55 protein-coding genes (1 of these 55 running past the window's edge) are annotated in these 56,810 nt (G+C 66.5%); 45 read left to right on the top strand and 10 right to left on the bottom strand.

The window, feature by feature from the left end; genetic code table 11:
- Positions 1-450, bottom strand: partial view of a heparan-alpha-glucosaminide N-acetyltransferase domain-containing protein gene (locus AC5RWX_RS15370; protein WP_493939750.1) — the 5' portion only. 735 nt of this gene lie to the left of the window's left edge; 450 of the gene's 1,185 nt are visible here — the first part of the coding sequence; the start codon lies at positions 448-450; its stop codon lies beyond the left edge, outside the window.
- A gap of 120 nt (positions 451-570) precedes the next feature.
- Here AC5RWX_RS15370 and AC5RWX_RS15365 point away from each other — a divergent pair, with 120 nt between their 5' ends.
- The 7 genes from AC5RWX_RS15365 (at position 571) to AC5RWX_RS15335 (ending at position 8,777) form a co-directional block, all read left to right on the top strand.
- Positions 571-1,371: an alpha/beta fold hydrolase gene (locus AC5RWX_RS15365; protein ID WP_493939806.1), complete on the top strand. Its 801-nt coding sequence runs from the start codon at positions 571-573 to the stop codon at positions 1,369-1,371.
- A gap of 120 nt (positions 1,372-1,491) precedes the next feature.
- The gene (dapA, locus tag AC5RWX_RS15360; protein ID WP_493939751.1) at positions 1,492-2,415 is read left to right on the top strand and encodes a 4-hydroxy-tetrahydrodipicolinate synthase; all 924 of its coding nucleotides are present in this window, start codon (positions 1,492-1,494) and stop codon (positions 2,413-2,415) included.
- Positions 2,412-4,103: a ribonuclease J gene (locus AC5RWX_RS15355; protein ID WP_493939752.1), complete on the top strand. Its 1,692-nt coding sequence runs from the start codon at positions 2,412-2,414 to the stop codon at positions 4,101-4,103. Before dapA ends, AC5RWX_RS15355 begins: the two co-directional genes overlap by 4 nt.
- Positions 4,104-4,177: 74 nt before the next feature.
- Positions 4,178-7,039 (top strand): FtsK/SpoIIIE family DNA translocase, encoded by a 2,862-nt coding sequence (locus AC5RWX_RS15350; RefSeq protein WP_493939753.1) that lies wholly within the window; start codon positions 4,178-4,180, stop codon positions 7,037-7,039.
- Between the two features lie 72 nt (positions 7,040-7,111).
- Complete coding sequence (pgsA, locus tag AC5RWX_RS15345) at positions 7,112-7,717, top strand: CDP-diacylglycerol--glycerol-3-phosphate 3-phosphatidyltransferase (protein WP_493939754.1); 606 nt, start codon at positions 7,112-7,114, stop codon at positions 7,715-7,717.
- A complete protein-coding gene (locus AC5RWX_RS15340) occupies positions 7,714-8,217 on the top strand; it encodes a CinA family protein (protein WP_493939755.1) in 504 nt (167 codons plus the stop codon). Before pgsA ends, AC5RWX_RS15340 begins: the two co-directional genes overlap by 4 nt.
- Before the next feature lie 122 nt (positions 8,218-8,339).
- Positions 8,340-8,777: a helix-turn-helix domain-containing protein gene (locus tag AC5RWX_RS15335; RefSeq protein WP_493939756.1), complete on the top strand. Its 438-nt coding sequence runs from the start codon at positions 8,340-8,342 to the stop codon at positions 8,775-8,777.
- Positions 8,778-8,882: 105 nt separating this feature from the next.
- Here the strand turns inward: AC5RWX_RS15335 and AC5RWX_RS15330 are convergent, their stop codons facing one another.
- Positions 8,883-9,365 carry a MarR family winged helix-turn-helix transcriptional regulator gene (locus tag AC5RWX_RS15330; RefSeq protein ID WP_493939757.1) on the bottom strand — a complete coding sequence of 161 codons (483 nt, stop codon included), beginning with the start codon at positions 9,363-9,365 and terminating at the stop codon, positions 8,883-8,885.
- A 129-nt stretch (positions 9,366-9,494) separates the two neighbouring features.
- On the opposite strand from AC5RWX_RS15330, the gene AC5RWX_RS15325 reads away from it, so the two are divergent.
- The 7 genes from AC5RWX_RS15325 to dapF all read left to right on the top strand — a co-directional run bounded on the left by AC5RWX_RS15325 (position 9,495) and on the right by dapF (position 15,984).
- Positions 9,495-9,716 carry a DUF3046 domain-containing protein gene (locus tag AC5RWX_RS15325; RefSeq protein ID WP_493939758.1) on the top strand — a complete coding sequence of 74 codons (222 nt, stop codon included), beginning with the start codon at positions 9,495-9,497 and terminating at the stop codon, positions 9,714-9,716.
- A gap of 194 nt (positions 9,717-9,910) precedes the next feature.
- Positions 9,911-10,963: a recombinase RecA gene (gene recA / locus AC5RWX_RS15320; protein WP_493939759.1), complete on the top strand. Its 1,053-nt coding sequence runs from the start codon at positions 9,911-9,913 to the stop codon at positions 10,961-10,963.
- Positions 10,964-11,518: a regulatory protein RecX gene (locus AC5RWX_RS15315; protein ID WP_493939760.1), complete on the top strand. Its 555-nt coding sequence runs from the start codon at positions 10,964-10,966 to the stop codon at positions 11,516-11,518.
- A gap of 267 nt (positions 11,519-11,785) precedes the next feature.
- The gene (locus AC5RWX_RS15310) at positions 11,786-12,541 is read left to right on the top strand and encodes an aggregation-promoting factor C-terminal-like domain-containing protein (protein ID WP_493939761.1); all 756 of its coding nucleotides are present in this window, start codon (positions 11,786-11,788) and stop codon (positions 12,539-12,541) included.
- Between the two features lie 55 nt (positions 12,542-12,596).
- Positions 12,597-14,117 (top strand): tRNA (N6-isopentenyl adenosine(37)-C2)-methylthiotransferase MiaB, encoded by a 1,521-nt coding sequence (gene miaB / locus AC5RWX_RS15305; protein WP_493939762.1) that lies wholly within the window; start codon positions 12,597-12,599, stop codon positions 14,115-14,117.
- Between the two features lie 5 nt (positions 14,118-14,122).
- Positions 14,123-15,055 carry a tRNA (adenosine(37)-N6)-dimethylallyltransferase MiaA gene (miaA, locus tag AC5RWX_RS15300; RefSeq protein ID WP_494097597.1) on the top strand — a complete coding sequence of 311 codons (933 nt, stop codon included), beginning with the start codon at positions 14,123-14,125 and terminating at the stop codon, positions 15,053-15,055.
- Between the two features lie 20 nt (positions 15,056-15,075).
- The gene (dapF, locus tag AC5RWX_RS15295; protein WP_493939807.1) at positions 15,076-15,984 is read left to right on the top strand and encodes a diaminopimelate epimerase; all 909 of its coding nucleotides are present in this window, start codon (positions 15,076-15,078) and stop codon (positions 15,982-15,984) included.
- Positions 15,985-15,993: 9 nt separating this feature from the next.
- Here dapF and AC5RWX_RS15290 read toward each other — a convergent pair whose 3' ends face one another.
- Positions 15,994-16,605, bottom strand: a complete 612-nt coding sequence (locus tag AC5RWX_RS15290; protein ID WP_493939764.1) for a class I SAM-dependent methyltransferase — start codon at positions 16,603-16,605, stop codon at positions 15,994-15,996.
- A 428-nt stretch (positions 16,606-17,033) separates the two neighbouring features.
- On the opposite strand from AC5RWX_RS15290, the gene hflX reads away from it, so the two are divergent.
- A complete protein-coding gene (gene hflX / locus AC5RWX_RS15285; protein WP_493939765.1) occupies positions 17,034-18,575 on the top strand; it encodes a GTPase HflX in 1,542 nt (513 codons plus the stop codon).
- Positions 18,568-20,607, top strand: a complete 2,040-nt coding sequence (locus tag AC5RWX_RS15280) for an ATP-dependent DNA helicase (RefSeq protein ID WP_493939766.1) — start codon at positions 18,568-18,570, stop codon at positions 20,605-20,607. The genes hflX and AC5RWX_RS15280 overlap by 8 nt, the downstream gene beginning before the upstream one ends.
- Before the next feature lie 66 nt (positions 20,608-20,673).
- Here the strand turns inward: AC5RWX_RS15280 and lexA are convergent, their stop codons facing one another.
- The gene (gene lexA / locus AC5RWX_RS15275; RefSeq protein ID WP_493939767.1) at positions 20,674-21,423 is read right to left on the bottom strand and encodes a transcriptional repressor LexA; all 750 of its coding nucleotides are present in this window, start codon (positions 21,421-21,423) and stop codon (positions 20,674-20,676) included.
- Between the two features lie 301 nt (positions 21,424-21,724).
- Between lexA and AC5RWX_RS15270 the strand changes: the two genes are divergently transcribed.
- The 7 genes from AC5RWX_RS15270 (at position 21,725) to AC5RWX_RS15240 (ending at position 26,380) form a co-directional block, all read left to right on the top strand.
- A complete protein-coding gene (locus AC5RWX_RS15270) occupies positions 21,725-22,078 on the top strand; it encodes a LysM peptidoglycan-binding domain-containing protein (protein ID WP_493939768.1) in 354 nt (117 codons plus the stop codon).
- A 71-nt stretch (positions 22,079-22,149) separates the two neighbouring features.
- Positions 22,150-23,259 (top strand): histidinol-phosphate transaminase, encoded by a 1,110-nt coding sequence (locus tag AC5RWX_RS15265; protein ID WP_493939769.1) that lies wholly within the window; start codon positions 22,150-22,152, stop codon positions 23,257-23,259.
- 57 nt (positions 23,260-23,316) lie between these two features.
- Positions 23,317-23,934, top strand: a complete 618-nt coding sequence (hisB, locus tag AC5RWX_RS15260; protein ID WP_493939770.1) for an imidazoleglycerol-phosphate dehydratase HisB — start codon at positions 23,317-23,319, stop codon at positions 23,932-23,934.
- Positions 23,931-24,572, top strand: coding sequence for an imidazole glycerol phosphate synthase subunit HisH (gene hisH, locus AC5RWX_RS15255; protein WP_493939771.1), 642 nt, complete (start codon positions 23,931-23,933; stop codon positions 24,570-24,572). The genes hisB and hisH overlap by 4 nt, the downstream gene beginning before the upstream one ends.
- Positions 24,573-24,574: 2 nt before the next feature.
- Positions 24,575-24,736 (top strand): hypothetical protein, encoded by a 162-nt coding sequence (locus AC5RWX_RS15250; RefSeq protein WP_493939772.1) that lies wholly within the window; start codon positions 24,575-24,577, stop codon positions 24,734-24,736.
- 45 nt (positions 24,737-24,781) lie between these two features.
- Entirely contained in the window at positions 24,782-25,522 is a 741-nt protein-coding gene (priA, locus tag AC5RWX_RS15245) for a bifunctional 1-(5-phosphoribosyl)-5-((5-phosphoribosylamino)methylideneamino)imidazole-4-carboxamide isomerase/phosphoribosylanthranilate isomerase PriA (protein ID WP_493939773.1), read from the top strand.
- Positions 25,523-25,531: 9 nt separating this feature from the next.
- Positions 25,532-26,380, top strand: a complete 849-nt coding sequence (locus AC5RWX_RS15240; RefSeq protein WP_493939774.1) for an SseB family protein — start codon at positions 25,532-25,534, stop codon at positions 26,378-26,380.
- A 92-nt stretch (positions 26,381-26,472) separates the two neighbouring features.
- Here the strand turns inward: AC5RWX_RS15240 and AC5RWX_RS15235 are convergent, their stop codons facing one another.
- Positions 26,473-26,892 carry a DUF1844 domain-containing protein gene (locus AC5RWX_RS15235; protein WP_493939775.1) on the bottom strand — a complete coding sequence of 140 codons (420 nt, stop codon included), beginning with the start codon at positions 26,890-26,892 and terminating at the stop codon, positions 26,473-26,475.
- A gap of 339 nt (positions 26,893-27,231) precedes the next feature.
- On the opposite strand from AC5RWX_RS15235, the gene infC reads away from it, so the two are divergent.
- The 5 genes from infC to AC5RWX_RS15210 all read left to right on the top strand — a co-directional run bounded on the left by infC (position 27,232) and on the right by AC5RWX_RS15210 (position 31,361).
- Positions 27,232-28,242, top strand: a complete 1,011-nt coding sequence (infC, locus tag AC5RWX_RS15230) for a translation initiation factor IF-3 (protein WP_493939776.1) — start codon at positions 27,232-27,234, stop codon at positions 28,240-28,242.
- 145 nt (positions 28,243-28,387) lie between these two features.
- On the top strand, positions 28,388-28,582 hold the full coding sequence (gene rpmI / locus AC5RWX_RS15225; protein WP_127511693.1) for a 50S ribosomal protein L35: 195 nt from the start codon (positions 28,388-28,390) through the stop codon (positions 28,580-28,582).
- 116 nt (positions 28,583-28,698) lie between these two features.
- Positions 28,699-29,367 (top strand): 50S ribosomal protein L20, sunset domain variant, encoded by a 669-nt coding sequence (rplT, locus tag AC5RWX_RS15220; RefSeq protein WP_493939777.1) that lies wholly within the window; start codon positions 28,699-28,701, stop codon positions 29,365-29,367.
- Positions 29,368-29,412: 45 nt separating this feature from the next.
- Entirely contained in the window at positions 29,413-30,330 is a 918-nt protein-coding gene (locus AC5RWX_RS15215; RefSeq protein ID WP_493939778.1) for a TrmH family RNA methyltransferase, read from the top strand.
- An 86-nt stretch (positions 30,331-30,416) separates the two neighbouring features.
- Entirely contained in the window at positions 30,417-31,361 is a 945-nt protein-coding gene (locus AC5RWX_RS15210) for a cation diffusion facilitator family transporter (protein ID WP_493939779.1), read from the top strand.
- Here the strand turns inward: AC5RWX_RS15210 and AC5RWX_RS15205 are convergent.
- Complete coding sequence (locus AC5RWX_RS15205) at positions 31,358-32,623, bottom strand: MFS transporter (protein ID WP_493939780.1); 1,266 nt, start codon at positions 32,621-32,623, stop codon at positions 31,358-31,360. The genes AC5RWX_RS15210 and AC5RWX_RS15205 overlap by 4 nt on opposite strands.
- A 219-nt stretch (positions 32,624-32,842) precedes the next feature.
- Between AC5RWX_RS15205 and AC5RWX_RS15200 the strand changes: the two genes are divergently transcribed.
- Positions 32,843-33,286: a (deoxy)nucleoside triphosphate pyrophosphohydrolase gene (locus tag AC5RWX_RS15200; RefSeq protein ID WP_494097596.1), complete on the top strand. Its 444-nt coding sequence runs from the start codon at positions 32,843-32,845 to the stop codon at positions 33,284-33,286.
- A 25-nt stretch (positions 33,287-33,311) separates the two neighbouring features.
- Here AC5RWX_RS15200 and AC5RWX_RS15195 read toward each other — a convergent pair whose 3' ends face one another.
- On the bottom strand, positions 33,312-35,408 hold the full coding sequence (locus AC5RWX_RS15195) for an intein-containing Rv2578c family radical SAM protein (protein ID WP_494097595.1): 2,097 nt from the start codon (positions 35,406-35,408) through the stop codon (positions 33,312-33,314).
- A 129-nt stretch (positions 35,409-35,537) separates the two neighbouring features.
- On the opposite strand from AC5RWX_RS15195, the gene AC5RWX_RS15190 reads away from it, so the two are divergent.
- Positions 35,538-36,611: a DNA polymerase IV gene (locus AC5RWX_RS15190; RefSeq protein WP_493939783.1), complete on the top strand. Its 1,074-nt coding sequence runs from the start codon at positions 35,538-35,540 to the stop codon at positions 36,609-36,611.
- Here AC5RWX_RS15190 and AC5RWX_RS15185 read toward each other — a convergent pair.
- Positions 36,499-37,098, bottom strand: a complete 600-nt coding sequence (locus AC5RWX_RS15185) for a hypothetical protein (RefSeq protein ID WP_493939784.1) — start codon at positions 37,096-37,098, stop codon at positions 36,499-36,501. The genes AC5RWX_RS15190 and AC5RWX_RS15185 overlap by 113 nt on opposite strands.
- Positions 37,099-37,206: 108 nt before the next feature.
- Here AC5RWX_RS15185 and pheS point away from each other — a divergent pair, with 108 nt between their 5' ends.
- From pheS to AC5RWX_RS15170, 3 genes are all read left to right on the top strand, one after another.
- Positions 37,207-38,277 (top strand): phenylalanine--tRNA ligase subunit alpha, encoded by a 1,071-nt coding sequence (pheS, locus tag AC5RWX_RS15180; RefSeq protein WP_493939785.1) that lies wholly within the window; start codon positions 37,207-37,209, stop codon positions 38,275-38,277.
- A gap of 4 nt (positions 38,278-38,281) precedes the next feature.
- Entirely contained in the window at positions 38,282-40,825 is a 2,544-nt protein-coding gene (gene pheT, locus AC5RWX_RS15175; protein WP_493939786.1) for a phenylalanine--tRNA ligase subunit beta, read from the top strand.
- Between the two features lie 83 nt (positions 40,826-40,908).
- Entirely contained in the window at positions 40,909-41,619 is a 711-nt protein-coding gene (locus AC5RWX_RS15170; protein ID WP_493939787.1) for a 4'-phosphopantetheinyl transferase family protein, read from the top strand.
- Positions 41,620-41,717: 98 nt separating this feature from the next.
- On the opposite strand, the gene AC5RWX_RS15165 is transcribed toward AC5RWX_RS15170, so the two are convergent.
- The gene (locus AC5RWX_RS15165) at positions 41,718-42,683 is read right to left on the bottom strand and encodes a quinone oxidoreductase family protein (RefSeq protein ID WP_493939788.1); all 966 of its coding nucleotides are present in this window, start codon (positions 42,681-42,683) and stop codon (positions 41,718-41,720) included.
- 216 nt (positions 42,684-42,899) lie between these two features.
- On the opposite strand from AC5RWX_RS15165, the gene argC reads away from it, so the two are divergent.
- The 12 genes from argC to tyrS all read left to right on the top strand — a co-directional run bounded on the left by argC (position 42,900) and on the right by tyrS (position 56,311).
- Positions 42,900-43,931 carry an N-acetyl-gamma-glutamyl-phosphate reductase gene (gene argC, locus AC5RWX_RS15160; RefSeq protein ID WP_493939789.1) on the top strand — a complete coding sequence of 344 codons (1,032 nt, stop codon included), beginning with the start codon at positions 42,900-42,902 and terminating at the stop codon, positions 43,929-43,931.
- A complete protein-coding gene (argJ, locus tag AC5RWX_RS15155) occupies positions 43,928-45,079 on the top strand; it encodes a bifunctional glutamate N-acetyltransferase/amino-acid acetyltransferase ArgJ (RefSeq protein ID WP_493939790.1) in 1,152 nt (383 codons plus the stop codon). The genes argC and argJ overlap by 4 nt, the downstream gene beginning before the upstream one ends.
- A gap of 6 nt (positions 45,080-45,085) precedes the next feature.
- Positions 45,086-45,997 carry an acetylglutamate kinase gene (gene argB / locus AC5RWX_RS15150; protein ID WP_493939791.1) on the top strand — a complete coding sequence of 304 codons (912 nt, stop codon included), beginning with the start codon at positions 45,086-45,088 and terminating at the stop codon, positions 45,995-45,997.
- A complete protein-coding gene (locus AC5RWX_RS15145) occupies positions 45,994-47,280 on the top strand; it encodes an acetylornithine transaminase (RefSeq protein ID WP_493939792.1) in 1,287 nt (428 codons plus the stop codon). Before argB ends, AC5RWX_RS15145 begins: the two co-directional genes overlap by 4 nt.
- Positions 47,277-48,236 carry an ornithine carbamoyltransferase gene (gene argF / locus AC5RWX_RS15140; RefSeq protein WP_493939793.1) on the top strand — a complete coding sequence of 320 codons (960 nt, stop codon included), beginning with the start codon at positions 47,277-47,279 and terminating at the stop codon, positions 48,234-48,236. The genes AC5RWX_RS15145 and argF overlap by 4 nt, the downstream gene beginning before the upstream one ends.
- Before the next feature lie 13 nt (positions 48,237-48,249).
- Positions 48,250-48,765, top strand: a complete 516-nt coding sequence (locus AC5RWX_RS15135) for an arginine repressor (protein WP_493939794.1) — start codon at positions 48,250-48,252, stop codon at positions 48,763-48,765.
- Positions 48,766-48,884: 119 nt separating this feature from the next.
- Positions 48,885-50,336 (top strand): argininosuccinate lyase, encoded by a 1,452-nt coding sequence (argH, locus tag AC5RWX_RS15130; RefSeq protein ID WP_493944224.1) that lies wholly within the window; start codon positions 48,885-48,887, stop codon positions 50,334-50,336.
- A gap of 103 nt (positions 50,337-50,439) precedes the next feature.
- Complete coding sequence (locus AC5RWX_RS15125; protein ID WP_493939796.1) at positions 50,440-51,429, top strand: SRPBCC domain-containing protein; 990 nt, start codon at positions 50,440-50,442, stop codon at positions 51,427-51,429.
- A complete protein-coding gene (locus tag AC5RWX_RS15120) occupies positions 51,429-52,058 on the top strand; it encodes a DNA-3-methyladenine glycosylase (protein ID WP_493939797.1) in 630 nt (209 codons plus the stop codon). Before AC5RWX_RS15125 ends, AC5RWX_RS15120 begins: the two co-directional genes overlap by 1 nt.
- A gap of 9 nt (positions 52,059-52,067) precedes the next feature.
- Entirely contained in the window at positions 52,068-52,607 is a 540-nt protein-coding gene (locus AC5RWX_RS15115; protein WP_493939798.1) for an adenine phosphoribosyltransferase, read from the top strand.
- Between the two features lie 124 nt (positions 52,608-52,731).
- Positions 52,732-54,990 carry a HelD family protein gene (locus AC5RWX_RS15110; protein WP_494097594.1) on the top strand — a complete coding sequence of 753 codons (2,259 nt, stop codon included), beginning with the start codon at positions 52,732-52,734 and terminating at the stop codon, positions 54,988-54,990.
- Positions 54,991-55,003: 13 nt separating this feature from the next.
- A complete protein-coding gene (tyrS, locus tag AC5RWX_RS15105) occupies positions 55,004-56,311 on the top strand; it encodes a tyrosine--tRNA ligase (RefSeq protein ID WP_493939800.1) in 1,308 nt (435 codons plus the stop codon).
- Between the two features lie 220 nt (positions 56,312-56,531).
- On the opposite strand, the gene AC5RWX_RS15100 is transcribed toward tyrS, so the two are convergent.
- Positions 56,532-56,810: hypothetical protein (locus AC5RWX_RS15100; RefSeq protein ID WP_494097593.1), on the bottom strand; the 279-nt coding region annotated here is incomplete at its 5' end.

Genomic DNA, 56,810 nt, shown 5'->3' with positions numbered 1-56,810 from the left:
CAGCAGGTGCGCCAGCGCCGGGGAGAGGAGGATCCACCCGGCGGCCCACAGCGCCAGCACCCGGCGGCGCAGCTGGAGGAACGGCAGCGCACACAGGAACAGCACGGCATAGTGGACCAGGATCACCGCCACGTTCACTTCCAGCGTGCCCAGCATCATGCCGACCGTCGCGATCAGCAGGGCGCGCACCGCAATGCCGCCGCGGTCGGCAGCCAGGCTGCCGCCCTGATGGCCGCGGCTGCCGCCGGACAGCAGCGCCAGCCCCACCCCGGCCAGGACCGCGAACAGCGCCGAGGCCCGCCCGGACAACACCAGGCCAACAAAATTCGGCTCCGGATCCGTCCCGGCAGTCCACGGCGCAAAGATGTGCGTAGCCATCATGCCCAGCAGGGCGATGCCGCGGGCGGCGTCGATCCCGGCAATCCGTTGGCCGGCGGGAGCAGAGGGCATGCACCGATATTCTCACAGCCGGGCCGGAGGGCCGGTGGGGAAATCCGCGGCCGGCACGCGATACCGTGAGGGAATGGACACCTTCGCAAACTGTTCGCCGGCGGCCAGGGAGCGGCCGTGATGGGATTCGCCGTCAATGAGTACGACGGCGTGCGGTTGGCTTATGAGGACACCGGCACCGGCGAACCGCTGCTGTTGGTCCACGGCACGGCGTTGTCCAAGGCCGCCTGGCGGGGACTGGGCTATCAGCGCGCGCTGAAGCCGCGGTACCGGGTGGTCACGCTGGACATGCGCGGGCATGGCCGCAGTGACAAACCGCACGGTGATGACGCCTACACGATGGAGCGCTTCATCGGCGACGTCGAAGCGGTGCTGGACGCCTGCGGGCTGCAGAGCACGCATTACTTCGGCTACTCCTTCGGTGCACGGGTCGGGCTGGCGATGGCTGCATCCCGGCAGCATCGCCTCCGTTCACTCACCATGCTCGGCGGAACCCACCGAAGCATGGCCGGCCAGGTCGGCAAGCTCTTCTTTCCCGACTACCTGGAAGCGCTCGAGACGGGCGGCATGGAAGAGTTCATCCGCCGCTGGAACGGTCGCCGCACCATGGCGGTGGACCCGGCCACCCGGCACGCCTTCCTGGCGAACGACCCGGCAGCGCTGGCAGCCTACTTCCGCGCCTGCGAGGCGCTGCCGGGCCTCGATCCGCGCGACGTCCAACAGATCCAGGTGCCCGTCTTGCTGCTCGCCGGCAGCAATGACCACCCCCGGGCCGAGGAATCGCGCCAGGCCGCCGCCTTGCTGCCGGACGGACACTTTGTTGAACTGCCCGGTTTGGACCACGCCAGCTGCCTCTCCGCCCAGGAAGACGTCACCGAACTGCTGACGGGTTTCCTGGAACGGGTGCACTCAATCCGCTGAGACCTCCGCGGTGGCGGCCGGACACAGGCCGGCGCCGCCGCCTCCTGCGCCCGGCCGCCCTGTGTCGCTGCTTGTGCGCCATTGCCTGATCCGGCCGTCGGACACGGTAACGTTTTCCCTATGGCTGAGTCTGACGTTCGCGAGTACACCTTCGGCACCCTGGTCACCGCTATGGTCACCCCCTTCACCGAGGAGGGCGAGGTGGACTACGGGAAGGCGGCGGAACTGGCCGACAAACTGGTCCAAGACGGCTGTGACGGGCTCGTCGTCACCGGCACCACCGGCGAAACATCAACGCTCACGGATGACGAGAACGAAGCGATGTTCCGCACGGTCGTTGAGGCAGTCGGTGGACGGGCCAAGGTCATTGCCGGATCCACCACCAACGACACGCGCCACTCCATCAACCTGTCCCGGCGTGCCGCCGCCGTCGGCGTGGACGGCTTGCTCATCACCGCGCCGTATTACAACAAGCCGAGCCAGGCCGGCGTCCAGGCCCACATCGAAACCATCGCTTCCGCCATCGGCCTGCCGGTCATGGTGTACGACATCCCCGGCCGCGCCGGCATCTCGATCGCCACGGAGACCCTGATCCGGCTGGCAGATCACCCGCTCATCGTGGCCCTCAAGGATGCGAAGGCGGACTACGGCGAGACCACCCGCGTCCTGGCCAACACGGACCTGGACGTCTATTCGGGCGACGACGGGCTGACCCTGCCGCTGATGGCGGCCGGTGCCGTGGGCGTGGTCAGCGTGACCGCCCACGTGGCCACCCGGCAGTTCCGTGAACTGGTCGATGCCGCGCTGGCGGGGGACTTCGCCACCGCGCGCCGGCTCCACTTCGAATTGGACCCGGTCATCCGGGCCGTGATGACCCACGTGCAGGGCGCAGTGGCCGCCAAGCAGGTCTTGAAGTGGCAGGGTGTCCTGCCCAACTCGGTGGTCCGGCTGCCGCTGGTGGAACCGTCGGAAGCCGAGCTCGCGCCCGTCCGCGCTGACCTGGCCGAGGCCGGCTGGACGCTGGAGGCCCTGAACGCCCGATGAGCGAATCCACGCTGACTCAACTGCGCACCCCGCCCGCCCTCGAACCGGACACGCTCCGGATCGTTCCGCTCGGCGGACTCGGAGAGATCGGCCGCAATATGGCGGTCTTCGAGATCGACTCGAAACTGCTGGTGGTTGATTGCGGCGTGCTGTTCCCGGAAGAGCACCAACCCGGGGTGGACTTGATTCTGCCGGACTTCTCCTACATTGAGGACCGGCTCGACGACGTCGTCGGCGTGGTCCTGACCCACGGGCACGAGGACCACATCGGTGCCGTCCCGTACCTTTTACGGATGCGGCAGGACATTCCGCTGATCGGTTCGCAGCTGACCCTGGCCCTGGTCGAGGCCAAGCTGGCCGAACACCGGATCACGCCCTACACGCTCACCGTTGCCGAGGGGCAAATCGAGCAGTTCGGGCCCTTCGAATGCGAATTCGTCGCGGTCAACCACTCGATCCCGGACGCGCTGGCGGTCTTCCTCCGGACCGCTGCCGGCACCGTGCTGCACACCGGTGACTTCAAGATGGACCAGCTGCCGCTGGACGGGCGGATCACCGACCTGCGCGCCTTCGCGCGCCTCGGCGAGGAGGGCGTGGACCTGTTCATGTCCGACTCCACCAACGCCGACATTCCCGGCTTCACCACCGCGGAGAAGGAAATCGGCCCGGTACTGGAGCGTCTCTTCGGCCAGGTGCAGAAACGCATCATCGTCGCCTCCTTTTCCTCCCACATCCACCGCGTCCAGCAGGTGCTCGACGCCGCTGCCGCGCACGGCCGGCATGTTGCCTTCGTCGGCCGTTCCATGGTGCGCAACATGAACATCGCCGCCAAACTGGGCTTCCTGAATGTTCCCGAGGGCATCCTGGTGGACCTGAAGAACGTGGAGGACTTCCCGGACGACCGGATTGTGCTGATGTCCACCGGATCACAGGGCGAGCCCATGGCCGCCCTGTCCCGGATGGCCAACGGCGACCACCGCATCCAGGTCGGCAAGGGGGACACAGTGATCCTGGCGTCGTCGTTGATCCCCGGCAACGAAAACGCCGTCTTCCGGGTCATCAACGGCCTGCTGAAGCTCGGCGCCGACGTGATCCACAAGGGCAACGCCAAGGTCCACGTGTCCGGACACGCTGCTGCCGGCGAGCTGCTGTACTGCTACAACATCCTCCGGCCCAAGAACGCCCTGCCGGTACACGGGGAGACCCGCCACCTGATCGCCAATGGGCGGCTGGCCGAGCAGACCGGCGTGCCGGCGGAAAACGTCCTGCTGGCGGACGACGGATCGGTCGTGGACCTGAAGGACGGCACCGCACGGATTGTCGGCCAAATCGAATGCGGCTACGTTTACGTCGACGGATCAAGCGTTGGCGAGATCACCGACGCCGATCTCAAGGACCGGCGGATCCTGGGCGAAGAGGGTTTCATCTCCGTCATCACCGTGGTCAACCGCAGCACCGGCCAGATTGTCTCCGGACCGGACATCCACGCCCGCGGTTTCGCCGAGGATGATTCGGTCTTCGACGACATCAAACCAAAGATCATCAGCGCGCTCGAAGAGGCAGTGGTCACCAACAAGGACCACACGACGTACCAGCTGCAGCAAGTGGTGCGCCGGGTGATCGGCACGTGGGTGAACAAGCGGCACCGCCGCCGGCCGATGATCGTCCCGGTGGTCCTGGAGGCCTGACCCGGGTCCGGCGCAACTGCTCCGCGCGGGCCAAATCCCGGGGATGAGCAGCTTCAGCCGGTAACCTTGCGACTATGGCGACTCGTACTTCCCCTGCCCGAAAAGGCACCCAGCAGTCGCGCGGCAAGGGTACAGGCACTACTGCGCGCTCCTCAGCGGGGCGTTCCAGCAAGACCAAAGTGCTGGCTGTGCAGCCCCCCGAGGAGCAGCTGCCGCTGCTGCCGCGGATGATCCACGGGCTGTGGATGAGCCTGGCCCGTCCGGTGGCAGCGGGCGTACGGAAACTGGGTCCCGATGTCCGGCCCGACCACGAATTGCGCCGCGACGGCACCGGTTTCTTCCTGCTGCTGCTGGCCGCCTGCGTGGCCACCGTGGAGTGGTGGGCCTTGGACGGCTGGTTTGGAGACGTGGTGCACGCGGTGGCCGGCGGAACCTTCGGCTGGATGGCGTTGGTGCTCCCGGTACTGCTGCTGATAATGGCCGTGCGCCTGATGCGCCACCCGGAGGACTCACCGGCCAACAGCCGCATCTCCATTGGCCTGGTCCTTGCCCTCGCATCGGGCTCCGGCCTCGCTCACGTGATTGGTGGCCAGCCCGCCCTGGCGGACGGCTTCGACGCGTTGTGGGCCGCCGGCGGGATGGCCGGCTTCCTGCTCGCGGCCCCGCTGGCGGCGGTCAGCCTGTGGCTGCCGGTCGCCGTCTACGGGCTGCTGGCCTTCACCAGCATCCTGATCATCACCGCGACGCCGTTCCGCCATATCCCCATGCGCCTGCGGATGCTCTACGAGCGACTGATGGGCCAGGACCCGTCCGCCGAAGCAGCGCCCTACCAGCCGCGCGACGCGCACGATCAGAGCTACCTCTACGCCGAGGAGGCTCCGGTCAAGGAACGCAAGCCGCGGCGCAAACTTTTCGGCAAACGCAAGGCCGAAGAAGCCGGCGCGGACGATGAGGGTTTCTACTTCGACGAAGCCTTCGAAACCGCTGTGATCGAGGACAAGGAGGAGCCGGAGGACCAGGCCCCGCCGGAGGAAACGGCTCCGGCCGTGCCGCCGGGAGTGCGGCGGCCCACCCAAGCAGAGCTGGCGGTCGAGAAGATCAAGCGGGACCAGGGGCTGGTCCCCGAAGGGGCCACCGAAGCGCTGCCGGTCCTGCCCGCCGCCCCGCCTGCCTCCGCCGCCCCCACGGTGCCGTCCAATCCGGTGCAGCCGCAGCCGCCGACCACCCCGATCCCGCAGCGCACCGAGCAGTTGCAGTTGGCCGGTGATGTCGCGTACACGCTGCCGCCGTCCGATTTCCTGCCGCCCGGACCGCCGTCGAAGGAGCGCTCGGAGGCGAACGACGCCGTCGTCAACGCCCTGACCGAAACGCTGGACCAGTTCAAGGTCGATGCGAAGGTGACCGGATTCTCCCGTGGGCCGACCGTGACACGCTACGAAATCGAGCTCTCGCCCGGGACCAAGGTGGAGCGCGTCACGGCGCTGTCCAAGAACATTTCCTACGCCGTGGCCAGCTCCGATGTCCGGATCCTCTCACCGATCCCGGGCAAGTCTGCGATCGGCATCGAGATCCCGAATACCGACCGTGAGACGGTGTCCTTGGGCGACGTGCTGCGCTCGAACAACGCCCGCAAGACCGACCACCCGATGGTCATGGGCGTGGGCAAGGACGTGGAGGGCGGCTTCGTGCTGGCCAACCTGGCCAAGATGCCGCACCTGCTCGTCGCCGGCGCCACCGGTGCGGGCAAGTCCTCGTTCGTGAACTCCATGATCACCTCCATCCTGATGCGGTCGACGCCGGATGAGGTGCGGATGGTCATGGTAGACCCCAAGCGCGTGGAACTGACCGCGTATGAGGGCGTGCCGCACCTGATCACACCGATCATCACCAATCCGAAGAAGGCCGCCGAAGCGCTGCAGTGGGTGGTCCGCGAGATGGACACGCGCTACGACGACCTGGCCAACTTCGGCTTCAAGCACATCGACGACTTCAACAAGGCCGTGCGCAACGGCAAGGTGATTCCGCCGGCCGGCTCCAAACGCGTGGTCAAGCCGTATCCGTACCTGCTGGTGATCGTGGACGAGCTCGCCGACCTGATGATGGTCGCCCCGCGGGACGTCGAGGACTCGATTGTCCGCATCACCCAGCTGGCCCGTGCCGCCGGCATCCACCTGGTGCTGGCCACCCAGCGCCCTTCGGTGGACGTCGTCACTGGATTGATCAAGGCCAACGTCCCGTCCCGGATGGCCTTCGCCACCTCGTCGGTGACCGACTCCCGCGTGGTGCTGGACCAGCCCGGCGCGGAGAAGCTGATCGGCCAGGGCGACGCGTTGTTCCTGCCAATGGGTGCCAGCAAGCCGATGCGTGTGCAGGGCGCCTGGGTTTCCGAGTCGGAAATCCATAAGGTCGTTGAACACGTCAAGGGGCAATTGCAGGCGGTCTACCGCGACGACGTCGCCGTCGAGGCGCCGAAGAAGCAGATCGACGACGACATCGGCGACGATCTGGACGTGCTGCTGCAGGCCACCGAACTGGTGGTCACCACCCAGTTCGGTTCCACCTCGATGCTCCAGCGGAAACTGCGCGTCGGCTTTGCCAAGGCCGGCCGCCTGATGGACCTGCTGGAATCCCGGGGAGTAGTGGGTCCGTCCGAGGGCTCCAAGGCCCGCGACGTGCTGGTCAAGCCGGACGACCTCGCCGCGACGCTTGCCGCCATCCGGGGCGACGAGCCGGCAGCCGCTGCCCCCGGCGAGGCCGGGGCCGCGGACCCGCTGACCGAGGCGCTGGCGGACAATGCCAACGCCAACCATGGGTTCGATGGCCCGCGCGACCTGGTCGCTGAGGACCTCGACGCGCGGGCGCAGGCGGTGGATTATTACGACGGCGACGAGGACGATGCCGGGTCCGAGGACGCCTGGAACCTGACCGGGAGGTGACGACCGCCCTCCGGTGGTCGACCAAGGGCCGTCAGGCCCGCGTGGAGACCCGCTACGGGTAGCCTTGAACGCGTGACTGATTCAGTGTCCCGGCCCGTGCCCCTGCTCAACATCGCCAATATCCTGACGACGGTGCGGATCCTGCTGGTTCCGTTCTTCATCTGGTTCCTGCTCGCTGACGGCGGTGCCGGGGGATTGTTTCGCTGGCTGGCGGTGTTGGTTTTCGCCGTCGCGATCTTCACGGACAAGCTTGATGGCGATCTGGCCCGCAGCCGGGGCCTGATCACCAACTTCGGCAAGATCGCCGATCCGATCGCCGACAAGCTCCTGATCGGTTCGGCTTTAATCCTGCTGTCGGTGTTGGGCGACCTACCGTGGTGGATCACCATCGTTATTCTGGTCCGCGAGCTGGGCATCACCGTGCTGCGTTTCGTCGTGATTCGTTACGGGGTCATGCCGGCTTCCCGCGGCGGCAAGCTGAAGACCGTCCTCCAGACGCTGGCTATCTTCCTCTACCTGCTGCCGCTGGACACCTGGCTGGGCCCCTGGGCCGTCTGGGTGGCCTTCGCCGTCATGATGCTGGCGGTTGTTGTCACCGTGGTGACCGGCGTGGACTACGTCGTGAAAGCACTGAAGTTGCGCCGCGCTTCCCTCGCAGGCAGCGAGGGCCAGCGATGAGCACCAGCCAGGCCGCGGCCGTGGTGGCGGCAGCCATCGCCCGGAAACTGACGGTGGCCACCGCCGAATCGTTGACCGCCGGAATGGTGGCGGCCGAACTCGCCACGGTGCCCGGGGCGTCGGGCACGCTCCAGGGTGGCGTCGTGTCCTACCAAAGCCAGATCAAGGCGGCCGTGCTCGGCGTCGACGCGGACCTGCTCGCGCGCGAGGGAGCAGTCACCGAAGCCGTTGCCTGCCAAATGGCCGAGGGTGCCAGGCGCGTCCTGCAGGCGGACATCGCGGTATCCACCACCGGGGTTGCCGGGCCCGAACCGCACGGTGGCCGGGAGGTGGGAACGGTGTGGATCGGCGTTGCAAGCCCCCAAGGAACACGGGCCGTTCAATTCCGCTTTGATGGAGACCGCGGCCGGATCCGGCAGCAGGCCTGCGAAGCCGCCATCACCGAACTGGGCCGGGCTGTCGACGCTGAGGAAGCAGTCCCGTCCGGATTGCAGATTTGAGTCCTGGGAACAAAAATGTTGATCCAGTAGTTATCAAAGGTGTCAGCAGCTGTTAGGTTGTTGGCCTAGGCTTGAAACAGCGGCAGATGCCGCCCACCTTAAGAGGGAGCAAGGCGATACAGATGGTAAAGCAGCCCGTGTCCGTAAACGGTGTAGTCCGTTGGCGTGATGTGGGATTGGCCGAAGAACCCCGTAGGGAGCAGAAGGAGCGCAAAATGGTAGTGCTGCGACACGAGATTGGCGATGTCCTCCGTGATGTCCGGCAGCGGCAGGGACGCACCCTGCGTGAAGTGTCGCACAGCGCCCGCGTCTCCCTTGGCTACCTGAGCGAAGTCGAACGCGGCCAGAAGGAAGCGTCGTCTGAACTGTTGTCCTCGATCTGCTCGGCACTGGACGTCCCCCTGTCGCACATGCTGCGGGAAGTGAGCGACCGGGTCGCAGACGCCGAGGGCGTGGTCATTCCCGATACCGTTCCGCAGGAACTCTCTCGCGAGTTTGTCGGCGACATTCCCGACGAGCTGCCCGAGGAACTCCGCGGTTTGGCTTCCGCCCGATACTGACCAAAGACCCTAACGGGCCGCTTCCGCCACTGCGGCGGAAGCGGTCCGTTTTCTTGTGCCCGCAGTGTTCGTTGTGCCCGCACTGCCCGGCCAGACGGCTGCCACTTAGTGGAACGGCGGCTCGTTGGCGTAGGAGGCGTTCAGTCGGTCCAGCAGCTGTCCCAGCGTTGACAGGTCTTCGACGGACCAGTCGCCCAGGCGCTCATGAAAGGCGACCTTGCGGGCGGCCTGTGCCTCGGCGAGTTTTTCCAATCCTGCGGGTGTCAGGGTGATTGACTGCGCCCGCCCGTCCAATGGATCCGCCTGCTTGCCCACCAGCCCCAACTGCTCAAGCATGGCGATTTGGCGGCTGACAGAGGGTTTGCCGACGCCGATGGCCGCCGCCAGTTCCGTGAGCCGCAAGGAATGCTCCCGCTGAAGGATCAGCAGAAGCCCGTAGGCGGCCGGCTCCATGTCCGGGTGCACGGTTCGCGCCACCCGGTGGGAGTTCGCCCTGGCCCGGCGCCACAGCAAGCTCAACTGCCGTTCAAGAGCTTCGATGGCATTGTCGAACCCTGCATCTGCGCTGTCCGCGGCGTGGTCTGTCATGGCCCTATTCTAGTGAGCGCCGGGACCGGCGCAGAGAATCTGCGGCGGACGCGCCGCAGACCGCTTGCAGCTCGACAGAATCTTGGCGCGGGCCGTCCGTGCAGGGCGGACACGTGAGAAGATGTACGCGTGCGAATCAGTGACTTCTGGCGGTTAATGGACGACGAATTTGGGTCTGCCTATTCGCACGTGCTCGCCGCGGATTTGGTGCTGGGGCAACTCGGCGGGCGGACCGCCAGCGAAGCGTTGGCTGCAGGAATTCCACCGAAAACGGTGTGGCTCGCCGTCTGCGATATTCAAGATGTTCCGCAGGAGCGGCGCTGGGGCAAGGACCGCGAGCCACGCGGCTGAGCAGACACGCCCTGAAGAAAACGGCGATATGTTCGAAAGTGTGTTCGGGTCCCGCTAAACTTCTACACAGAGCGCCGAGAGGCCGGATTATCCACACGCTCCGCTGCCGATCCCGATTTTGTCCGAGCCGGACGTTACGGTCGGAAGAGTCAAGACAGACAAGGCCCGAGGGCCGCAAGAGACTGAGGTGAACAATGGCCGCACCAGCTGACCGCGAGAAGGCACTGGAAGCTGCACTGGCGCAGATCGACAAGCAGTTCGGCAAGGGCTCGGTGATGCGGCTCGGCGACGACACCCGCGCCCCCATCGAAACGATCTCCACCAGTTCCATCGCCCTGGATGCCGCCTTGGGCATCGGCGGCCTGCCTCGGGGCCGTGTGGTCGAGATCTACGGTCCGGAATCCTCGGGTAAGACCACTGTGGCGCTTCACGCCGTCGCCAGCGCCCAGCGCAACGGCGGAATTGCCGCCTTCATCGACGCCGAGCACGCGCTGGACCCGGAATATGCCAAGAAGCTCGGTGTGGACACTGACGCGCTGCTCGTGTCGCAGCCGGACACCGGCGAGCAGGCGCTGGAAATCATGGACATGTTAATCGGCTCCGGCTCGCTCGACATCATCGTGATCGACTCCGTCGCAGCCCTGGTGCCGCGTGCGGAAATTGAAGGCGAGATGGGCGACAGCCACGTCGGCCTCCAGGCCCGATTGATGAGCCAGGCGCTGAGAAAAATTACCGGCCGGCTGAGCCAGTCGAAGACCACGGCGATTTTCATCAACCAGTTGCGCGAAAAGATCGGCGTGTTCTTCGGCAGCCCGGAGACCACCACCGGCGGTAAGGCGCTGAAGTTCTACGCGTCGGTGCGCATTGACGTACGCCGCATTGAGACCTTGAAGGATGGAGCCAATCCGGTGGGCAACCGGACCCGGGCCAAGATCGTCAAGAACAAGATGGCGCCGCCGTTCAAGCAGGCAGAATTCGACATTCTGTATGGGCACGGCATCTCGCGCGAGGGCGGTCTGATCGACATGGGCGTGGAGCATTCACTCGTCAAGAAGTCGGGCGCCTGGTTTACCTATGACGGAGACCAGCTCGGCCAAGGCAAGGAAAACGCCCGCAAGTTCCTGATCGACAACCCGGACCTGGCAGATGAGCTGGAGCGCAAGATCCGGCAGAAGCTCGGCATCGACGCGGTCCCGGACAACGGAGAAGAGGGCGGGCCTAAGCTCAAGGCCGTCGACGGGTTCTAAATGGTGCCCAGGCACGGACAGGGCGGCCCGACGCCGGGCAGCCCGGCGGATGTAGGTCCGGACGCCGACCCTTATGGTGTCGCCCGCTCAGTTGTCCTGCGCTCTCTGACACAGTCCCCGAAGAGCCGCGCCCAGCTGGCTGCGAAGCTGGCTGAGCGCGGCGTCCCGGGTGACGTCGCCGAGGCAGTGCTCGAGCGGTTCGAAGAGGTCAACCTCATTGACGACGCCGAGTTTGCCCGTATGTGGGTGCGGAGCCGGTCGCAGACCCGTTCGCTGGCCCGGGCTGCGCTGAAGCGGGAGCTTGCCGATAAAGGCATCGTCGGCGATATGGCCGAGCAAGCGCTGGACCAGCTGTCGGCGGACGACGAGCTGGAAGCAGCCCGCAGCTTGGTCCGCCGCAAAATCCGTCCCGATTGGCAACTGCACGACCGGTCGGAACGGGACAAGCATCTGCGCCGGCTGGTTTCCATGCTGGCCCGCAAGGGTTACTCTGCGTCGTTGGCCTTCCGGGTCGCGGATGAGGAACTCGGAGCTGCAGGCGACCCGGACTTCTGACACGGCACGGCATCAGGCCGAGGGCCGGGTCCCCGCAAGCGTCGTTATCGTTTTGAGACTTTTCCGGGATTCGATTAGCGTAGTGCGACTGTGAGTGCACCGCAGAATGAACGTCGTCAGAAAACCCAGCAACGCCGGCGCAGCCGCAGGCAACGCCGCCTCAGGATCGCAGCAGGCCTGACACTATGTTCTGTTGCCGCGGTGGGCGCAACGGGAGCCGCCAGCGCCGTCCGCACAGGGCAAAACGCCTCGGAAGTCGTGAGATCGATGACAGCACCCCTCATGGAGTTTGTCGGCTTGGCTGATCCTGCCGAACGGCGTGCCCAGGTAGCGGATGATGACCTCCAGCAGCAAGCTGCGGGGGCACCTACAACTACCGCCGCCGGGAACAAGTCCGCGCAGCCGGGTCAGGCGGGCCATGAGCCAGCAGGCGAGGAGGCCGCGCAGCCTGGTCAGGCGGGCCAAGAGCCAGCAGGCAAGGATGCCGCGCAGCCGGGTCAGGCGGGCCAAGAGCCAGCAGGCAAGGATGCCGCGCAGCCGGGTCAGGCACGCGAAGAGCCAGCAGTGAAGAAGACCGCTGCTGGGAAGGCTGTAGGGGAAGCACCCGCCGGTGGCAAAGAGGCAGAAAAACCGGCAGCTGCCGAAACGCCAGAGCAGCGCGATACCCAAGGAGGGAGCGCTGGCCCGCAGGCTGCTGAAGCAAGGGCGACCCAAGAGCATGCTGCTGTCGACGCGCAAGAATTGCGGAACGATCCGAGCCTTGCCAAGGCTTACGTGGAAAGGGCGCTGGCATCGTTCGGCTGGGGTGCCGGACAAGTGGGCTGCCTCGAAAGGCTCTGGGACATTGACCAATCCCGCGGCGCGCATGGCATTCCTCAGAGCCCGTTCAATGACAAGACGGCCGCCGCCGGCGGGCAGACAAACTTCGAGACCCAGGTCGATTGGGGACTCGGCTACATCGAGTCCCGGTATGGCTCACCGTGCTCGGCCTTGAACTTCCACCTGGCCAACAATTGGTACTGACCCCGGACCGGCTGCAGATTGTGGCCGGTCCGGCCGCAGGCCGTACCCTTGTAAGGTGAGTTTGACTGTCCCCGCCCCGACCATCGAGCAGCAGCCCCAAGTTCGCACCTACCAGGTGCGCACCTTCGGCTGCCAGATGAACGTCCATGATTCCGAACGGCTTGCCGGGCTGCTCGAAGCTGCAGGGATGGTCGAAGCCCAAGGCGGGCAGGCCGACGTCGTGGTTTTCAACACCTGCGCGGTACGGGAGAACGCCGACAACAAGCTGTACGGAAACCTGGGCCAGCTGGCGCCGGTCAAGGAACGCCACCCCGGGATGCAAATCGCCGTTGGCGGCTGCCTGGCCCAAAAGGACCGCGAGACGATCCTGAAAAAGGCGCCCTGGGTGGACGTGGTCTTCGGCACGCACAACGTGGGTTCGCTGCCGGCCTTGCTGGAGCGTGCCCGGCACAACAACGAAGCCCAGCTGGAAATCCTGGAATCGCTCGATGTGTTCCCCTCGACGCTGCCCACCAAGCGCGATGCGGTGTACTCCGGCTGGGTCTCCATCTCCGTCGGCTGCAACAACACCTGCACGTTCTGCATCGTCCCGTCGCTGCGCGGCAAGGAACGCGACCGCCGACCGGGCGAGATCCTGGCGGAAGTCCAGGCACTGGTCGACGACGGCGCCATCGAAGTCACGCTGCTCGGACAGAATGTGAACTCCTACGGGGTGGAGTTCGGTGACCGCGGAGCCTTCGCCAAGCTGCTGCGCGCCTGCGGCAGCATTAACGGCCTGGAACGGGTGCGCTTCACCAGTCCGCACCCGGCCGCCTTCACCGACGACGTCATCGACGCCATGGCCGAGACCCCCAACGCCATGCCGCAGCTGCACATGCCGCTGCAGTCCGGCTCAGATAAGGTCCTGAAAGACATGCGCCGGTCCTACCGGTCCAAGAAGTTCCTGGGCATCCTGGACAAGGTGCGTGAACGGATCCCCCATGCGGCCATTTCCACCGACATCATCGTCGGGTTCCCCGGCGAGACCGAGGAGGACTTCCAGGCAACGCTGGCGGTGGTGGAACAGGCCCGCTTCGCCAGCGCCTTCACCTTCCAGTACTCCAAGCGGCCCGGCACCCCGGCCGCCGAGCTGCCGGACCAGCTGCCCAAGGCCGTGGTCCAAGAACGCTACGAGCGCTTAATCGCGCTGCAGGACAGGATCGCCGCGGAAGAAAACGCCAAGCAACTGGGCAGCCAAGTCGAGGTCATGGTCTCCGCGCAGCAAGGCCGCAAGGCAGGGGAGACCCACCGCCTCTCGGGCCGGGCCCGCGACCAGCGGCTGGTGCACTTCTCCGTACCCGACGGCGCGCAGGCACCGCGTCCGGGCGACCTGGTCACGGTGACGGTCACCGAAGCTGCCCCCTTCCACCTCATCGCCGATCCGGTTTCCGCCGCGGACTACCACCTGCGCCGCTCGCGCGCCGGGGATGCGTGGGACCGCTCCCAGGCGGACTCCTGCGGGGTACCCGCGGCCCCGGGCAGCAAACCGGCCCAGGTGTCGCTGGGCATGCCCGCGCTGCCGGTCCGGCCCGCCTGAGCGCGATGCCGGCCGACCAACACAGCCAGCAGGACAGCCCGGCAGTCATCGCAGTCGTCGGCCCCACCGGATCCGGAAAATCCGACCTCGCCGTCGAGCTGGCCCAACGGCTGGGCGGAGAAGTGATCAACGCCGACTCCATGCAGTTCTACCGGGGAATGGACATCGGCACGGCCAAGATGACGGTGGCCGAACGGCAAGGGGTGGCCCACCACCTGCTGGACATCCTCGACATCACAGAAGAAGCGAGCGTCTCGGCCTACCAGCAGCGGGCCCGCGACGCGATCGAGGCCATTCACAACCGGGGCCGCCGGGCCATCCTTGCCGGCGGGTCCGGACTGTATGTCCGCGCGGCCCTCGACGCGATCGAGTTTCCCGGCACCGACCCGGCCCTGCGCCGCGCCTTGGAGGAAGAGCTGGCCAGCCGCGGCCTCGAAGCCATGCGGGAACAGCTCCGCGACGTGGATCCGGTCTCGGCCGGCCGGCTGGCCGATGCCCGGCGGGTGGTCCGTGCACTGGAAGTTCAGCAGCTGACCGGGCGTCCCTTCAGCTCCTACATGCCGGAACGGCAGTACGTCCGCCCAACCGTTCAGATCGGCCTCCAAGTAGACCGCGAACAGCTCAAGCACCGCCTTGCCCGCCGCGTTCATGCCATGGTCAAGCGCGGCTTGCTGGACGAAGTCGCCGCACTGGACCGGCGGGGCCTGCGGCAGGGCCGGACGGCCTCGCGCGCGCTTGGCTACGCCCAGTTCCTGCGGGTGCTCGACGGCGAATGGAGCCAGGACACCGCCGTCGAGGACACCATCACCGCCACCCGCAAATTCGCCCGGCGCCAGCTGACCTGGTTCCGGGCCGATCCCCGGATCCACTGGCTTGACTGGCAGGATCCGCAGTTGGCGGACAAGGCGGCCGGGCACCTCGCTAAGCTTGAAGCGTGATCAACCCCCTTCCTGACCATATGTCCGCCCTGTCCGGGCTGTCCTTTGCCAAAGGGCATGGAACCGGCAACGACTTTGTGCTGATCGCCGATCCGGACGGGGTCAAGGACATTGAACCCCAGGCCGTGGCTGCGCTGTGCCACCGGCATCTGGGCATCGGTGCGGATGGGCTGATCCGCGCCGTCCGTTCAGAGCACCTGCCCGAGGGCAGGGAACTGCTGGCGTCGGCGCCCGAGGCCGAGTGGTTCATGGACTACCGCAACGGCGATGGCTCTGTCTCCGAGATGTGCGGCAACGGCGTCCGGGTCTTCGTGCATTTCCTGCTGGCCGAGGGGCTGGTCGAGCTGGCCGCGGGGGAGTCCTTGACGATTGGGACCAGGGCGGGCACCAAGGTCATCCGCCGGTCTGCCAACGGCTACGCGGTGGACATGGGTCCCTGGGAGTTCATTTTCCCCGCCGAGGCTGCAGCCAGGGCGATGGACTCCACCGTCAGCGCCGGCGGCCTGGAAGTACCGCGGCCGGCCCTGTCCGTGAGCATGGGCAACCCGCATACCGTCGTGGCTCTTGCCGGACTCGAAGAACTTGCTGCCACCGAACTGTACGCGGCGCCGGCCGTGGATCCGGTCCCGCCACACGGAACCAACGTGGAATTTGTGGTGCCGGCAGAACCCCTCGTCGCCGACGGGGCAGGACACATCAGCATGCGGGTGCACGAGCGGGGGGTGGGGGAGACACAGTCCTGCGGGACCGGTGCCTGCGCTGCCGCCGTCGCCATCCGCTACTGGGCCGGTAACGGGGCTCCCGATGACTGGCAGGTCGGAGTCCCCGGCGGGACAGTCCGCGTCCGGTTCCTCCCGGCGGCGGACGGGCGCGAACATGTGGAGCTGAGCGGTCCGGCCGTGCTGGTGTCCCGCGGCACCGTGGCCTGAGGGAAGCGGTCAGCCGGCGCGCCGGACGCAGAGCACGCGGAAGGCCTTGGCCGTGCTTTCCCGGCTGACGGAGAAGTCCGGCGGCAGTTCGTTTGAGAGCCAGCGCTGCAGCGAGTCCGACCCCAGATTCTTCTGGACTACCAGCCAGGCGGTTCCTCCCCGCGCGAGCCTGGGCAGCCACAGCAACAACAGCTCGTGAAGTTCACTCTTGCCGATCCGGATCGGCGGGTTTGACCAGATGGTTTCGAACTGCAGCGACGGGTCCACCTCGTCCGGCAGGCAGGCATGCACGTTGTCCAGACCCAACGACGCGGCGTTGTCGTTGGTCAGGGCAATGCTGCGCTCGTTGACGTCGACGGCCCACACCGTGGCTCCGGGAGACTTCAGGCCCATGGTCAGCGCAATCGGGCCCCAGCCGCAGCCTATGTCCAGCAGGTTGCCTGCGGCAGCCGGCGGCGGAACCTCGGCCAGGAGCACGGCCGTGCCCTTGTCGACGCCGTCCGGACTGAAGATGCCGCCAGCCGTCTGCAGCTGGCGCGGGCGGCCGTCCAGCTCGACCTCCAGGGTGCGGCGAACCTCGGGTTTGCCTGGTTGCGGGCTGAAGTAGTGCTCTGTTCCCATAATCGGCCAGATTAGTGCGCGTACAGCGGAATCGGTATCAAGGCGCACCTAAGCTGCTCTGGCTCTGGTAGCGTTTCCCCCATGAAGAAGTAATGATTGCGCCGCTACATGCTGTCCCGTTCACCAGGGGACGGCGCGTGCCGTTGGTTGAGAATTTATTCTCCCCGGACGCCGGGCAATCACCGTTCCTCGAAAGTCTTGGGGAACGCTCCACCTCCGCAGCCGCTCCATACCGGCGGTTTCACGTTCCCGGTGCCGGGTATGCCGGCCGCACCAGCAGGCGCCAGCAGCCACGCATATCCTGCCCCGCACTGACGGGGCCCATGCCAGGAGGACTTTTGGCCAATCATCCACAAACTGCATCCTCGGGCTCTGCCGGACGCACCCCGGAGGACTACGATAAGACCACGGACATTTCGAAGGAGAGCATGACCACCAACAGCCCCCAGCCGTCCCCTGAACCGGAAATGACGCCGGATGAAATTCAGGCCGTCATTGACCGCATTCTGGCCCGCGACACTGCGGCACGCAGCAACCCGGGCATCGGCGGACGAGCGCAGGCCCTGTCCGAACTTGACTCCGAGCATTCCGAATTCGACGGCGACCAGCAGGACTTGGCCGAACGCCGTGCCCTCCGCCGCGTCGCAGGCCTCTCCACCGAGCTGGAAGACGTCACGGAGGTCGAGTACCGCCAACTGCGCCTGGAACGCGTGGTCCTGGCCGGTCTCTGGACCGAAGGCACGGCCGACGACGCAGACAACTCCCTGCGGGAACTGGCGGCGCTGGCGGAGACTGCCGGGTCCGAGGTGCTGGACGGCATTGTGCAGCGCCGCATGAAGCCGGATCCGAGCACTTTCCTCGGTTCCGGAAAGGCCCAGGAACTGCGGGACATCGTGATGTCCACCGGTGCGGACACAGTTATTGTCGACGGCGAACTCTCGCCTTCGCAGCGCCGCGGCCTGGAAGACATTGTCAAGGTCAAGGTCATTGACCGCACGGCGCTGATCCTGGACATCTTCGCGCAACACGCGAAAAGCCGAGAAGGCAAGGCCCAGGTCGAGCTGGCCCAGCTGGAGTATCTGCTGCCGCGGCTGCGTGGTTGGGGCGAGTCGATGTCACGCCAGGCCGGCGGCCGGGTTGGAGCTGCCGGCGGCGGCATCGGTTCCCGTGGACCCGGTGAAACCAAGATCGAACTGGACCGCCGTCGTATCCGTACCAGGATGGCCAAACTGCGCCGCGAAATCGCGGGCATGAAGCCCGCCCGGGAAACCAAACGGGCCAACCGCCGCCGCAATGCGGTGCCGTCGGTGGCCATCGCCGGCTACACCAACGCCGGTAAGTCGTCGCTGCTCAACCGGCTGACCGATGCCGGCGTGCTGGTGGAGAATGCGCTTTTTGCCACCTTGGACCCCACCGTCCGCCGCGCGGAGACACCCGACGGCATTGGCTACACGCTCGCCGACACCGTCGGTTTCGTCCGTTCGCTGCCCACACAGCTGGTGGAAGCCTTCCGCTCCACGCTGGAAGAAGTGGCCGACGCCGATGTGATCCTGCATGTCGTCGACGTCTCACACCCCGACCCGGAGGGGCAAATCGCCGCGGTGCGCGAGGTGCTCACCGAGGTGGATGCACGGCATATTCCCGAAATCGTGGTGCTGAATAAGGCCGACGCGGCCGATCCCTTTGTGGTCGAACGCCTGCGCCGGCGCGAACCGAACCATGTTGTGGTGTCGGCACGCACCGGCCAGGGCATGGACGCGCTGCTGCGAATGATCAGCGAGACCATCCCGCGGCCAAGCGTGAAGCTGCGGCTGCTGGTGCCCTATGACCACGGCGAAGTCATCAGCCGCTTGCACAACGAGGACGCCGAAATCCTCGCGATGGAGCACGGAGAAGACGGCACACGGCTGGATGTGCTGGTGCGTGAGGGCCTGGCCGCGGAGCTGGAGCGATTCCTGCGACATGACTGAAACCCGCGTTCCGGCCGGCGAGGCATTGCGGCTGCTTGATCTCGCAGTCAAGGGCATGGGCGGCCAGCATCGCGCCGGCCAGCATGAGATGGCTGCCAAAGTGGCCGAGGCATTCGATCGCCGGCAGCATCTGTTGGTTCAGGCGGGCACCGGTACCGGCAAGTCCTTGGCCTATCTGGTGCCGCTCATGGTGCAGGCTCTGGAGGGTGAGAAGCCCGCCATCGTCTCGACCGCGACCTTGGCCCTGCAAGCGCAAATCGTGAAACGGGATCTTCCGCGGCTGATGGAAGCCGTCGCCGACGAGCTTCCCCGACCGCTTGACGTAGCTCTGCTCAAAGGGCGAAACAATTACGTCTGCCTGCATAAGCTGGCCGGCGGTTTTCCGGACGAAGACGCTCCCGCCACGCTGTTCAGCCTGGGCGAGGACGCCGTCCCGCATCCGGCTCCTGCCGCCGGAGGGGCTTCCACCGGGGCAGCGAGTGCGTTGGGCAAAGAGGTGGTGCGCCTGCGCGAATGGGCGCAGGAGACCGAGACCGGTGATCGCGATGAACTGGTACCCGGTGTCAGCGACCGGGCGTGGCGCCAGGTCTCCGTGGGATCGATGGAATGCCTCGGCGCGCAAAAGTGCCCCCTCGCCGCCGAGTGCTTCAGCGAACTGGCGCGTGGGCATGCGGCTGAGGCGGACATCGTCATCACCAACCACGCCATGCTCGCCATCAACGCCTTCGAGGGCGTCGCAGTGCTCCCGGACTACGACGTGGTGGTGATTGACGAGGCCCATGAGCTGCAGGACCGCGTGACCAGCGCCGTGGCCGGGCAGCTGTCCGCGGCCATGGTCCGCACCGCGGCGTCCACCGCGCGCAAGCACACCGGGATCAGCGTGGAGCCTCTCAACTCGGCTGCCGGTGCGCTGGAAAACGTGCTGGAGACGCTGCCGAGCGGATTACTGGCCTCCGGCCTGCGCGAGGAGCACGAGCTGGTGCTCATGCAGCTGCGGGAGGCCGCCCGCGCAGCGCTATCCGATTCCAAACCCGAGGGATCCGGCGCGGCGGACGGCGGCAGGCAAATGGCCCGCTCCCGTCTCTCTGCGGTGCTGGAAATGGCTGAACGGCTGCTCTCGGCGGCAGATTCCCGTGAGGTTATTTGGGCAACGCGCCCCAGCACGTACGGCGAGACCGGCGACTACGTCGCCAGCGATGACCAACCGGCAACGCTCAACATTGCTCCGTTGTCTGTTGCCTCCAGGCTGCGCGAAGGGCTGTTCGACGAACATACAGTCGTGCTGACGTCTGCCACCCTGTCGGTGGGGGGAACCTTCGACGCCGTTGCCGGTTCGCTCGGACTGTTGGGGGCCGGGGCGCCGGCCTACTCGAGCGCCGATGTAGGCAGCCCTTTCGATTACCCCCGCCAAGGTGTGTTGTATGTGGCATCGCATCTGCCCAAGCCCGGCCGCGGCACCAGCCCGGAACAGCTCGACGAACTCGAGGAGCTGCTGCAGGCCTCACGCGGCGGTGCCCTCGGGTTGTTCTCCTCGCGACGTGCGGCAGAAGAAGCTGCCGCTGAAATGCGCAAACGCACCGACCTGACCATCCTGTGCCAGGGCGAATCATCGATGGGGGCCTTGGTCCGCCAGTTCGCCGATGAACCGGACACGTGCTTGTTCGGCACCATGACGCTGTGGCAGGGGGTCGATGTTCCGGGCGAGGCATGCCGCTTGGTAGTCATCGACCGCATTCCGTTCCCGCGGCCTGACGACCCCTTGACCACCGCCCGAACCCGGTCGGTGGCCCAGGCCGGAGGAAATGGTTTTATGACGGTTTCGGCCACCCACGCCGCGGTGCGGCTGGCACAGGGAGCCGGCCGTCTGATTCGTGCCGCCAACGACAAGGGGGTTGTGGCCGTGCTGGATTCCCGTTTGGCTACCGCCCGCTATGGGAATTTCCTCCGCAGTGCCCTGCCGCCGTTTTGGAGCACAAAGGACGGCGCCGTCGCCCGCCAGATCCTGGAGCGTCTGGCGGCTGCCGCAGCCTGAATCGGCGCCGGGGACCGGGGCACCGCCGCCGCACGGGCGGGTTAAGCCGGGATCGCGACCGACCGGTCAGAGCGCGCGCATGACGGAGACGACTTTGCCCATGATGGTTGCGTGGTCGCCCAGGATCGGTTCATAACGCGTGTTTTGCGGTAGCAGCCAGGTGTGCCCATCGCGCTGCCGGAACGTCTTCACCGTTGCCTCGTCGTCGAGCAGCGCCGCCACAATGTCGCCGTTCTCGGCGGTATGCTGCTGCCGAACCACCACCCAGTCGCCGTCGCAGATGGCCGCATCGACCATCGAATCGCCGGACACCCTTAGCATGAACAACTCACCGTGCCCCACCAACTGCCGGGGCAGGGGCATGACGTCTTCGACCGCCTGATCTGCCAGAATCGGCCCGCCGGCGGCGATCCGGCCCACCAACGGCACCATCGCCGTATCCGATGAGGTGGTGAGTTCGGACACTGCGGCGCCGCTGGAGCTGCGCAGCTGCTGTGGCTCGTCCACGCCCACTATTTCCACGCCACCGTGCTCGAGTGTTAGCGGAGTCAGGATCTCCATGGCCCGGGGGCGCTTCGGATCCCGACGGATGTACCCCATCTTTTCGAGTTGAGTCAGCTGGTGGGTGACGCTGGACAAGCTTGCCAAGCCGACAGTGTCGCCGATCTCGCGCATGGACGGAGGGTACCCGTGGGCAAGAACGGAGCGCTGGATGGTTTCCAGGATCTTCTTCTGCCGCGGGGTCAGGCTGCGCCCGACCTTGACGGGACGGCCGCGTCGCCGTGCTCCGGCAGTGGTGGTGGTCTCTTCGGACATATCCGGCCCCGGTCTTCCCATGATGGTCCAGGTGCCGGTCCGGCTGATGCGGTTCCCGGCACTCGGATTGCTGTCTCGACTGTTTTGTCAGTGGCGGCTGATGCACTGCAACTCACAGCCGCTTATGCCTCCAACGCTAGGCGAGGCGGTGAGGAATTTCAAACATTTGTTCGACTGAGTCTCGACAACAGTCGATCACCAGTGCTAGAACTGTAGAAGACGTATTCGAAGATACGTTCGAATACAGTGGTTTGATGATCGAAACCAGTCGAATTAGATCGAAAATCGGAAAGGTGGCACCATGTCCGCCCAGCTCGCACCGCAGACCGCAGACTTCCGCGCCAGCGCCCGCCTCCGGCTCACCCGCCGGGGCCGTTTGCTGCTGATCGGCCTGCCGCTCATGCTTGCCGCGGCCACTGCGCTCACCATGATCGGTTTCTTCACTGCCCCGGCGATGGCCACCGCCGGGGGCCTGGGGCCGGGGCCCGCTGTGACTGTCACGGTCGGCAGCGGGCAGACACTCTGGGACGTGGCGGTGCGCTCCGCCCCCAACCGCAACCCGCATGATGTCATCTTCGAGATTGCGCAGCTGAACGGTCTGGACGGGGACATTGTGCATGCCGGCCAGCAGCTGCTCGTGCCGTCGGCCCGGTGAGCAACCGTAATATGAGCCGCTTTGGTCCGCCCGATTCCTGCCCCGGGCGGACCGAAGCTTAAGCTGGATCGGTGAGTGAGCAGCTAGAACGCCTGAACCGTCTGCCGTTACGGGAGAATCTCCGGGGCCTGGAGCCCTATGGCGCCCCCCAGCTGGAGGTGCCCATTCTTCTTAACGTCAACGAAAACACCCACGGGCTGCCCGAGTCGGTGCATCAGGCCATCGTCTCAGCCGTCAGTGCCGCTGCTGCTGGCTTGAACCGGTATCCGGATCGCGAGTTTACCGAACTTCGGACGGCCCTGTCCCGCTACCTGGGACATGGCCTCACGGCAGAGAACATTTGGGCAGCCAACGGCTCGAATGAAGTGCTGCAGCAAATCCTCCAGGCCTTCGGCGGGCCGGGCCGGACCCTGCTGAGTTTTCCGCCGACGTATTCCATGTACCCACTGCTGGCCAGCGGAACCGACACCGAGTATGTTGCCGTCCCGCGGGGAGCAGACTTTACGCTTTCTCCGGAAGCGGCGGCCGCCGCCGTCGCGGATAGTGCCGCGAACGTCGTCGTCCTTTGCTCCCCAAACAACCCGACGGGCACCGCCCTGGGGCTTGACGTTGTCGAGGCCGCCTACGAGGCGGGGGAGGCGTCCGACGCCATCGTGATCGTGGACGAGGCTTACGCCGAATTCGCCCACGCCGGAACGCCGAGCGCGCTGACGCTGCTGCCCGGCCGCGAGCGGCTCATCGTTTCCCGCACCATGAGCAAGGCTTTCGCCCTGGCCGGTGCCAGGGTGGGATATCTTGCCGCTGCTCCGCAGATTGCCGATGCCCTGCGCCTGGTCCGCTTGCCCTACCACCTGTCCGCGGTCACCCAGGCGACCGCGTTGGCCGCACTGGAACATGCCGATGCGCTGCTGGCCAACGTCGAGGACATCAAGACCCAGCGGGACCGCATCGTCGACGAACTGGCCGATCTGGGGCTGAAACCAGCACCGTCCGACTCCAACTTTGTGTTCTTCGGCGGCTTGGAAAACCCGCACGCGGTGTGGCAGGGACTTCTGGAGGCCGGTGTGCTGATCCGCGACGTCGGAATTCCCGGACATTTGAGGGTCACCGCGGGCACTGAGGCCGAGACCACAGCCTTCCTCGACGGCATCAAGGCTCTGATGTCGAGCCGGGTCTCCTAAACTTGTAGTAAGAGCGCACCGGCTTGGGCCGGTCGACCATTTCGTCAAAGGACTCCCATGACCGTGGACACCACCACCGGACGTACCGCACGCCTCGAACGCATCACTAGTGAGTCGTCCGTGCTGGTTGAACTGGATCTTGATGGCACCGGCCGTTCCGAGATCAGCACCACCGTGCCGTTCTACGACCACATGCTGACGGCCCTGTCGAAGCATTCGCTGATCGATCTGACCGTGCAGGCCACCGGCGACACCCACATTGACGCCCACCACACGGTGGAAGATGTCGCGATCACGATCGGCGACAGCTTGAAGCAGGCACTGGGCAACAAAGCCGGCATCCGCCGGTTCGGCGAAGCGACGGTGCCGCTGGATGAAGCGCTGGCCCAGGCCGTCGTCGACCTCTCCGGCCGCCCCTACCTGGTGCACTCGGGAGAACCGGCGGGCCAGGAATACCACCTGATCGGCGGACACTTCACCGGATCGCTGACCCGGCACGTTTTCGAATCCATCACGCTGCACGCCCAGATCTGCCTGCACATGCGCGTGCTGGGCGGCCGAGACCCGCACCATATCGTCGAGGCCCAGTTCAAGGCTTTCGCCCGGGCACTTCGCGCCGCCGTTGAACCCGATCCCCGAGTCGAGGGCATTCCCTCAACGAAAGGTGCCCTGTGACGGCTGGGCCCAAAGTCACGGTACTGGACTACGGATCCGGGAATGTGCGCTCGGCGGTCCGGGCGCTGGAACACGTCGGTGCCGACGTCACGCTCAGCCATGCTTCCGAGGATGTGCTCAACGCCGACGGCCTGTTGGTGCCCGGTGTCGGTGCCTTCGCCACGGTCATGGAAGGGCTGAAGTCTGTTGACGCCCTTCGCTGGATCGGACGCCGGGTGGCTGGCGGCCGGCCGGTGCTGGGCATTTGTGTGGGCCTGCAGGTCATGTTTGAAGAAGGCGTGGAACACGGCGTCCGCACTCAGGGGATCGGGGAATGGCCCGGAGTCGTGGAAGCGCTGCCGGCGGAGGTGGTGCCGCACATGGGGTGGAACACCGTTGATGCCGCGGAGGGCAGCCGACTGTTCGCCGGCATCGAAGACGAGCGGTTCTACTTTGTGCACTCCTACGGGGTGCAGCACTGGAACTTTGATGTCACCCAGCCGGCGATGACGCCGCCGCAGGTGACCTGGTCCACCCACGGGGCCCCGTTCATCGCGGCCGTTGAAAACGGCCCGCTGAGTGCTACGCAATTCCATCCGGAGAAATCCGGGGACGCCGGCGCGGAGTTGCTCCGCAACTGGCTGAAGACGCTGCGGTAGCCGTGGGCAGCCTCCTCCTCATGGCCCTGGCCGGGCTGCTGGCCGGCGGGGCCATCTCGTTCCGGCAACAGCAGCTGCCTAAGTGGTCGGCCATCGTCTTCTGGATTTTGGCCGGTATGTCCCTGCTGGCGGCCTACCTGCTCACCCTCGGCCCGACCGAGTAACCACCCACAGCCCGCGCAGCTGACGGCGCAGAAAGCGGAACCACTATGACGAACCAAACGCCCATCCTTGAACTCCTGCCCGCGGTCGACGTTGCAGACGGCCAGGCAGTCCGGCTGGTCCAAGGCGAAGCCGGCAGCGAGACCAGCTACGGTGACCCGCTGGACGCTGCAGTGGCGTGGCAGAACGACGGAGCGGAGTGGGTGCATCTGGTGGATCTCGACGCGGCCTTCGGCCGTGGCAACAACACGGAAGTGCTGCGCCGCGTCGCCGACGAGCTGAAGATCAAGGTAGAGCTCTCCGGCGGCATCCGCGATGACGAGTCCTTGGAGCGGGCGCTGGAGTTTGGTGCCACCCGCGTCAACCTGGGCACTGCTGCCCTGGAAAACCCGGGGTGGACCGCGCGCGCCATTGAACGGCACGGCGACGCCATCGCGGTCGGTCTTGATGTCCGCGGAACCACGCTGGCGGCCCGCGGCTGGACCAAGGAAGGCGGAGACCTCTGGGAGGTCCTGTCCCGCCTGGAAGACGCCGGTTGCGCCAGGTACGTGGTGACCGACGTAACCAAAGACGGAACACTGCGCGGGCCGAACATCGACCTTCTGCGGCAAATGTGCGAGCGGACGGACAAGCCGGTGGTGGCTTCCGGCGGCATTTCCAGCCTGGAGGACCTGCGCGCCCTGCGCGAACTCGTTCCGGCGGGAGTCGAAGGAGCGATTGTTGGCAAGGCCCTCTATGCGGGCAAGTTCACCCTCCCGGAGGCCCTCGACGTCGCCGGACGGCGCTGAGGAACCGTAGTGGGAAAAAAGGAGCTGCCCGCCCACATTGCTGCGGCATTGGCCGGAGCGGGCGGAGCAGGGGATTCGGCGGGCCAAAGCTGGGCCGGGCGGGACCTGAGCGGCACAGGAAATCCGCTGCACCAGTTCGATCACGACGATGGCAGCACCGATCCGGCCTATGAGGCGGCGCTGCAGTGGCTGGCCGCCGGCACCGGCGGGGAAGCGGAAGTGGTGGCCGCACTGGCCAACGCCCGGGTCTTCGTCCCGATCGTCGCCACGCTCGGAGAAGCGGGGGAGGGCACCGACGGCCTGACGTCGGACAAGCAGGCAGACATGGCCTTGGTGACCCTGCAAGCCCCGGACGGGCGCCGGGCGCTTCCCGCGTTCAGCAATACCGCCGCCCTCGAAGCCTGGCATCCCGAAGCCCGGCCGGTCGCCGTCTATGCTCCGCGGGCGGCGTTGGCGGCAGTGTCGGAAGACGCAGAACTGATGGTCATGGATCCGGGCGCAGACCTGACGTTCGTGGTCCGGCGGCCAGCCGTGTGGGCGTTGGCCAAGCAGCACGAATGGGTGCCCTCCTATCGCGATCCGGCTCTGCTGGACTGGGTGGCCGAGGCGACCAGCCCGGAAGAAGCTGTCCTGGCCGCCTCAGTTGCGCCGGGGGCTGGCATCGCGGTCCGGACGGCGGATGGGTCGGTGGTGGCAGGCGGAGGCCACGGGCCAGAGCTTCGCTTGGTGCTGCAGGTGCGTGACGGCCTCGGCCGCGAGCAGTTGGCTGAGATGGCAAAGCGAATCCAAGAGCGGCTGCAGGCACGGCCGGAGTTCGCAGAGCGTGTGGATTCGCTGGAGCTGAAGTTCACCCGCTGAACGTGGCGGCCCGCACGCGCTGCAGGAAAGACAAGAACGACGCCGGTGCGTGCACCGGCGTCGTTCTTGTCAGTTCGGTAGTTCTTGCCAAGCTAGTTGACTGGGCCGGTGAACTTCTCGCCCGGGCCCTTGCCCGGCTCGTCCTGGATGACGGAAGCCTCGCGGAAAGCCAGCTGCAGGGAGCGGAGGCCGTCGCGCAACGGGCCGGCATGCTGGCTGCCGATTTCCGGTGCAGCAGCGGTCACAAAGCCGGCCAGCGCGGTGATCAGTTTGCGGGCTTCGTCCAGATCCTTGAGCTCTTCCGCATCGTCGCCGGCGGCCAAACCGCATTTAACGGCGGCGGCGCTCATCAGGTGGACAGCCGCGGTGGTAATGACCTCCACGGCGGGCACTTCGGCGATATCGCGCATCTGGCCCAGGACTTCCTGTTCCTGGGTGGAAGCAGAACCTTCGTCCGGCGCGAAGCTGTGGCGGTGGCCGTCGGTCTGCGGATTGTTATCTGAGCTGCTCATACTGGTAAGCTTGTCACAGACCAATTGGATCCGGTGACTTATGTGCCTGAGAGCACGTAGGGAAACGGGGTCCAATCTGCAAGCGGAGACCTCTCCCACCCGTCGGTATGGCTAGCCAGAGCTGCCGGGTTTCGGTCGGCAGGATGTGGCCGGTAACCTTCGAGCAAGGTTGCCCAGCTCCAGTCAGGAACCTTCCCGTTCCTCCCTGCCGCCACTTCGAGGCCTTCGGTTGCGCTTGCAATGGGAGGCCTTCTTTCATTGCCGGCGGCAGACGAATATCAGTGACAGGAGCCACCCATTAGCGAGCCAAGAATCAACGATCGTATCCGTGTTCCCGAGGTGCGGTTAGTCGGACCGAACGGTGAACAGGTAGGCATTGTGCGCATCGAGGATGCGCTGCGTCTGGCCACCGAATCGGATCTTGACCTGGTTGAGGTCGCGCCGCAGGCAAAGCCTCCGGTGTGCAAGCTGATGGATTTTGGCAAGTACAAGTATGAGGCTGCGGTCAAGGCACGCGAGGCGCGCAAGAACCAGACGAACACCGTGCTTAAGGAGATCCGGTTCCGGCTGAAGATCGACAAGCACGACTACGAGACGAAGCGCGGCCATGCGCTGCGGTTCCTTGCAGCCGGTGACAAGGTCAAGGCCATGATCCAGTTCCGCGGCCGTGAACAGCAGCGCCCGGAAATGGGCATCCGCCTGCTGCACAAGTTCGCCGAGGACGTCGCCGAGGTCGGCGTGATCGAATCGACTCCGCGAATTGACGGCCGGAACATGGTCATGGTGATCGGCCCGACCAAGAACAAGGCCGAGGCAAAGGCAGAGGCTCGTCGGGCCGCGCAGAAGGCAGACGCCAAGGCAGCGAACGAGGCCGGCAAGCAGCGGGTGGAAACCTCCGCCGACCAGGAGCCGTTCACGCAGAGCCTGGGCGACTTGGCACCGGGCCTTGCCGCCATGGCAAGCCAGCCGGAGGAAACCGCCGAAGCACCCGCTGAGCAGGCCGCACCGGCTGTCGCCGAGCCTGAAGCCCAGACGGTTGTTGAACCCGAAGCGGCAACCGAGGTTGCACCCGAGGCCAAGCCGGAGGAACAGCCCGAAGCGAAGCCTGCAGCGGCGCCGAAAGCGAAGCCAGCGGAAGAGGCCAAGCCCGCCACTCCGGCTAAGCCTGCGGAAGAGGCCAAGCCCGCCACTCCGGCTAAGCCCGCAGCGGAGGCCAAGCCTGCCGCTCCGGCGAAGCCTGCGGCACCTGCCGAGGCCAAGCCCGCGGCTCCCAAGCCCGCAGCCCGGCCCAAGCCGGCAGCGCGGCCTGCCGCCCCCAAACCTGCTGGCCGGTCCGGTTCCAAGAGCTAAGACCGTCCAGAGAGCATCCGGCATCCCGCCGGGCACAGCCTTGTGCCCGGTGCCGGTAGACAAGTAAACCGCCGGTGCCCGTAGCGGCACCGCACGAGCCGAAGGTCCGCAACGACCTGAGGAAGACGTAAGGAGAACGGCAGCCATGCCGAAGCAGAAGACCCACAGCGGCGCCAAGAAGCGCTTCAAGCTCACCGGCAGCGGCAAGCTCAAGCGCCAGCAGGCCAACCGCCGCCACTACCTGGAGCACAAGCCTTCCACGCTGACCCGCCGCCTCGCAGGTGACAAGATCGTTGCTCCGGCAGACGTGCGCAACATCAAGAAGATGCTCGGCATCTAACTTTCTCCCTCCGGTCCGCACGGCGTCAGCCGTCAGACCATCCCAGCAAGTTTTTGCCCCGACCGCTGATTGTGGCGGTCGAACACCGGGCACCAATCATCAAAAGGAGTACGCACGTGGCACGTGTGAAGCGGGCGGTCAACGCCCACAAGAAGCGCCGGGTCATCCTGGACCGGGCTGCCGGATACCGCGGACAGCGGTCCCGCCTGTACCGCAAGGCAAAGGAACAGCTGCTGCACTCGTTCGTGTACAGCTACGGCGACCGCCGCAAGCGTAAGGGTGACTTCCGCCGCCTGTGGATCCAGCGCATCAACGCTGCCTCCCGCGCCAACGGCCTGACCTACAACCGTCTCATCCAGGGCCTGAAGGCTGCCGAGGTGCAGGTTGACCGCCGCATGCTGGCCGAACTGGCTGTCTCCGACGCCGGTGCTTTCGCGGCACTGGTGCAGGTTGCCAAGGACGCGCTGCCTGCCGACACCTCCGCTCCCGCTGGGCGCCCGGCCGCTGCTGCCAAGCCGGCTGCCGCCAAGGCCGGTCCGGGCGCCAAGGCTGCCGCACCCGCCGCTGAAGCCGGCGAAGTTGCTGGCGCTGTGAAGGCTGTTGACGGCGAGGATGCGCCCGCCGGATACAGCATCAAGGGCAACCAGTCGAAGAAGTACCACGTCCCGGGCTCCACCTGGTACGAAAACACCACCCCCGTGTACTGGTTCGAGTCCGTCGAAGCCGCCAAGGCTGCCGGCTACGAGCCCGCCGGCGGCGAAGCCCGCCAGAAGGTTGCTGAGTAAGCACCGGATGCATAAACCGCCATATGGCGACGTTATAGTCGCTGTATGAGCATTACCGGGCGCCCGCAAGCCATCATGTCCAACCCCCGAGCCGATCGGGTCAAGGATGTGGCCAAGCTTGCCGGGCGCTCGGTGCGTTTAAAGCGCCGCCAGTTCCTCGCCGAGGGCCCGCAGGCCGTGCGCGAGGCCTTGTCCGCCCACCGCGCGCAGATGGTGTCCGGAGGGAACGGGATTGTGGCGGAGGTTTTTGCCACTGAAGCCTGTCTGGACCGTTTGCCTGAACTTGCGGACCTGGCCGACACGGTGCCGCTGCGGCTGGCCACCGACGCGGTCCTTGCGGCCATGGCCGACACCGTCAACCCGCAGGGGATCGTGGCGGTCTGCGATTACCTGGATCGGCCGCTCAATGAAGTGCTGCAGGCCAAGCCGCTGCTGCTGGCCATCATGGTCCGGGTGCAGGACCCCGGCAATGCCGGCACCATCCTGCGGGCGGCCGATTCCGCCGGGGCCGACGCCGTGGTGCTGACCAACTCCAGCGTGGATATCTACAACCCCAAGGCTGTGCGCTCCACGGCTGGATCGCTCTTCCACCTGCCCGTGGTCACCGGACATGATTTCGATGAACTGGCCGCCGCCCTTCGGGCAGCCGGCCTGACCATGCTCGCTGCCGACGGTTACGGCACGGTCGACTTGGACGATTTGCAGGACCGCAGTGCACTTCGCCGGCTGGGGAACGGCTCCGCTTCCGACGACGACGTAGCACTTCCCGACCTGGCGGCGCCGACTGCCTGGCTCTTTGGGAACGAGGCCCAGGGGCTGTCGGAGGAGGAGCTCGCTACGGCAGCCCACCGGGTAGCCGTGCCGGTCTACGGCCAAGCCGAGAGCCTGAACGTCGGTACGGCGGCCACGGTCTGCTTGTACGCCTCGGCCAGAGCCCAGCGGCGGGGCGACCGGCCGGTTTAGCCACTGCCGCTCGGCCCGGCCTGAAGGTACGGTAAGAACCGATGCCGCATCACTGCGGCCATCGGATCCAACCGGGAGGGCGCGGGATGGCAGCAAGCGGAGGGACCAAGGCCATCGTCGCGGCGCTGACCGCCAATCTGGCCATTGCCGCGATGAAGTTCGTCGCGTATCTGCTGACCCTATCGTCGTCGATGTTGGCTGAAGCCATCCACTCGGTGGCCGATTCCGGCAACCAGGTCCTGCTGCTGGTGGGCGGGAAACGAGCCGCTCGGCATGCGAGTCCCAGCCACCCGTTCGGCTACGGCCGGGACCGGTACATTTACGCGTTCATCGTCTCGATCGTGTTGTTTAGCGTCGGCGGCCTTTTCGCGTTGTACGAGGCCTACCACAAGTGGAAGGATCCGCATCCCATCGAAGGCTTCTGGTGGTGGGTCCCCTTGGCGGTGCTGGCCGGAGCGATCATCGCCGAATCCTTTTCCCTGCGCACCGCGATCAAGGAGTCCAACCCCACGCGCGGCACCACCGGCTGGGTCGAGTTCATCCGCCGGTCGAAGTCGCCTGAACTCCCGGTGATCCTGCTTGAGGACTTTGGCGCCCTCCTGGGGCTGGTGTTCGCGGTGTTCGGCGTCGGACTGACCCTGCTGACCGGCAACGGTCTGTGGGACGCGGCAGGCACGGCCATGATCGGTCTGCTGCTGGTGGCCATCGCCGCCGTGCTCGCCGTTGAGACCAAGTCGTTGCTGCTGGGCGAATCAGCCTCGCGGGAGCATCTGCGGCTCATCGAGGACGCCATCGCAGCCGAACAGGAAACGCGGATCATCCACCTGAAAACCATGCACCTGGGACCGGAGGAACTGCTGGTCGCGGCCAAGATCAGCGTGGGGCGCAGCGACTCGGGCCAGGAAATTGCGCGGTTGATCGACGGTGCCGAAAAGCGCATCCGCGAGGCCTTGCCCATCGCCGCCGTCATCTATTTGGAGCCGGACATCTTCCGCTCGGAATCTGTTGGCCACTCAGTGGGCCCCGCCTAATCCCGACCGGTCGTGCCCGCTGGGGACATGTCTGATCCCGGCACCTGCGCTGCCTGCCGCGTCAGGCTGTGCCTCTTCTCGACCGCGCCGCTGATTCCGGCGATGCCCAGGCCCAAGGCTGCCAGCCCGGCGCCGACCAGCGCCGGCGCTGCAAAGCCCCAGCCCCAAGAGATCACGACGCCGCCCAAGAAGGCGCCCAACGCGTTGGCCATGTTCAAGGCGGAGTGGTTGAGCGACGCCGCCAGGGTCTGGGCATCCGGCGAGGCGTCCATCAGCCGGGTTTGCAGCGCGGGGATCAGGCTGGATCCCGCGACGCCGAGGAGGAAAACCAGCGGTATCGCCAGCATCGCTATCGAGGAGGCAGCCCAGAAAAGCACCAGGACGACGACGATAGCCGTCATGACCTGATAGATGGTGCCCATCACGGACCTGTCCGCCAACCGACCGCCGATGAAGGTGCCGACGACCATGCCCAAGCCGTAGAGGCCGACGATCAGGGGCAGGGCTGCGGGGGCCAGCCCGGTCACATCCGTCATCGTGGGGCTGATGTAGGAATACACGGCAAAGAATCCGCCGAAACCAACCACGCCAATGAACAGCGCCAGCCAGACCTGAATCCGTTTCAACGCTCGGAGTTCGCGGCGGATGCCCGCTTCCTCATGCGCCGGACTGAAGGGAACAAGGCGCTGGATCATCAGCACGGTGACCGCGCCGACCAAACCTACTGCGACGAACATGAGCCGCCAGCCGTACTGCTGACCCAGCCACGTCACTATCGGAACACCGACGACGTTGGCCACGGACAGCCCGAGCATCACCATGGCAACTGCCTGTGCCCGGCGGGTGGGCGACACCAACGAGGCTGCCAAGACCGCGGCCACGCCGAAGTAGGCGCCGTGCGGCAGGCCGGAAATGAACCGCGTCACGAGCATGGTGCCATAGTCAGGCGCCAGGACTGATGAAAGATTTCCGAGCGTAAACAGCACCATGAGCCCCAGCACCATGTACTTGTGCGGCAGTTTGGCCCCGAGGGCCGCGAGCAGCGGGGCCCCGATCACCACGCCCAAGGCGTAGGCGGAGATCAGATGGCCGCTCTCCGGGATGCTGATGTCCAAGCCTTCCGCCACGTTCTGCAGCAGGCCCATGATGGCAAATTCCGTGGTTCCAATGGCAAACCCGCCCATAGCCAGTGCAACGATGGCCCACACCGTCCGGCGTTGGGCGGCGTGTGTCCGTGTGTCGGCGAGGACAGGGCGATTCATAGGGTGCTTTCGTTTGGACGGCAGAGGAGGCAAGGAAAGAAGGTTGCCGCACCAGCGCGGCGGAAGCGGCTGGGCTCCGGGGAGCGTGCTCCGACAGTTACAGTATGGCAACACCGCGGCGCCACGCCCCATTCCGGGATCGGCGGCCCTGTGGTGAGCACCATAATCCTGTTGCGTCCACCTGCAGGAGCCGGACCCGGTCACCGTAGACTGAGCGGCGTGCAACAGAGCCTCAAACAAATTGTCGGAGCGGCCATCCTCGACCTCCGAGACGAACCTCGCCGCTTGCTCGCGGCGCGTCGTACGGCGCCGGAGTCATTGGCCGGCCTGTGGGAGTTTCCCGGCGGCAAAGTGGAGCCGGGGGAGAGCTGCGAGGACGCCCTCCGCCGCGAGATCCGCGAGGAGCTGGGGGTGGGGATTGAGCTTGGCGCGGAGGTGGCCGGTCCGCTCGAGCAGGGCTGGCCACTCAACGAAACGGCGGCAATGCGGGTGTGGTGTGCGTACATCGCGGATGGACGGCCGGAGCCGCTTGAAGACCACGACGAACTGCGCTGGGTCCGGCTGGACGAGCGCGAGGCCACCGCACTGCCGTGGATTCCGGCCGACTTCCCGATCGTCGCGGCTGTCCTCAAGGCGGTCAGGGTGGTGGGTCGCCCCGCTTGACGGTCGCCCACCCAGCGGGCAGCGCTCAGAACAACGTAGCCTGCTCGGCCACCGCCGGCTTTGGGTGCACTGGGGCAGAGGTCGTGTCCGTCTGCTCCCGCGCCTCGACCTGGCGCAGCCACGCTGACCTCTCCAAGCCGTGCCGGCGCTTGGCCGCGCCCACCCGCGCGGCCAGCCAGCGCCGGTAATCCTTGTCAGCATAGGTTCCGCCGTTGTAGAGGCGGCGGTAGCTGGGCACCAGTTGCGGGTATTCCTTGGCCAGCCACTCCATGTACCACTCCCGCGCGCCAGGACGAAGATGTAGGGCGCCCGCGGTCATGCTGGTGGCACCGGCGGCAGCTACCGAGGCACAAAGGTCGTCGAGCGCCTCCTCGGAGTCCGTCAGCCAGGGCAGGATCGGCATCGCCATCACGGAACAGGGCAGGCCTGCGTCACTGAGCTTGGCAATCAGATCCAGCCTGGCCCGCGGCGTCGGTGTACCCGGCTCCACCCGATGCGCCAATCCGGCGTCCGTCATGGCCAGCGAGATACCCATTCCGACGTCGACGTCCTTGGCCACCTCACGCAACAGGGGCAGATCGCGGGCCAGCAAGGTCCCTTTGGTCAGGATCGAAAACGGCGTTCCGGAACCGGCCAGTGCCCTGATGATGTCCGGCATGAGCTTGTACCGGCCTTCCGCCCGCTGATACGGGTCCGTGTTGGTCCCCATGGCCACGTGTTCGTGCTTCCACGACGGTTTGGCCAACTCCCGGCGCAGCACCTCGCCGGCGTTAATCTTCACTACCAGCTGGCTGTCGAAGTCCAACCCGGTATCGAGACCAAGATAGCTGTGGGTCTTGCGGGCGAAGCAGTTGTGGCTGACGACTCCATTGGCAATGAAGTCGCCCGTTCCCGTTGTGATGTCGAACATTGCCTGTTCTTGGCCGAGATCTTCGATCAAGACGATTCGGAGGTCTGCATCCGATTTCACCGCTTGCCCTTCAATATTGAGCTTGCGGGAGATTGCCGGAGCAGTGGCGCCGAAAAAGCGTGAACGCATCGGGAGCCCTCCGACTACGCGGATAGTGGCGACGCCGTTCGACCGGGCACCCTCCCGGACGTGAGTGATTCCAAGGACCGACATGGCGGCTTCGATGTGCATGAGTATCTCTTGATCGGAGTTGCTGATCCGCAGCACTCCTTGAGAGCAACTGCCCTCAGCATCGAAGACTCCAGCCAGAAAGCCGGCGCTCCATGCGTCGCTCGGATCTACTGGCCATTCAATGAGGCCTTTGATGGCGTCATAGTGGGCAGCACGGGAGGTATGAATCGCCGTCATTTGTTTCCGGGTATCGGTTTTCGTCCCGAAGGGGCGTTGGAGGGTTGGTATCCCTTCCTTCACCAGATAGTCCCGCGTCCGTTCCAGCACCTCTGTATCCGTGAGTGCTAAACGGAACATGCTGACGTTATTCGGGGTGCCGCTGGCCCGTGTGTAGGTGCGCCGAAATAGCATTGCGTCGCCACGAATCATTCCGGTGAGGTATCCGTGGCGGTACGCTTCGCCTTGCTCTGGCCCGTAAGCGTCGTGCGCCAACCCGCGGAGGCCGAAACCCATGAGCGTGTTATTCGTTGTTAGATAGGGCCGTTGTTCTGGTCCCTGCATCGCGCCTTGTACAAATTTCCAGCCGTGATCGCTGAGGAATCGGTGGTCGCCGCTCGCCACAATTTGAGTACCATCTCCCAGCGTGAGCCGATAAGCGTGTTTGCGAGTAGGCCATTTAGCCTCCACTTGCGTCCTCTTGTAGCGGCGATAGTTGCCGCGGACTTCCGTGCCCATGACCTGGTCGCCAACCATAATCTTGTGGAGCGGCTTTTGCCTGCCGTCCGCCATCAGGATCAGCGTGTCTGGATGCAGGCAGTATGTGCATGCATGTGAGCAGCCCCGATATGGGTTGATGGTCCACGCGAAAGGCATCGCAGACTGGCTGGGTACCCGGCTGAGCGCGGATTTCGCCATCACCTCGTGAAAGGTGATTCCGGCAAACTCCGGCGTCTGCACGCTGCGCACAAGGTTGCTCAGTTGCGCCAGCCCCGGCAACGCAGCGGGGGCTTCGGCAGTGACTAATTGACCATCCCAGCGCATCTATTCATTAGAACACATCTTCTAATCGATGCCCATCCCCGCCACACAGATCATCCCCCGCGGGCGTGACCCGGCAAGCCCCGGGGAGAGGCGGTGCCCGCCAAGCGGTGTTTAGGGCAGACTGGTGGCGTGAGCGCAATCCGCTGGGTGCTGCATGTCGATCTCGACCAGTTCATCGCGGCCGTGGAAGTGCTCCGGCGGCCGGAGCTCAAGGGCAAGCCGATCATCGTCGGCGGTCGGGGAGATCCCACGGAACGAGCCGTGGTGTCGACCGCGTCCTACGAAGCCAGGGCGTTCGGTGTGGGTTCCGGAATGCCCTTGCGGATCGCGGCTCGGAAGGTGCCAGACGCCGTGATCCTGCCGGTCGATCAGGAGGCTTACCTCGCGGCGTCCGAAACGGTGATGGCTACCCTCCGCGCGCAGCCCGGCGCGACCGTGCAGGTGCTGGGGTGGGATGAAGCCTTCGTGGGCACCGAGGCGGAAAACCCGGAAGCCTACGCGCGGCAGGTGCAGGCTGCTGTTTTGGAGCGCACCCGGCTGCATTGCAGCGTGGGCATCGGTGACACCTTGGTCCGAGCCAAGGTCGCCACCGGTTTCGGCAAGCCGGCCGGCGTCTTCCGCCTCACTGCAGGGAATTGGCTCGACGTCATGGGTGGTCGGCCAACCAAGGACCTGTGGGGCATCGGAACCAAAGTGTCGGGCCGGCTGGCCAAACTCGGCATCAACACGGTCGCAGAGCTCGCGGCGACCGACCCGCAGGACCTGGTTCCGGAGTTCGGCCCCAGGATGGGTCCTTGGTACGCGGAACTCGGGCGCGGGGAGGGCGCCAGTGTTGTGGACGACACTCCGTGGGTCGCCCGCGGGCACAGCCGGGAGATCACCTTCCAGCGCGACCTGACCGAGCCCGCTCAGGTCGACGGCGCCGTGAGGGAATTGACAGCGCGTGTCCTTGAGGATGTTGTGGCCGAGGGGCGGCCGGTGGTGGGGCTAACCCTCAAGGTTCGGTACGCGCCGTTCATCACCAAGACCCACGCACGGAAGATTCCCGAGACCTTCGACCGGAACGACATCCTCGCTCGCGCGTTGGACCTCACCGCCGGAATCGAAGCCGGCCGTCCCATCCGGCTTTTGGGCCTGCGGGCCGAAATGGCCATGCCTGACGATGCCCGGAAGGGGCATACGCCGACGCGCGGCGGTTGGTGATCGCGTCGCTTGCCCTCTTTGCCCGGGCGATGGTCACAACACCGGGGCGGGCCGCATCGCGGCGACGGCCCGGGCCGCGCTGGACCGTCCGCTCGATGTAGCCGCCTGCGCTCAGGCCCGCGTGCCGTTCGAAGATGTTCCGCGATGCCGGATCGCCGGTCCGCCACAGAGACCACAGGGCGGCGCAGGCGTAGAGCGGCAGGAACGGCAGGCCGAGGCACAGGGCATATTGCGTGCTGTGGCGTGACTCATGGCCCAGCAGTTGCGGGTTGTCGGCAAGGCCGGCCGCCGTCCGGCGCAGGAGCACCACATTGCCCACCGTGAAGGCGGCAGCCTTCGGCAGCCAGAGCCGGTAGCCGTGCGCCAGGATCAGGCCTCGCGGGCCGCGGGCCAGGCTGCAGCGGACCGCCGCGGCGAGGCCCAGTCCGGCCAGCGTGGAGCCGTTGAGCAGATTCCAGCCGGCGCGCAGCTTTTCAAACGGCGTCATGGAGCCATCGTAGGCGTTTCGGGCCGCTGCCTGCCCGTGAACTAGACTGGTGTGGTTGCCCGTGCGCGGGCAGAAACCCTTTAACCTATTCCGAGGTCCCAACAGCACATGTCTGACGTGACACCCCCAGCCCAGGAGCAGCTCGTGCCGAGCCCGCTTGATGAAGCGGCGGTCGCCGCCGCCGTCGAGCAGGCGATGATGGCCTTCAAGGCCGCATCAGACCTGGACGAGCTCAAGACGGCCAGGCTCGCCCATGCCGGCGAGAAGTCCCCGCTGAGCCTGGCCAACCGAGAAATCGGCAAGCTGGCCAAAGAAGACAAAGCGGCCGCCGGCAAGATCATCGGTCCGGCGCGCGGACGTATCAACCAGGCGCTGGCTGCCCGCACCGCGGAGCTGGAAGCCGAGCGGGAGGCACAGATCCTCGTCGAGGAAGCAGTGGATGTCACCGCGGCTCCGCGGCGCCGCCGTGCCGGTGCCAGGCATCCGCTCTCGACGCTGCAGGAGCGGGTCAGCGACATCTTCGTGGGCATGGGCTGGGAGATCGCCGAAGGACCGGAAGTTGAATCCGAGTGGTTCAACTTCGACGCCCTGAACTTCAAGCCGGACCACCCGGCGCGCGAAATGCAGGACACCTTCTTCGTGGAGCCGCCGGAGGCGCACCTGGTGCTGCGGACCCACACCTCTCCGGTGCAGGTCCGCTCCATGCTGGAGCGGGACCTTCCGGTGTACGTGCTGTGCCCAGGCCGGACCTTCCGGACCGATGAGCTGGACGCCACGCACACGCCGGTGTTCCACCAGTTCGAGGGCCTGGCCGTGGACAAGGGCCTGACGATGGCCGACCTGCGCGGCACCCTGGAGCACTTCTCCCGGCAGATGTTCGGCGCCGAGGCGAAGATCCGGCTGCGTCCGGCGTACTTCCCGTTCACCGAGCCCTCCGCCGAGATGGACATCTGGCACCCGGGCGCCAAGGGCGGACCGCGCTGGATCGAGTGGGGCGGCTGCGGCATGGTGAACCCGAACGTGCTGCGCGCCGCCGGCATCGACCCGGAGGTCTACTCCGGCTTCGCCTTCGGCATGGGCATTGAACGCACCCTCATGTTCCGCAACGACGTCCCGGACATGCACGACATGATCGAAGGCGACGTCCGCTTCAGCCAGCACTTCGGGATGGAGATCTAGAACTATGCGTATTCCCCTTTCATGGCTGCGCGAATATGCGCAGGTTCCCGTTGACGCGACGGCCGAGGATGTCATGGCCGACCTGGTCAAGGTCGGCCTCGAAGAAGAGGACGTGCACCGTCCGGCCGACTCGATTTCCGGGCCGATCGTGGTGGGTCAGGTCCTGGATGTGGTCAAGGAGCCGCAGACCAACGGCAAGACCATCAACTGGTGCCACGTCCGCGTGGTGCCGGAAGGCGCCGACCAACCCCTCACCGGCGACGGGATCGATCCGTCCGGCGTGCAAGGCATTGTCTGCGGTGCCCACAACTTCGAGGCCGGTGACAAGGTCGTGGTGACGCTGCCCGGCGCCGTCCTCCCCGGGGACTTCCGGATCACCCCGCGCAAGACCTACGGCCACATTTCCGCCGGGATGATCGCCTCTGCCCGCGAACTCGGCATCGGCGACGACCACGACGGCATCATTGTGCTCTCCCGGCTGGGCCTGGACCCGGAAATCGGCACCGACGCAATGGAACTGCTCGGCCTGACCGACGAGGCGGCCGAGATCAACGTGACACCCGACCGCGGCTATTGCTTCTCCATCCGCGGCGTGGCCCGCGAATACGCGCTCGCGACCGGCACCTCGTTCACCGATCCGGCCGCGCAGGTCGAGGTTGCCGAGGCGAGCGGCGAGGGCTACCCGGTCCGGCTCGAAGACCAGACCCCGGTGTACGGCAAGCCGGGCTGCGACCGGTTCGTGGCGCGCGCGGTGCGCGGCGTGGATGCCTCGCGCCCCACCCCGCAGTGGATGGCCTCGCGGCTTCGGCTGGCGGGCATGCGCTCCATCTCGCTGGTGGTGGACATCTCCAACTACGTGATGCTGGAACTGGGCCAGCCCCTGCATTTCTACGACGTGGACAAGCTGCAGGGGCCGATCGTGGTCCGCCGGGCCAACCCGGGGGAGACCCTGGTGACGCTGGACGGCAAGGAACGCAAGCTTTCCACCGAGGACCTGCTGATCACCGACGACCGGGGCGCCATCGGGCTGGCCGGCGTGATGGGCGGCGCGGAAACCGAGGTCGGGGACGGCACCACCAACGTGCTCATCGAGTCGGCACACTTCGACGACGTCTCGATGGGCCGCACCCGGCGCCGGCACAAGCTGCCCTCGGAGGCGTCCAAGCGCAACGAGCGCGGAGTGGACTGGGAAGTGGCAGACGAGGCGGCGCAGCGTGCCGTGGACTTGCTGGTAGAACTCGCCGGCGGCACCGCCGACCCCACGGCAACGGATGCCGGAACCCGTCCCGCGCCCACGGTGATCGACCTGCCCGAGGGATTCGCCTCCCGTCTGATCGGCGTCGAGTACAGCACAGAGCAAATCGAAACGGCGCTGACCGGGATCGGTGCCTCGTTCGAACAGTACGACGGCGGCCTGCGCGTCACGGCGCCGAGCTGGCGTCCGGATCTGGCGATCAAGGAAGACCTGGTCGAGGAGATCGCCCGGCTGGTGGGCTACGACCAGATCCCGGCCACCCTGCCGGTGGCGCCGCCCGGCCGCGGTCTCACCAGGGGCCAGCAGCAGCGCCGCCGCGTGCTGCAGTCGCTGGCCGACGCTGGCCTGACCGAGGTCCTGAGCTACCCGTTCGTCTCCCTGGAGCAGAACACGACCTTCGGCACACCCCGGGGCGGGTCAGAGGCCGCGTCGCTGAAGCTGGCGAACCCGATCTCGGCCGAATTCGGCTACCTGCGCACCAGCGTGCTCCCCGGACTGCTGGAGACCGCCCGCCGCAATCATTCCCGTGGTTTCCGCGATCTGGCCTTGTACGAAGGCGGGCTGGTCTTCCTGCCCGGCGATCAGCTCGGGTCTCCGGTGCTGCCGCCGCTGGGCGTCAAGCCGTCCGAGGAGGTGCTGGAGGAGCTGTTCGCCGGCATCCCGGAACAGCCCTGGCATGTGGGCGCCGTCCTGACCGGGCATGAGGCTGCACCCGGTGCCGGGTTCACCCCGCGGGCCTGGGAATGGTCTGATGCGGTGGATGCCGCGCTGACCGTCGGCGACGTCCTCGGCGTCGAACTGGTGGTCGCCCAGGGCGAGCACCAGGCCTTCCACCCCGGCCGTACCGCCCAGCTTTCGCTGCGCACTGGCGAAGTGGTCGGCTACGCCGGCGAGCTGCATCCGAAGCTGCTGGCAGATCTGGACCTGCCGGCGCGTACCGCCGCGATGGAACTGAACGGCGAGGCTCTCTTCGAGGCCGCCGCAGACGTGATCGTGGCCAAGCCGTTGTCCACCTTCCCGCTCTCCACCCAGGACGTGGCCCTGGTGGTGGATTCGTCCGTTCCGGCCGAAGCAGTCCGCGAGGCGCTGCGTGAAGGAGCCGGGGAACTGCTGGAGGACATCGCACTGTTCGACGTCTACTCCGGCAGCGGAATCGAACCCGGCAAGAAATCGCTGGCCTTTGGACTGCGGTTCCGCGCCGACGACCGCACGCTGACCGCCGACGAGGCGTCCGCAGCGCGCGCACAGGCGGTGGAGCTGGCCGCGGCCCGCTGTGGCGCCGTCCAGCGGTGACCGGCTACTGAAATGAATAGCGACGGCGGGGCCCACCGACCTAGGTGGGCCCCGCCGTCGTGGGGGAAAGGGAAAAGGAACGCATGAAGGCCCAGGTGATACTGCAGTTGGTGCAGCTGCAGGACGGTTTCGCGGCTGCCGGCGAGCCGGACCGGCGTCCCAGCATCCGCACGCGCACCCGTGAAGCCGTCCGCCTGCTGGCGGCGCAGGAACTGAACGTTGACGCCGACCGGATGCGGTTGTCGTTTGACTGCCGCAATTGCCAGCGGGGCAACGATGGCCGGCATGGCCAGCCGCAGCTGCTGCTGGACGGTGGGCCGGCGGCCGCCCGCCTCAGCTACGCCCGCTCCGGGCGGTGGCTGCTGGCCGCGCTGTCCTTCCGCCCCGTGCTGCTCGGGGTCGACATCGAAGACGCGGGCGACGACGCTTTCCGCCCCGAGGACAACATTGACGCCGTCATGCTCACCGCTTCCGAGCGGCCGCTGGTGGAGCAGGCTGTTGATCCGCGCCGGTTGAGGGCGCAACTGTGGACCAGGAAAGAAGCCGTGCTGAAGTCCACCGGCCACGGGCTGCGGCTGGCACCGGACACGATCGGCGTCGCTGGCGCCGACGGCGAACCCCGGCTGTCCAGCTGGCCCGGCGAAGCTGGGGACCGCCCAGGCCTGCAACTGTTGGACCTTGCCCTGACGGACGCCGGCGGGGCGGTGCCGCCGGGACTGGCGGCGGCACTGGCGGTTGGTGGCTCGGCCGCCCCGAAGATCACCTACCGGGACATCGCGGTAGTCGACGGCTGAACAGCCAGAGCGACAGCAACTGCCCGGCCGACTGCCCCGCCACCGGCGGCACGCCGGTCAGTGCGGGGCGACGCGCAGCCGGGCAGGGACGGCCGCCCTTACGGAACCAGCAGCAGCTTGCCGGTGGTGCGGCGGGCCTGCAGGTCTTCGTGTGCCTGCGCTGCTTCGGCCAACGGGTATTTGCGGCCCACCCGCAGCTTCAGCTGGCCGGACAGCACGGCGTCGAACAATTCGCTGGAGCGCCAGCGCCGTTCCTGTGGCGTCAGCAGATGGTCGTTCAGCTTGGGGCGGGTGACAAACAACGACCCGCCCTGGTTGAGCCGCTGCAGATCGAACGGCGGCACCTGGCCCGACGCGCCGCCGAAGAGCACCAGCATGCCGCGGGTGCGCAGGCTGGCCAGCGAGCCGTCGAACGTGTCCTTGCCGACGCCGTCGTAGACCACGTCCACGCCGGTGCCGCCGGTCAGTTCCCGCACGTGCCGGTCAAATCCGTCGTAGCGCAGAACGTCATCCGCCCCCGCGCTGCGGGCCAGTTCTTCCTTTTCATCCGTGGACACCGTGGTGATTACCCGGGCGCCCTTGGCTTTGAGCAACTGAGTCAGGATCAGGCCTACGCCGCCGGCACCCGCATGGGTGAGTACCGTCTGGCCAGGCTGGACCCTGAAGCTGGAGTTGACCAGGTAATGCGCGGTCATACCCTGCAGCGGGATGGCGGCCGCCACATCATCGTCTACGCCCTCGGGTACCGGGAGCGCGGCCTCGGCGGAGACAACGGTGTACTCGGCGTAGGTGCGGTCGCCTTCGGCGAAGGCGACGCGGTCTCCTGCGGTGAACTCCTCGACGCCGGCGCCGACAGCCTCCACCGTCCCCGCGGCCTCGGAGCCGGGCGTGTAGGGAAACGGGACGTTGTAGACGCCGCTGCGCTCATAGGTCTCTACGAAGTTCACACCGGCGGCGGCCACCTTCACCAGCAGTTCGCCCGGGCCCGGTTGCGGAACGTCGACGTCCTGCAGTTGCAGTACCTCCGGCCCGCCGGGAGCGGCAGCCACGATTGCCTTGGCCATGTCAGGTCTCCTTAACACTCTGAGGGAGTCGTTGCGGCAGCTAGACTGGTCGCGGACCAGTCGGCTTTGATTCCATCGTAGGCGCTTGCCGGCCCCGCTCGGCCAGGCGCCCGCCGCGGTCAGCACCAAGGGTGCCAGTTGTCAGCCGGCGTCCACCACCACGAACGCTGCATAATTATCCTATGTTGTGAATACTTTTGCTGTATGCTGGTCGCCATGACGATTAAGGTTGCAGTGTCCGGTGCCAGCGGTTACGCCGGCGGCGAGGTCCTCCGCTTGCTGGCCGGCCATCCCGACGTCTCGATCGGGGCGATCACCGCGCACAGCAATGCGGGCTCGCGGTTGGGCGCACTGCAGCCGCACCTGCATTCGCTGGCGGACCAGGTCTTGGTCGACACCACCGTGGAGAACCTGTCCGGGCACGACGTGGTGTTCCTGGCCCTCCCGCACGGTGCCAGCGCGGAGATTGCGGCGGCACTGCCGGCGGACACGCTGGTGGTGGACGCCGGCGCGGACCACCGGCTGGTCGATCCGCTGGCCTGGGAGAAGTTCTATGGCTCGGCCCACGCGGGCAGCTGGCCCTACGGGCTGCCGGAACTGCCCGGCCACCGGGAAAAGCTGCAGGGCGCCCGCCGGATCGCTGTCCCGGGTTGCTATCCCACCAGTTCGCTGCTGGCGCTCACGCCCGGTTTTGCCGCCGGTCTGCTGGAGCCCGAAGATGTGGTGATCGTTGCTGCCTCCGGCACCTCCGGCGCGGGCAAATCCGCCAAGGTCAACCTGATTGGCTCGGAGGTCATGGGAGGCATGAGCCCCTACGGCGTCGGCGGCGGGCACCGGCACACCCCGGAAATCGAACAGGGGCTGTCCGCAGCCGCCGGCGAAACGGTCACCCTCTCCTTCACGCCGACCCTGGCGCCGATGAGCCGCGGCATCCTGACCACCGCCACCGCACGGGTCAAGCCGGGCACGGACGCCGGACAATTACGCGCAGCCTGGGCGTCCGCCTACGCCGATGAGCCGTTCGTGCATCTGCTGCCCGAGGGCCAGTGGCCGCACACCAAGTCCGTGCAGGGCAGCAATCATGCCGTCCTGCAGTTGGCCTTCGACGAGCACGCCGGCCGCGTTGTCGCCACCTGCGCCATCGACAACCTCACCAAGGGAACAGCCGGCGGCGCCATCCAGTCCATGAACATTGCCCTCGGTCTCGACGAGACCGCCGGCCTGACCCAGCAGGGGATTGCACCGTGAGTGTTACCGCAGCCAAAGGATTCCGGGCAGCCGCTGCCACCGCCGGCCTGAAAGCCTCCGGCAAGCCGGACGTCGCCCTGGTGGTCAACGACGGACCGCTGCAGGCGGCGGCTGCCGTCTTCACCTCGAACCGTGTGGCTGCCGCTCCGGTGCACTGGTCGCGGCAAGTGATCAGCGATGGCCGCGCCGACGCCGTCGTGCTCAATTCCGGCGGTGCGAATGCCTGCACCGGCGCCGAGGGCTTCCAGAACACCCACGCCACCGCCGAGAAAACCGCCGCCCTGCTCGGCATCTCCGCAGGCGACGTAGTGGTCTGCTCCACCGGACTGATCGGCGAGCAGTTGCCGATGGACAAGCTGCTGCCCGGCGTCGAAGCGGCTGCAGCCGCTTTGTCCGACGACGGCGGTGCCGACGCGGCCGTGGCGATCATGACCACCGATACTGTGTCGAAGCAGGCGGTGTTCGCCGGCGGCGGCTACAGCATCGGCGGGATGGCCAAGGGCGCCGGCATGTTGGCCCCGGGCCTGGCCACCATGCTGGTGGTCATCACCACCGATGCCGAACTGGCACCGGCGGAGCTGCAGGCCGCACTGCGCGAGGCAACGCGTGTGACCTTTGACCGGACCGACTCGGACGGCTGCATGTCCACCAACGACACCGTGGTGCTGCTCTCTTCGGGGGCCTCCGGCGTGGTTCCGCGGACGGAAGACTTCACGGCTGCGTTGACCGGGGTGTGTGCCGACCTGGCCCGGCAGCTGATCACCGATGCCGAGGGTGCCAGCCACGACATCGCCGTTACCACGATCAACGCCGCCTCCGAGCGGGATGCGGAAGCGGTCAGCCGAACGGTGGCCCGCTCCAACTTGTTCAAGACGGCCATCTTCGGTAACGACCCGAACTGGGGCCGGGTGCTCTCCGCGGTGGGTACGACCGATGCCGTCTTCGAACCGGACCAGCTGAACGTCAGCATGAACGGTGTGCAGGTGTGCCGCAACGGCGGGGTGGGCGAGTCCCGCGACCTGGTTGACCTGAGCGGCCGCGACGTGACCGTGGTGATCGACCTGCAGGCCGGCGGCGAGAGCGCAACCATCTGGACCAACGACCTCACGCACGAGTACGTGCATGAGAACTCCGCCTACTCCAGCTGAGGACCGATGAAGAACACAATGCTGATGGCGCAAGACAAGGCAGCCACGCTGATCGAGGCGCTGCCGTGGATCCAGCGGTTTGCCGGTACCACCATGGTGATCAAGTACGGCGGCAACGCCATGGTCAACGACGAGCTGCGGCAGGCCTTCGCCGAGGACATCGTCTTCCTCCACCACGCCGGCATCAAGCCGGTGGTGGTCCACGGCGGCGGACCGCAGATCAATGCCATGCTGTCCCGGCTCGGCATCGAATCGGAATTCAAGGGCGGATTGCGGGTCACCACTCCGGAAGCCATGGACGTGGTGCGCATGGTGCTCACCGGACAGGTGGGCCGGGAACTGGTGGGCCTGATCAATTCGCACGGGCCGTACGCGGTGGGACTTTCCGGGGAAGACGGCGGGCTGCTGCAGGCGGTGCGCACCGGCACGGTGGTGGACGGCGAGGAGGTTGATCTGGGCCTGGTGGGCGAGGTGGTCGGCGTCAATCCTTCCGCCATCCTGGATCTGCTCGACGCCGGTCGGATCCCGGTGATCTCCACCGTGGCGCCCGAAATCGGCGGCGACGGCGAGGGCACCAACCAGGTGCTCAACGTCAATGCAGATACCGCGGCCGCTGCGGTCGCTGATGCCCTGCACGCCTCGCGGCTGGTCATCCTCACCGACGTCGAGGGGCTGTACGCGAACTGGCCGGACAAGTCGTCGTTGATATCGTCGCTGACGGCCGGGGAACTGCGCAGGCTGCTGCCCGGGCTGGAATCCGGCATGATTCCCAAGATGGAAGCCTGCCTGAAGGCGGTTGACGGGGGAGTGGAGCGGGCCGCCGTCGTCGACGGCAGGATGCCGCACTCCATCCTGCTGGAAATTTTTACTGCTGCCGGCATCGGCACCCAGATTGTCCCGGACGGAGACGAATCATGAACACGGCCCATGCAGTGTCCACCGCGGCCGGCCTGGCCGGCCTGGAGGGCCTGGACAGCAAACAGTTGCTGGAGAAGTACCGCGAATCTCTGATGGGTGTCTTCGGGACCCCGCAGCGCGTGCTGGTGCGCGGCAAGGGCTGCACCGTCTGGGATGCCGACGGCAGCGAATACCTGGACCTGCTCGGCGGAATCGCGGTGAACGCGCTGGGCCACGCCGACGAGTTCCTGACCGGGATCGTGGCCGACCAGTTGTCCACCCTCGGCCACGTCTCGAACTTCTTCACCAGTCCGGCACAGATAGCGCTCGCCGAGCGGTTGCTGGAACTGGCCGGCGCTCCTGCCGGCTCCAAAGTGTTTTTCGCCAACTCCGGCACCGAAGCCAACGAAGCGGCGTTCAAGCTGGCCCGGCGCAACTCCAGTCCGACGCGGACCAAGATCATTGCCCTGGACGGCGCCTTCCACGGCCGCACCATGGGTGCCTTGGCGCTGACGGCCAAGCAGGCCTACCGCGAACCGTTCGAGCCGATGCCGGGCGGCGTGGTCCACCTTCCCTTCGGTGATGAGGACGCACTGCGCGCCGCCGTCGATGAGACGGTGGCCGCCGTCGTGCTGGAACCGATCCAGGGCGAGGTGGGCGTCCGGCCGCTGCCGGAGGGGTATCTGAAGGCCGCCCGGGAAGCCACCACGGCTGCCGGTGCGCTGCTGATCCTGGACGAGGTGCAGTCCGGCGTCGGCCGGACCGGCAACTGGTTCGCCTTCCAGGGCGCGGTGGCCGGCGGCGAGCGGATCGTTCCGGACGCCATCACGCTGGCCAAGGGCCTGGGCAGCGGACTTCCGGTCGGCGCACTGCTGACTTTCGGTGCGGAAACCTCAAGCCTCCTTACCGCAGGCCAGCACGGCACCACGTTCGGCGGCAACCCGGTGGCCACCGCGGCCGGGCTGGCCACCCTCCACGCGATCGAGTCGCGCGGGCTGCTGGACCACGCCGCATCGCTCGGCGCAAAGCTGCGCGAGCAACTGGCCGGCGTCGAGCACGTTGTGGAGGTCCGCGGCGAAGGCCTGCTGATCGGGTTCGACCTGGACGCCGACATTGCCGCTGCCGCCGTCGAGGCCGCACTGGACGCCGGTTTCATCATCAACAGCCCGGGCCCGCACACGCTGCGGCTGGCCCCGCCGCTGATCCTCACCGCCGAGCAGGCCGCACGGTTCACCGCCGCGCTGCCGGACATCCTGACCACCGCGGCCGCCCGCACCGCCGCCACCAGCAAGGACGCCTCATGACCCGCCACTTCCTCAAGGACACCGACCTCAGCCCGGCCGAGCAAGCCGAGGTGCTGCAGTTGGCCGCGGAAATGAAACAGTTCCCGTACCGGTATCAGCCGTTCGCCGGCGACGGTGCCGGCCGGAAGACCGTGGCCGTCATCTTCGACAAGACCTCGACCCGCACCCGGGTGTCCTTCGCCAGCGGGATCTCGGACTTGGGCGGTGTCCCGCTCATCATCAACCCGGGTGAATCCCAGCTGGGCCACAAAGAATCCGTATCCGACACCATCAAGGTGATGGAGCGGATGGTCTCCACGGTGGTCTGGCGGACGTATGCCCACTCCGGGCTGGAGGAGATGGCGGCGGTTTCCCGGGTGCCCGTGATCAACTCGCTCTCCGACGACTACCACCCCTGCCAACTGCTGGCGGACCTGATGACGGTCCAGGAGCACAAGGGCACGCTGGCCGGGCTCACCATGGCCTATCTGGGCGATGCCGCCAACAACATGGCCAACTCGTACCTGCTCGCCGGTGCGACGGCGGGCATGCATGTGCGGATCGGCGGACCGGAAGGCTACCTCCCGGCAGATGCCGTGGTGGCCGAAGCCGAAGCCAGGGCTGCCGAAACCGGCGGCTCCGTGCTGGTCACCACGGATCCGGCAGAGGCGCTGGCCGGGGCCGATGTGATCGCCACAGACACCTGGGTCTCGATGGGGCAGGAAGACGAGAAGGCGCAGCGGCTGGAGCTGTTCAAGGATTATGCGGTCAACAAAGCCTCCCTGGAGTTGGCTGCCGGCGACGCCGTCGTGCTGCATTGCCTGCCGGCCTACCGCGGCTACGAGATAGCAGCCGAAGTCATCGACGGCCCTCAGTCGGTGGTGTGGGACGAAGCGGAGAACAGGTTGCACGCACAGAAGGCGCTGATGGCATGGCTGATGGACAAGTCGTCGCTGGCACCGTTGGCCAGCGCCTGAGGGCGGACAAGCCATGAACACGATGCCGGCCACCAAGACCGCCCGCCAGGCCAAGATCACCGCAATCCTCACCGGCGAGTCGGTGCGCTCGCAGGCAGAGCTGGCGGCCCGCTTGGGTGAGGAAGGGGTGCAGGTCACCCAGGCCACGCTCTCGCGCGACTTGGTGGAACTGGGCGCGGTGCGGGTGCGCGGCCAGGACGGCGGCTTGATCTACGCGGTGCCCAGCGAGGGCGGAGAACGAGCGCCGCAGAGCGGTGTCACCCAAGAGATTCTGGACGCCCGGCTGGCACGGCTCTGCGCTGATTTGCTGGTGACGGCCGAAGCCTCTGCCAACCTGGTGGTGCTGCGCACACCGCCGGGGGCGGCCAACTTCCTGGCGCTGGCCATCGATCATTCGGTCATGCCGTCGGTGCTGGGCACCATCGCGGGAGACGACACGGTGCTGCTGGTGACGCGCGATCCGGCGGGAGGTGCCGCCCTCGCGGCACGGTTCCTGCAGTTCGCCGACGACTCGTCCCGCAACGCCTGAACGCAATAACCTAAAACGCAAGCAACGGCTTACCGCCACGGCGGCAAGCCATCTCCGCCGGCCGGCATGGCAGCGCGCGGAACCGTCACCAGGGCGACCTGGCGGAAAGGGAAGACGACGTGACGCAGGAACTGAACACCAGCGCAGCCGGGCACACCAACAAAGGCGCCCTCTGGGGCGGCCGTTTTGCCGGGGGCCCGGCCGACGCGCTGGCCGCGCTGAGCAAGTCGACGCACTTTGACTGGCGGCTGGCGCATTACGACATCGCCGGTTCACGCGCCCATGCCAAGGTGCTGCACAAGGCGGGATTGCTGGACGACGCCGAACTTGAGGGCATGCTCGCTGCCTTGGACCAACTCGACGACGACGTTCGTTCCGGCGCCTACGTGGCGGCCGAGTCGGACGAAGACGTCCACGGCTCGCTTGAGCGCGGACTGATCGAACGCGCCGGCGCCTCACTGGGGGGCAAGCTCCGCGCCGGGCGTTCGCGAAACGACCAGATCGCCACCCTGGGCCGGATGTACCTGCGCGACCACGCACGGATCATTGCCCGCGGAGTGCTGGCAACCATCGACGCGCTGCTCGCGCAGGCCCGCCGGCATCCGGACGTTGCCATGCCCGGCCGCACCCACCTGCAGCACGCCCAGCCGGTGCTGCTGTCGCATCACCTGCTGGCCCACGCCTGGGCACTGCTGCGCGACGTGCAGCGCCTGGCCGACTGGGACAAGCGGGCCGCCGTCTCGCCGTACGGCTCCGGCGCGCTGGCCGGCTCCTCGCTGGGGTTGGACCCGAACGCCGTCGCCGCCGACCTCGGCTTCGATTCCGCTGCCTGGAACTCGATCGACGGGACCGCCTCGCGCGATGTTTTCGCCGAATTCAGCTGGGTCGCGGCCATGATCGGCGTGGACCTGTCGCGGATCTCCGAGGAAGTCATCCTCTGGGCCACCAAGGAGTTCTCTTTTGTGACGCTGGACGACGCCTACTCCACGGGCTCGTCCATCATGCCGCAGAAGAAGAACCCGGACGTCGCCGAGTTGGCCCGCGGCAAGGCGGGCCGGCTGATCGGCGACCTGACCGGTCTGTTGGCCACGCTCAAGGGCCTGCCGCTGGCCTACAACCGGGATCTGCAGGAGGACAAGGAGCCTGTCTTCGACGCCGCAGACACCCTGGAGCTGCTGCTGCCCGCCGTCGCCGGCATGATCGAGACACTCGTCTTCAATACCGCTCGGCTGGAAGCGTTGGCTCCGCAGGGCTTTGCCCTGGCCACCGATATTGCCGAATGGCTGGTCCGGCAGGGCGTGCCGTTCCGCGAGGCGCATGAGCTCTCCGGTGCCGCGGTCAAACAGGCCGAGAGCCGCGGCGTCGAACTCTGGGACCTGACGGACGAGGAGTTTGCTGCCATTTCGCCGCAGCTGACCCCGCAGGTGCGCGAGGTGCTGACCGTGGAAGGGTCGCTGGCCAGCCGCAGTTCGCAGGGCGGCACCGCACCCAGTGCCGTGGCGGCCCAAATCGAGGCGCTCCAGGCCGGGCTGGACAGCGCGCGGGAGTACGTCGGCAACAGCCCCCGATAGCCTTCGCGCACCGCCGCCGGAATAAGTTACCGTCCGGTAGCAAATGTCTCTGCGGTAGTTTGTGAAGCGATGGGGGTGTAGCCACTAAGCCGAGGGAGCGAGCATGTCGACGCTGAGCCAGGACGAGGAAAAACTGGTTCCGGAGGGCCGGATCGAGCGGGTGGACGGGGACTACGTGTTGGCCTTCGACCGCCAACTCGACTACCCGCACAGCTATATCTGGAGCCTCCTGGCGGAGAAGGACAACGTCGCCAAATGGCTCGGCACGCTGGACGCCGACTGGGAGCTCGGCCGCACCTACGAGCTGCTTCTGGGCGGGGGCATCTCCAGCGGCACGGTGTTGCAGCTGAACCCGCCGCTCAGCCTGCAGATCAGCTGGGAGGACGAGCTCGGCCAGGAATCGGTGATTGAATGGCGGGTTCTGGAAAGCGATGGCGGAACTCTGCTCCAGTTCAGGTCGCGCGCCGAGGGGCCTGAGTTCCTGACCGAAGGCAGCGCCGGCTGGCAGACCATCCTGGACGCGCTGGCCGAGGTCGCCGCCGGGCGCCGGCCGGATTGGGAGACCGACCGGTGGACCCCGCTGCGCGAAGCGTATTCCCGCCAGTTCCAGCTTTCGCACTCGATGGGCACGGTGGAAAGCGATTCCGGGCATACCTGCCTGCGCTTCGAGCGCTTGCTCGACGCAGACCGGGACCGGGTCTGGGCTGCCCTGACCGAGCCGGAACTGCTCGAGGCCTGGCTCGGCCCCGGCCGGGTGGAACTGCAGGCCGGCGGCGCCGTCAAATTCAATCTGCCAGGGCGGACCGTCAGCGGAGACGTGGAGTATGTGCTCGCGGGCAGCAGGCTGGACTACACCTGGACCGCTCCGGAGGGCACCGGCACCGTGCACTGGATGCTGGAACCGGAGGACGGCAAGACCCGCCTGACCTTGGTCCATAATCTGGGCCGGGAAATTTTGGCGGGCGCCCTGATGGCCAACTGGCACATGCGACTGGACGCGCTGGCCACCGTGCTCGGCGGTGGGCGGGTACATGACTCGGCGCACCGGCGCGAAGCCCTGACCCGCTTCTACCAGCGCCTCCAATCCGCCTAGTGGATGCAGCTCTGCTGCGCTGGCTGGGCAGGCCTGCCGTTGAGGTGGCTCCGGGGCTGCTCAATGCCCGGTTGGCGCACACGACGCCGGAAGGGACCGTTGCCGTGCGCCTGACCGAGGTGGAGGCCTACATGGGGGAGCACGATCCGGGATCGCACGCCTTCCGCGGCCTGACCAACCGCAACAAGGTGATGTTTGGCCCGCCGGGACATATTTATGTCTACTTCACCTACGGGATGCACCACTGTGTGAACATCGTGTGCGGCCATGAAGGCCAGGCCACAGGTGCCTTGCTCCGCGCGGGCGAAGTCACCGAAGGCCTGGAGCTGGCCCGCAGCCGGCGGACCTCGGCCAAGCGGGATGCCGAATTGGCTCGGGGGCCGGCCCGGCTGGCCGTGGCCCTGGGGCTGGAGCTCGGAGACAACGGCCGTGCCCTCGCAACCGGGGAATTGGTTCTGACCCGGCCGGCGGTGCAGGCGTCGCACCAGCATGTGCGAACCGGGCCGCGGGTGGGCGTCAGCGGCGACGGCGGCACCGACGCTTACCCGTGGCGCTTCTGGCTGGAAGGCGACCCGACGGTCTCGCCCTACCGGGCCGCGAAACCGCGGCGCCGTGCCGGCAGCGGGTAGGGTGGACGGGTGAATGAACGCCCTCGCGAATCAGTTGAAACCTTGGTCAACCGTCTTTCGGAGACGGTCCGGGATTATCCGCAGCCCGGCATCGTCTTCCGCGACCTGACTCCTGTATTCGCCGACGGGGAAGCGCTGCATGCGGTGGTGCACGCGTTGATTGACCCGTTTCAAGGCCAGTTCGACGCCGTGGCGGGAGTGGAGGCCCGCGGCTTCCTGCTTTCGGCCGCCGCAGCTTATGCCTCCGGCACGGGCGTCATCACGGTGCGCAAGAAGGGCAAGTTACCCCGGAAGACCATCTCCGAGGACTACGCGCTGGAATACGGCACGGCCACTCTGGAAATCCATGCGGACGACCTGCTCCCTGGATCGCGGGTGCTGATCCTGGACGACGTGCTGGCAACCGGCGGGACCCTCAGTGCCGCCTGCCGCCTGTTTGAACGGGCCGGGGTCCAAGTGGCAGGGTTCGGCGTGGTCCTCGAGCTCTCGGCACTGCGGGGCAGGTCCGCTTTGGCGGGACACCGGATCCGTTCGCTGGTGCGCGAGTAGCCGATCGCACCGCCCGCGGCGAGCTGACAGGCGGGGTATCCGCCCGCCGTCGTTCTGCTCTCAGGGAAATCCAGCGTGGCGGTAGTAGAATGGACGGTCTGCATTTTGGGGAGGGATAACACACATGCCAGAATCGCCTTCGGCCCACGCCGAGCTTGAACACGAGCGTTCCTACGTGGCCGGCTTGTATCGCCGGTTGGAAGAACTGCGCGCCGAGAAACAGGAGCAGCTGTCCCGTGTCCGCAGCAGCGGCGCCGTGGGCAGCATGCAGAACATTTCCGAACGTGATGCCTTCGCCACCATGTACGAGGACCGGCTGGCCCAGCTTAATGCCGTCGATGACCGCCTGGTGTTCGGCCGCTTAGATCTGGACGACGGCGACCGGCGCTACATCGGACGGATCGGACTCAGCACCGCCGACCTGCAGCAGCTGATGGTGGACTGGCGTGCGCCCGAAGCCGGAGCGTTCTACCAGGCCACCGCTTTTGAACGGCTGGGCGTCCGGCGGCGCCGGCATCTGATCCTGCAGGGGCACCAGGTCAAGGGCATCGAAGACGACGTGCTCGATTCGACCATGCTTGCCGACGGCGCGTCGCTGCAGGGCGAAGGCGCGCTGCTGGCGGCCCTCAACTCCAAGCGCACCGGTGCCATGTCCGACATCGTCGGAACGATCCAGGCCGAACAGGACCGCATCATCAGGGCTGCGATGCCTGGCATCCTGGTGGTGCAGGGCGGTCCCGGAACGGGCAAGACCGCCGTGGCCCTGCACCGCGCGGCGTACCTGCTGTACTCGCACCGCGAGCGGCTGAAGTCTGCCGGCGTGCTGCTGGTGGGACCGTCCAACTCCTTTATGAAGTACATCGAGCGGGTGCTGCCGTCGCTGGGTGAAACCGGCGTCGTGATGTCAACGCTTGGTGGGCTCATGCCCGGAATCCGGACGGTGCCCGAAACCACCCCTGCCGTGGCCGAGATCAAGGGCCGTTTGTCCATGGCCGACGTCGTGGCCAATGCGGTAGCGAACCGCCAGCGGCTGCCAGCGGAACCGCGCAAGCTCAACGTCGAGGGCACCATCTTGACCCTGACGCCTCGCCAAGTAGCACGGGCGCGCGACCGCGCTCGGGCCACCGGCAAACCGCACAACGCCGCCCGGGTGACCTTCGTAAAGATCCTGCTGCGCGAGCTGACCGACCAGCTGCGCGAAGCCCTGGAAGCGTCCTCCGGACCGGGTAACAACGCGGACCGCGCCTATCTGGCGGAAGACGTACGGACGTCGCGCGATGTCCGGATAGCACTCAACCTGGCCTGGATGCCGTTGACTCCGGAAAAGCTGATCGGGGAATTGCTCAGCAAGCCGGCCCATCTTGAGGCGGCCGCCCCGGAGCTGACCGCTGCGGAACGCGACATGCTGTTGCGCTCAGCGGACGCGCCGTGGACCGAATCCGATGTGCCGCTGCTCGACGAAGCCGCCGAGCTGCTCGGCGAGATGGATGCCTCGGCCGGACGCGACAAGGCCCAGCAGGACGCCGACCGTGCCCGCGACATCGCCAACGCCGAGCAGTCACTGCGCAACGTCGACCAGACGCTGCGCGACATCGGCATCAACGGTTTGGTCAGTGCCGAGGATCTGGCGGGCTACAACCAAACGCAGCAAAACCGCCTCACCGCCGCCGAGCGTGCCGCCGGAGACCGCACCTGGGCCTTTGGACACATCGTCGTCGACGAGGCGCAGGAGTTGTCCGCCATGCAGTGGCGCCTGCTGATGCGCCGCTGCCCGCTCAAGTCGTTTACTGTCGTCGGCGACATCGCGCAAACCAGTTCCGCTGCCGGCGCGGAATCCTGGCAGCAGGCACTCGAGCCGTTCGCGGGCACACGCTGGCAGCTTGAAGAACTGACCGTGAACTACCGCACGCCCTCGCAGATCGCGCAGGCGGCGGTCCGGATGGCGAACGCCGCCGGCCAGGTCGTCTCGGCCCCGAAAGCCGTGCGCGATGGGCGCTGGCAGCCCATTGTGGACCGGGTGCCCGCCGGCCGCATGATCGAACATCTGCTGGACATCATGCCCGAGGAACTCGACGCTGCCAGCGGCGGCCTGCTGGCGGTTATCGCCGCCGACCACCGACTGCCTGAGGTCCGGAGCGCGCTGGCCGCGGTCTACGCCCAACGGGTCGGAGGCGGCGCGGGCGGCCTGGAACAGGACATCAGTGTGCTTGGCCCGCAGGAGGCCAAGGGCCTCGAATTCGACGCCGTGGTGGTGCTCGAACCCGGCGAACTGCTGCACCGCACCGGCGGCCGCGTCGGCGACCTTTACGTGGCCATGACCCGTCCGACCCAACGGCTGCGGCTGCTGGCCGAGGGCGAGGTCCCCGAGGGAATTGAAGGCTGATATTTTGGAATCCGTGAATGATACGTTTCTTGCTTCCCAACGCAACGATCCTTGTTTCGCCAACATCTGGCAGGAACTGAAGTGGCGCGGACTTGTCCACGTTTCAACCGATGAGGCTGAACTGGAGAAACTGCTGGCGGGGGACCCGGTGACGTATTACTGCGGTTTTGACCCGACGGCGCCGAGCCTGCACCTGGGCAATCTGGTCCAGTTGCTCACCATGCGCCGGCTGCAGCTGGCCGGGCACAAGCCGTTGGGACTCGTGGGCGGCTCCACCGGGCTGGTCGGCGACCCCAGGCCGACCGCCGAGCGCACCATGAACACCAAGGAAACCGTCGCCGAGTGGGTCGACCGGCTGAAGGGCCAGGTCCAGCGCTTCCTCGACTTCGAGGGCGATAACGCCGCGCGCATGGTCAATAACTTGGACTGGACCGAGCCGATGAGCGTGCTGGATTTCCTGCGCGATATCGGAAAGCACTACCGCGTCGGCACCATGGTCAAGAAGGACATTGTCGCCTCCAGGCTGAATTCCGACGAGGGCATCAGCTACGCGGAATTCAGCTACCAGATCCTGCAGGGCATGGACTACCTTGAGCTGTTCCGGCAGTACGGCTGCATCCTGCAGACCGGCGGATCGGATCAGTGGGGCAACCTGACCAGCGGCATTGAACTGATCCGCAAGGTGGAGGGCAGCGCTGTCCACGCGATCGGCACGCCTTTGATCACCAACTCGGATGGAACCAAGTTCGGTAAGAGCGAGGGCAACGCCATCTGGCTGGACGCGGATATGTGCAGCCCCTACGCCATGTACCAGTTCTGGCTGAACACGGCCGACGCCGACGTTGTCCAGCGGCTCAAGGTCTTCACCTTCCGCTCGCGGGAGGAAATCGAAGAACTCGAGCGAGCCGTGGCTGAACGGCCGCATACCCGTGAAGCCCAGCGGACGTTAGCCTACGAGGTGACGTCGATCGTGCACGGAACCGAGGCGACCGACAAGGTGATCGCTGCCTCCCAGGCCTTGTTTGGCCAGGGAGAGCTGGCCGAGTTGGACGAGTCGACCCTGGTCGCCGCCACGGCTGAACTGCCCAGTGCGGTTGCCGGCCCGGAAACTACCGGAATCATCGAGTTGTTGGTCCAGTCCGGTCTCGCCGCCAGCAATTCCGCGGCCCGGCGGACCGTGGCAGAGGGCGGTGCCTACGTGAACAACCGTAAAATCACAGATCCGGACACCGTCGTTGGAACTGATCAGTTGCTGCATGGCAAGTACCTTTTGATGCGCCGCGGTAAGCGCACGCTCGCCATGGTCGAAGTTTCTGGCTGACCAAGCCGCTGCCGCCTAACCGGCCGCTCCTCGAAGGGCTCGCCGTTTTCCTCCATTTAGGAGGACGACGACGGGCCCTTTCGCATCGGTGGCGGGCATCACCCGCCAGCGATTTGCGGGCCATGCGGGCGCCGTGTATTGTTTTCTGAGTCGCCGCCGCTGGTTGTGAACAGCCGGCCGGAACGCGACAAAACCCCTTCGAGAAAACGGCAGCGGTAGGTCATGCGCCCAAGTGCGCAGGCAAATTAGCTGGAGCTTTTCGCTGGGACCATGCTTTTTCTGAAGTAAATGAAGCGGAAACGCCGATTTGACAGAAAGAAAAAGGATGAAATAAAGTAGAAACATCGCAGCGAAGAAAAACAAAGCGAATTTCAATGAAATTCTTTTGAAGAAGTATTCGTTTGCTCCTGTTGTTTGAGAACTCAATAGTGTGCCAAGTTTGTTGATACCAATTATTTATTGGTTGAAAGTGCCGTGGCGTGCCGCCCCTGTGGTGTGT

Source organism: Arthrobacter sp. SPT-J7, assembly GCF_059089965.1.
This window is presented reverse-complemented; position numbering and strand designations above follow the sequence as displayed.

Bases quoted from the DNA above. Each gene is read 5' to 3' on its own strand.
- pheS (WP_493939785.1), top strand. From the start codon at position 37,207: ATGTCTGACGTGACACCCCCAGCCCAGGAGCAGCTCGTGCCGAGCCCG.
- recA (WP_493939759.1), top strand. From the start codon at position 9,911: ATGGCCGCACCAGCTGACCGCGAGAAGGCACTGGAAGCTGCACTGGCG.
- AC5RWX_RS15340 (WP_493939755.1), top strand. From the start codon at position 7,714: ATGAGCACCAGCCAGGCCGCGGCCGTGGTGGCGGCAGCCATCGCCCGG.
- AC5RWX_RS15270 (WP_493939768.1), top strand. From the start codon at position 21,725: ATGTCCGCCCAGCTCGCACCGCAGACCGCAGACTTCCGCGCCAGCGCC.
- rpmI (WP_127511693.1), top strand. From the start codon at position 28,388: ATGCCGAAGCAGAAGACCCACAGCGGCGCCAAGAAGCGCTTCAAGCTC.
- AC5RWX_RS15185 (WP_493939784.1), bottom strand. From the start codon at position 37,098: ATGACGCCGTTTGAAAAGCTGCGCGCCGGCTGGAATCTGCTCAACGGC.
- AC5RWX_RS15210 (WP_493939779.1), top strand. From the start codon at position 30,417: ATGGCAGCAAGCGGAGGGACCAAGGCCATCGTCGCGGCGCTGACCGCC.
- AC5RWX_RS15235 (WP_493939775.1), bottom strand. From the start codon at position 26,892: ATGAGCAGCTCAGATAACAATCCGCAGACCGACGGCCACCGCCACAGC.
- AC5RWX_RS15365 (WP_493939806.1), top strand. From the start codon at position 571: ATGGGATTCGCCGTCAATGAGTACGACGGCGTGCGGTTGGCTTATGAG.
- priA (WP_493939773.1), top strand. From the start codon at position 24,782: ATGACGAACCAAACGCCCATCCTTGAACTCCTGCCCGCGGTCGACGTT.
- AC5RWX_RS15195 (WP_494097595.1), bottom strand. From the start codon at position 35,408: ATGCGCTGGGATGGTCAATTAGTCACTGCCGAAGCCCCCGCTGCGTTG.
- dapA (WP_493939751.1), top strand. From the start codon at position 1,492: ATGGCTGAGTCTGACGTTCGCGAGTACACCTTCGGCACCCTGGTCACC.
- dapF (WP_493939807.1), top strand. From the start codon at position 15,076: ATGTCCGCCCTGTCCGGGCTGTCCTTTGCCAAAGGGCATGGAACCGGC.
- argC (WP_493939789.1), top strand. From the start codon at position 42,900: ATGACGATTAAGGTTGCAGTGTCCGGTGCCAGCGGTTACGCCGGCGGC.
- AC5RWX_RS15280 (WP_493939766.1), top strand. From the start codon at position 18,568: ATGACTGAAACCCGCGTTCCGGCCGGCGAGGCATTGCGGCTGCTTGAT.
- argB (WP_493939791.1), top strand. From the start codon at position 45,086: ATGAAGAACACAATGCTGATGGCGCAAGACAAGGCAGCCACGCTGATC.
- hisB (WP_493939770.1), top strand. From the start codon at position 23,317: ATGACCGTGGACACCACCACCGGACGTACCGCACGCCTCGAACGCATC.
- AC5RWX_RS15330 (WP_493939757.1), bottom strand. From the start codon at position 9,365: ATGACAGACCACGCCGCGGACAGCGCAGATGCAGGGTTCGACAATGCC.
- AC5RWX_RS15145 (WP_493939792.1), top strand. From the start codon at position 45,994: ATGAACACGGCCCATGCAGTGTCCACCGCGGCCGGCCTGGCCGGCCTG.
- AC5RWX_RS15315 (WP_493939760.1), top strand. From the start codon at position 10,964: ATGGTGCCCAGGCACGGACAGGGCGGCCCGACGCCGGGCAGCCCGGCG.
- pheT (WP_493939786.1), top strand. From the start codon at position 38,282: ATGCGTATTCCCCTTTCATGGCTGCGCGAATATGCGCAGGTTCCCGTT.
- AC5RWX_RS15335 (WP_493939756.1), top strand. From the start codon at position 8,340: ATGGTAAAGCAGCCCGTGTCCGTAAACGGTGTAGTCCGTTGGCGTGAT.
- hflX (WP_493939765.1), top strand. From the start codon at position 17,034: ATGACCACCAACAGCCCCCAGCCGTCCCCTGAACCGGAAATGACGCCG.
- AC5RWX_RS15350 (WP_493939753.1), top strand. From the start codon at position 4,178: ATGGCGACTCGTACTTCCCCTGCCCGAAAAGGCACCCAGCAGTCGCGC.
- AC5RWX_RS15165 (WP_493939788.1), bottom strand. From the start codon at position 42,683: ATGGCCAAGGCAATCGTGGCTGCCGCTCCCGGCGGGCCGGAGGTACTG.
- miaA (WP_494097597.1), top strand. From the start codon at position 14,123: ATGCCGGCCGACCAACACAGCCAGCAGGACAGCCCGGCAGTCATCGCA.
- AC5RWX_RS15205 (WP_493939780.1), bottom strand. From the start codon at position 32,623: ATGAATCGCCCTGTCCTCGCCGACACACGGACACACGCCGCCCAACGC.
- argF (WP_493939793.1), top strand. From the start codon at position 47,277: ATGACCCGCCACTTCCTCAAGGACACCGACCTCAGCCCGGCCGAGCAA.
- AC5RWX_RS15215 (WP_493939778.1), top strand. From the start codon at position 29,413: ATGAGCATTACCGGGCGCCCGCAAGCCATCATGTCCAACCCCCGAGCC.
- AC5RWX_RS15310 (WP_493939761.1), top strand. From the start codon at position 11,786: ATGACAGCACCCCTCATGGAGTTTGTCGGCTTGGCTGATCCTGCCGAA.
- AC5RWX_RS15170 (WP_493939787.1), top strand. From the start codon at position 40,909: ATGAAGGCCCAGGTGATACTGCAGTTGGTGCAGCTGCAGGACGGTTTC.
- AC5RWX_RS15355 (WP_493939752.1), top strand. From the start codon at position 2,412: ATGAGCGAATCCACGCTGACTCAACTGCGCACCCCGCCCGCCCTCGAA.
- AC5RWX_RS15135 (WP_493939794.1), top strand. From the start codon at position 48,250: ATGAACACGATGCCGGCCACCAAGACCGCCCGCCAGGCCAAGATCACC.
- AC5RWX_RS15290 (WP_493939764.1), bottom strand. From the start codon at position 16,605: ATGGGAACAGAGCACTACTTCAGCCCGCAACCAGGCAAACCCGAGGTT.
- lexA (WP_493939767.1), bottom strand. From the start codon at position 21,423: ATGTCCGAAGAGACCACCACCACTGCCGGAGCACGGCGACGCGGCCGT.
- AC5RWX_RS15125 (WP_493939796.1), top strand. From the start codon at position 50,440: ATGTCGACGCTGAGCCAGGACGAGGAAAAACTGGTTCCGGAGGGCCGG.
- AC5RWX_RS15110 (WP_494097594.1), top strand. From the start codon at position 52,732: ATGCCAGAATCGCCTTCGGCCCACGCCGAGCTTGAACACGAGCGTTCC.